This window comes from Amycolatopsis sp., from assembly GCF_035276945.1.
In the GTDB taxonomy this organism is placed as follows: domain Bacteria; phylum Actinomycetota; class Actinomycetes; order Mycobacteriales; family Pseudonocardiaceae; genus Amycolatopsis_E.
Window position 1 is genome coordinate 1 of sequence record NZ_DATELF010000130.1, and the last position, 44,149, is coordinate 44,149.

At 66.8% G+C, this 44,149-nt stretch carries 44 protein-coding genes and 3 pseudogenes; 28 read left to right on the forward strand and 19 right to left on the reverse strand.

Annotated elements, in window-relative coordinates:
• Both VJT49_RS23170 and VJT49_RS23175 read right to left on the reverse strand, forming a co-directional pair.
• On the reverse strand, positions 1-319 hold a 319-nt coding region (locus VJT49_RS23170), incomplete at its 3' end, for a DUF488 domain-containing protein (RefSeq protein WP_324167002.1).
• A 91-nt stretch (positions 320-410) separates the two neighbouring features.
• Positions 411-1,160 carry a hypothetical protein gene (locus tag VJT49_RS23175; RefSeq protein ID WP_324167003.1) on the reverse strand — a complete coding sequence of 250 codons (750 nt, stop codon included), beginning with the start codon at positions 1,158-1,160 and terminating at the stop codon, positions 411-413.
• 171 nt (positions 1,161-1,331) lie between these two features.
• On the opposite strand from VJT49_RS23175, the gene VJT49_RS23180 reads away from it, so the two are divergent.
• From VJT49_RS23180 to VJT49_RS23200, 5 genes are all read left to right on the forward strand, one after another.
• On the forward strand, positions 1,332-2,099 hold the full coding sequence (locus VJT49_RS23180) for a hypothetical protein (protein WP_324167004.1): 768 nt from the start codon (positions 1,332-1,334) through the stop codon (positions 2,097-2,099).
• Positions 2,100-2,171: 72 nt separating this feature from the next.
• A complete protein-coding gene (locus VJT49_RS23185; protein ID WP_324167005.1) occupies positions 2,172-2,525 on the forward strand; it encodes a hypothetical protein in 354 nt (117 codons plus the stop codon).
• Positions 2,526-2,946: 421 nt separating this feature from the next.
• Positions 2,947-3,588, forward strand: a complete 642-nt coding sequence (locus VJT49_RS23190) for a hypothetical protein (RefSeq protein ID WP_324167006.1) — start codon at positions 2,947-2,949, stop codon at positions 3,586-3,588.
• A gap of 239 nt (positions 3,589-3,827) precedes the next feature.
• On the forward strand, positions 3,828-4,514 hold the full coding sequence (locus tag VJT49_RS23195; RefSeq protein WP_324167007.1) for a hypothetical protein: 687 nt from the start codon (positions 3,828-3,830) through the stop codon (positions 4,512-4,514).
• A 402-nt stretch (positions 4,515-4,916) separates the two neighbouring features.
• Entirely contained in the window at positions 4,917-6,266 is a 1,350-nt protein-coding gene (locus VJT49_RS23200; protein WP_324167008.1) for a hypothetical protein, read from the forward strand.
• Between the two features lie 243 nt (positions 6,267-6,509).
• Here VJT49_RS23200 and VJT49_RS23205 read toward each other — a convergent pair whose 3' ends face one another.
• From VJT49_RS23205 to VJT49_RS23225, 5 genes and pseudogenes are all read right to left on the reverse strand, one after another.
• A complete protein-coding gene (locus VJT49_RS23205) occupies positions 6,510-8,777 on the reverse strand; it encodes a 2OG-Fe(II) oxygenase (protein ID WP_324167009.1) in 2,268 nt (755 codons plus the stop codon).
• Positions 8,778-9,398: 621 nt separating this feature from the next.
• Positions 9,399-9,959 (reverse strand): TIGR03086 family metal-binding protein, encoded by a 561-nt coding sequence (locus VJT49_RS23210; protein WP_324167010.1) that lies wholly within the window; start codon positions 9,957-9,959, stop codon positions 9,399-9,401.
• A 450-nt stretch (positions 9,960-10,409) separates the two neighbouring features.
• Entirely contained in the window at positions 10,410-11,066 is a 657-nt protein-coding gene (locus tag VJT49_RS23215) for a maleylpyruvate isomerase N-terminal domain-containing protein (RefSeq protein WP_324167011.1), read from the reverse strand.
• A gap of 56 nt (positions 11,067-11,122) precedes the next feature.
• Positions 11,123-11,290 (reverse strand): annotated as a pseudogene (locus tag VJT49_RS23220) (molybdopterin cofactor-binding domain-containing protein); the annotation flags it as partial.
• Between the two features lie 56 nt (positions 11,291-11,346).
• A complete protein-coding gene (locus VJT49_RS23225; RefSeq protein WP_324167012.1) occupies positions 11,347-11,940 on the reverse strand; it encodes a dihydrofolate reductase family protein in 594 nt (197 codons plus the stop codon).
• Positions 11,941-12,049: 109 nt separating this feature from the next.
• On the opposite strand from VJT49_RS23225, the gene VJT49_RS23230 reads away from it, so the two are divergent.
• Positions 12,050-12,541, forward strand: coding sequence for a helix-turn-helix domain-containing protein (locus tag VJT49_RS23230; RefSeq protein ID WP_324167013.1), 492 nt, complete (start codon positions 12,050-12,052; stop codon positions 12,539-12,541).
• A 144-nt stretch (positions 12,542-12,685) separates the two neighbouring features.
• Here the strand turns inward: VJT49_RS23230 and VJT49_RS23235 are convergent, their stop codons facing one another.
• Complete coding sequence (locus VJT49_RS23235; RefSeq protein WP_324167014.1) at positions 12,686-13,078, reverse strand: hypothetical protein; 393 nt, start codon at positions 13,076-13,078, stop codon at positions 12,686-12,688.
• Positions 13,079-13,267: 189 nt separating this feature from the next.
• Here VJT49_RS23235 and VJT49_RS23240 point away from each other — a divergent pair, with 189 nt between their 5' ends.
• Together VJT49_RS23240 and VJT49_RS23245 are read left to right on the forward strand one after the other, a co-directional pair.
• Positions 13,268-13,711 (forward strand): SPW repeat domain-containing protein, encoded by a 444-nt coding sequence (locus VJT49_RS23240; protein WP_324167015.1) that lies wholly within the window; start codon positions 13,268-13,270, stop codon positions 13,709-13,711.
• Positions 13,712-13,904: 193 nt separating this feature from the next.
• Positions 13,905-16,670 (forward strand): penicillin acylase family protein, encoded by a 2,766-nt coding sequence (locus VJT49_RS23245; protein WP_324167016.1) that lies wholly within the window; start codon positions 13,905-13,907, stop codon positions 16,668-16,670.
• A gap of 438 nt (positions 16,671-17,108) precedes the next feature.
• Here the strand turns inward: VJT49_RS23245 and VJT49_RS23250 are convergent, their stop codons facing one another.
• Both VJT49_RS23250 and VJT49_RS23255 read right to left on the reverse strand, forming a co-directional pair.
• Positions 17,109-18,026 carry a pectate lyase gene (locus VJT49_RS23250; protein WP_324167017.1) on the reverse strand — a complete coding sequence of 306 codons (918 nt, stop codon included), beginning with the start codon at positions 18,024-18,026 and terminating at the stop codon, positions 17,109-17,111.
• Between the two features lie 74 nt (positions 18,027-18,100).
• A complete protein-coding gene (locus VJT49_RS23255) occupies positions 18,101-19,204 on the reverse strand; it encodes a site-2 protease family protein (protein WP_324167018.1) in 1,104 nt (367 codons plus the stop codon).
• A 318-nt stretch (positions 19,205-19,522) separates the two neighbouring features.
• Between VJT49_RS23255 and VJT49_RS23260 the strand changes: the two genes are divergently transcribed.
• The 10 genes from VJT49_RS23260 (at position 19,523) to VJT49_RS23305 (ending at position 29,537) form a co-directional block, all read left to right on the forward strand.
• Positions 19,523-19,795 (forward strand): PASTA domain-containing protein, encoded by a 273-nt coding sequence (locus tag VJT49_RS23260; protein ID WP_324167019.1) that lies wholly within the window; start codon positions 19,523-19,525, stop codon positions 19,793-19,795.
• Between the two features lie 111 nt (positions 19,796-19,906).
• Positions 19,907-20,857, forward strand: a complete 951-nt coding sequence (gene iolC / locus VJT49_RS23265) for a 5-dehydro-2-deoxygluconokinase (RefSeq protein ID WP_324167020.1) — start codon at positions 19,907-19,909, stop codon at positions 20,855-20,857.
• Complete coding sequence (locus tag VJT49_RS23270; RefSeq protein ID WP_324167021.1) at positions 20,850-21,779, forward strand: Cgl0159 family (beta/alpha)8-fold protein; 930 nt, start codon at positions 20,850-20,852, stop codon at positions 21,777-21,779. The genes iolC and VJT49_RS23270 overlap by 8 nt, the downstream gene beginning before the upstream one ends.
• Positions 21,776-22,636, forward strand: a complete 861-nt coding sequence (iolB, locus tag VJT49_RS23275) for a 5-deoxy-glucuronate isomerase (RefSeq protein WP_324167022.1) — start codon at positions 21,776-21,778, stop codon at positions 22,634-22,636. The genes VJT49_RS23270 and iolB overlap by 4 nt, the downstream gene beginning before the upstream one ends.
• Entirely contained in the window at positions 22,633-24,510 is a 1,878-nt protein-coding gene (iolD, locus tag VJT49_RS23280; protein ID WP_324167023.1) for a 3D-(3,5/4)-trihydroxycyclohexane-1,2-dione acylhydrolase (decyclizing), read from the forward strand. The genes iolB and iolD overlap by 4 nt, the downstream gene beginning before the upstream one ends.
• A gap of 47 nt (positions 24,511-24,557) precedes the next feature.
• Positions 24,558-26,051, forward strand: a complete 1,494-nt coding sequence (locus VJT49_RS23285; RefSeq protein WP_324167024.1) for a CoA-acylating methylmalonate-semialdehyde dehydrogenase — start codon at positions 24,558-24,560, stop codon at positions 26,049-26,051.
• Positions 26,052-26,062: 11 nt separating this feature from the next.
• Entirely contained in the window at positions 26,063-27,004 is a 942-nt protein-coding gene (locus VJT49_RS23290) for a TIM barrel protein (RefSeq protein WP_324167026.1), read from the forward strand.
• The gene (locus VJT49_RS23295; protein WP_324167027.1) at positions 27,001-28,008 is read left to right on the forward strand and encodes a Gfo/Idh/MocA family oxidoreductase; all 1,008 of its coding nucleotides are present in this window, start codon (positions 27,001-27,003) and stop codon (positions 28,006-28,008) included. The genes VJT49_RS23290 and VJT49_RS23295 overlap by 4 nt, the downstream gene beginning before the upstream one ends.
• 403 nt (positions 28,009-28,411) lie before the next feature.
• On the forward strand, positions 28,412-28,750 hold the full coding sequence (locus VJT49_RS23300) for a DUF3040 domain-containing protein (RefSeq protein ID WP_324167028.1): 339 nt from the start codon (positions 28,412-28,414) through the stop codon (positions 28,748-28,750).
• A 46-nt stretch (positions 28,751-28,796) separates the two neighbouring features.
• On the forward strand, positions 28,797-29,537 hold the full coding sequence (locus VJT49_RS23305) for a class I SAM-dependent methyltransferase (protein WP_324167029.1): 741 nt from the start codon (positions 28,797-28,799) through the stop codon (positions 29,535-29,537).
• On the opposite strand, the gene VJT49_RS23310 is transcribed toward VJT49_RS23305, so the two are convergent.
• From VJT49_RS23310 to VJT49_RS35415, 4 genes and pseudogenes are all read right to left on the reverse strand, one after another.
• Positions 29,538-30,023: a DUF6328 family protein gene (locus tag VJT49_RS23310; RefSeq protein WP_324167030.1), complete on the reverse strand. Its 486-nt coding sequence runs from the start codon at positions 30,021-30,023 to the stop codon at positions 29,538-29,540.
• A gap of 10 nt (positions 30,024-30,033) precedes the next feature.
• Entirely contained in the window at positions 30,034-31,056 is a 1,023-nt protein-coding gene (locus VJT49_RS23315) for a LacI family DNA-binding transcriptional regulator (RefSeq protein WP_324167032.1), read from the reverse strand.
• 53 nt (positions 31,057-31,109) lie between these two features.
• Positions 31,110-31,919, reverse strand: a pseudogene (locus tag VJT49_RS35410) (FAD-dependent monooxygenase); the annotation flags it as partial.
• 168 nt (positions 31,920-32,087) lie between these two features.
• A complete protein-coding gene (locus VJT49_RS35415; protein ID WP_414636073.1) occupies positions 32,088-32,342 on the reverse strand; it encodes an FAD-dependent monooxygenase in 255 nt (84 codons plus the stop codon).
• Between the two features lie 372 nt (positions 32,343-32,714).
• Between VJT49_RS35415 and VJT49_RS23330 the strand changes: the two genes are divergently transcribed.
• Positions 32,715-33,071 (forward strand): MarR family transcriptional regulator, encoded by a 357-nt coding sequence (locus VJT49_RS23330; protein ID WP_324167033.1) that lies wholly within the window; start codon positions 32,715-32,717, stop codon positions 33,069-33,071.
• 81 nt (positions 33,072-33,152) lie between these two features.
• Here VJT49_RS23330 and VJT49_RS23335 read toward each other — a convergent pair whose 3' ends face one another.
• Complete coding sequence (locus tag VJT49_RS23335; protein ID WP_324167034.1) at positions 33,153-33,332, reverse strand: helix-turn-helix domain-containing protein; 180 nt, start codon at positions 33,330-33,332, stop codon at positions 33,153-33,155.
• A pseudogene (locus tag VJT49_RS34970) lies at positions 33,275-33,460 on the reverse strand (nitrilase-related carbon-nitrogen hydrolase); the annotation flags it as partial. The pseudogene VJT49_RS34970 and the gene VJT49_RS23335, both read right to left, overlap by 58 nt.
• A gap of 238 nt (positions 33,461-33,698) precedes the next feature.
• Here VJT49_RS34970 and VJT49_RS23340 point away from each other — a divergent pair.
• Both VJT49_RS23340 and dusB read left to right on the forward strand, forming a co-directional pair.
• Complete coding sequence (locus VJT49_RS23340; RefSeq protein ID WP_324167035.1) at positions 33,699-34,541, forward strand: fumarylacetoacetate hydrolase family protein; 843 nt, start codon at positions 33,699-33,701, stop codon at positions 34,539-34,541.
• A 127-nt stretch (positions 34,542-34,668) separates the two neighbouring features.
• Complete coding sequence (gene dusB / locus VJT49_RS23345; protein ID WP_324167036.1) at positions 34,669-35,814, forward strand: tRNA dihydrouridine synthase DusB; 1,146 nt, start codon at positions 34,669-34,671, stop codon at positions 35,812-35,814.
• Positions 35,815-36,013: 199 nt separating this feature from the next.
• On the opposite strand, the gene VJT49_RS23350 is transcribed toward dusB, so the two are convergent.
• Entirely contained in the window at positions 36,014-37,483 is a 1,470-nt protein-coding gene (locus VJT49_RS23350; protein ID WP_324167037.1) for an FAD-dependent monooxygenase, read from the reverse strand.
• A complete protein-coding gene (locus VJT49_RS23355; protein WP_324167038.1) occupies positions 37,480-38,073 on the reverse strand; it encodes a PadR family transcriptional regulator in 594 nt (197 codons plus the stop codon). The genes VJT49_RS23350 and VJT49_RS23355 overlap by 4 nt, the downstream gene beginning before the upstream one ends.
• A 144-nt stretch (positions 38,074-38,217) precedes the next feature.
• Here VJT49_RS23355 and VJT49_RS23360 point away from each other — a divergent pair, with 144 nt between their 5' ends.
• The 6 genes from VJT49_RS23360 to VJT49_RS23385 all read left to right on the forward strand — a co-directional run bounded on the left by VJT49_RS23360 (position 38,218) and on the right by VJT49_RS23385 (position 42,555).
• Complete coding sequence (locus tag VJT49_RS23360) at positions 38,218-38,478, forward strand: hypothetical protein (RefSeq protein WP_324167039.1); 261 nt, start codon at positions 38,218-38,220, stop codon at positions 38,476-38,478.
• A gap of 64 nt (positions 38,479-38,542) precedes the next feature.
• Entirely contained in the window at positions 38,543-40,369 is a 1,827-nt protein-coding gene (glmS, locus tag VJT49_RS23365) for a glutamine--fructose-6-phosphate transaminase (isomerizing) (RefSeq protein ID WP_324167040.1), read from the forward strand.
• Between the two features lie 133 nt (positions 40,370-40,502).
• A complete protein-coding gene (locus VJT49_RS23370) occupies positions 40,503-40,742 on the forward strand; it encodes a hypothetical protein (protein WP_324167041.1) in 240 nt (79 codons plus the stop codon).
• 681 nt (positions 40,743-41,423) lie between these two features.
• Positions 41,424-41,636 carry a hypothetical protein gene (locus VJT49_RS23375; RefSeq protein ID WP_324167042.1) on the forward strand — a complete coding sequence of 71 codons (213 nt, stop codon included), beginning with the start codon at positions 41,424-41,426 and terminating at the stop codon, positions 41,634-41,636.
• A 262-nt stretch (positions 41,637-41,898) separates the two neighbouring features.
• Positions 41,899-42,150 carry a hypothetical protein gene (locus VJT49_RS23380; RefSeq protein ID WP_324167043.1) on the forward strand — a complete coding sequence of 84 codons (252 nt, stop codon included), beginning with the start codon at positions 41,899-41,901 and terminating at the stop codon, positions 42,148-42,150.
• 132 nt (positions 42,151-42,282) lie between these two features.
• Positions 42,283-42,555, forward strand: a complete 273-nt coding sequence (locus VJT49_RS23385) for a type II toxin-antitoxin system VapC family toxin (protein WP_324167044.1) — start codon at positions 42,283-42,285, stop codon at positions 42,553-42,555.
• Between the two features lie 464 nt (positions 42,556-43,019).
• On the opposite strand, the gene VJT49_RS23390 is transcribed toward VJT49_RS23385, so the two are convergent.
• A complete protein-coding gene (locus tag VJT49_RS23390; protein WP_324167045.1) occupies positions 43,020-43,466 on the reverse strand; it encodes a hypothetical protein in 447 nt (148 codons plus the stop codon).
• Positions 43,467-43,693: 227 nt separating this feature from the next.
• Between VJT49_RS23390 and VJT49_RS23395 the strand changes: the two genes are divergently transcribed.
• On the forward strand, positions 43,694-44,089 hold the full coding sequence (locus VJT49_RS23395; protein ID WP_324167046.1) for an HD domain-containing protein: 396 nt from the start codon (positions 43,694-43,696) through the stop codon (positions 44,087-44,089).
• The last annotated feature ends 60 nt before the right edge of the window (positions 44,090-44,149 follow it).

Below are 44,149 nucleotides of genomic sequence, written 5' to 3' on the forward strand. Positions count from 1 at the left end.
GCGTCCGTTGGGCATCGTCGCGGATCAACAGCTCCGCATACACCGCCTTGGCCTGCTCCAGCTCCACCTCGGGGCCCGCAAAGGCCGACCGGTTGGCCTTCGGGTTGCCCAGCTCCCGCCGGTGGTCGTACGTGATATTCACCTCGGCCAGCGCATCGCGCAACGCGGTCTTGCTGAAGCCCCGTTTCCGGGAGATCGGGGTCAGCCGCACATCAACGAGCCGCGTCACCCTGCGACCGGCAAGATCAGCGACGAACCCAGCAACCTCCCGCCCCTCGTAACCCACACCAAATACCCCGCACTCCTCCGTGACCATCATGCGGTAACCCTGTCACGACCGAGAGCCACCCGCTCGGGCAACACCGCAAACCGCCCGCGATGCCGCCGTCGGGGCGCGGTCCACCCTCGGCTCATGAGCAGTCCTTGGCCGTGATGACATATCGCTTGTCGGTGTTGACGTAGCCGTACTGGCCGTTTTTGAGCAGGACCCGATAACGGTGCGGATTGCTCGCGTCGACGTCCGCCCGGAACCGGGTCCTGCTGGGCCATTCCGTCCATTTGTCGTAGGTCTTCGGGTCTTTGAACACCGAGACGGTCTCGGTTTCGTCCCGGACCCGGATGCATTCGGCACCCACGTTGTTGGCCGGTTGCGCTCCGGAGTCGTATCCCGGTGTCCCGTCGAACCGGGTGGCGATGACGACCACCAAGATTCCGGCGACGAGGATGGCGGCGCCGAGCGCGATCAAAACGTGATTTCTTTTCGTTTTACGCGGCTGGTGGGGTTCCACCGGTGGAAGTGGCGGCGGCTCTGCGTTCTTGCCAAGGCTGTCGTAGGCGGCCCTGGCCTTCCGCCACTTCTCCACCCATTCCCGGGAGCCGCCGCCGAGATAGTCGACGATGAGGCTGACGCGTTCCCAGTCCGGGACCACGTCTCGTTTGCTGGTCATCAACTCGCTGAGGGTGCTTTCCGGGATACCGGTGGCTTTCGTTATTTCCTTGTTCGAGACAGGGCCGAGGTTGCCGCGCAGCCGCTCGGCATCGAAGCGGTCGCGAAGTCCCTTGATGTCCACCTTCCAGAACATCTGGATGATCGTTCTGGGATCGCCGTCCTGTTGATCTTCGATGTGTCCATCGGATACCACCCGCGCAATTGTGGTCACCGCTACAACGATCCGGACACCGACCCCCGAAACAGACCCTTTCCCCAGGTCGAATCACTCGAATCCGCTCGAATCCGGCCGGATCCGAGATCGCTCGTCGGCCGCGCCAAGCCTCCCTACGGTGACCTCACCACCGAATGCCGGTGGTGACGATGGCGAGGAGGAACTCAGATGAAGAAGGTGATCGGTACCTCGTTGGCGACGGCCGTAGTGGTGGGCTTCGCGGTCCTCGCGAGCGGGACCCCGACCTCGGCGGTCGCTGTGCCCACCGCCAATCTCGGCGCGACAACTGTGGACAACCAACTCGGCGAAGACGACGACACCGCCGTCGAGGCCGCGCAGAAACCCAAAGAAGGAGAAGTCGTCAAAGGCCACCGGCGAATCCTCCTGGTCACCTACTACACAGCCAAGGACTGCGTCGTTCACCCCAACTATCCGACCAATCCGGGCAAGCCGTCCTGGACGATCCAAGAGGGCGCAAAGATCATCTGGCGGTACAACGTGACCAGCAAGGTCGCGGCCATCTCCGACCCGGCCCGCGACGGGTTCCCGCATTGGGGATTCGTCGAGGACAGCACGTGCATCGGGAAGTCGACCGGTCAGGATCCGCACAACTACACGGTGACCGAGAACGGTAAGGAAGTGGTGAAGAAGACACCACCCTATCCCGCCGGCGTGCCGATGCCCCAGCGAATTCTGTCCGGCCGGAGCCAGTACGCACCGTTCTGGCGACAAGTGGACTGGCGGCCCGACCACGGCGCGGAGCCCACCAAGCGCCACACGATGACGCACAACGCCACCCTCCGGGACGCGCCGCACCGGTTCGTCATCGGAAATGTCTACAACACCTGGGAGGTCCGGCCGACCAGCAAGACCCAGGACGGCTACACCGAGGTCTATGTGCCCAGCCTCGGGCGCTGGGGCTGGCTCCAGCTCTGATGACACCCAGTCCTCCTGCCGCTCGCGAGCGGTCATCGGTGTTATTTCTGACAAACGAGAGGAGAATCGATCATGAGCCGTAGAGCCCAGCAGGGTGACGCGAAGCTTCAAGCGAGGATGATCCGGGTAGCGGTCGCTTTGGCCGTGCTAGCCGGCGCCGCGATTGTCGGAACTCAACCTGCGTCCGCCGCGACCAGCGCAGGTACCGGCCAGGCGAGCGCGAGTACTGCCAGTGTCGCGCCCAGTTGCGTGCACTTCAAGCAGAACTTCTGGGGAACGATCCGGGTACACAACACCTGCCGGTCGTGGCAGCGTGTAAAGGTGGTCAAGCGGTACGTCTGGGACAGCGGGTGCAAGCAGTTGAAGCCAGGAGAAATGTTCTCCACCTGGAGTCCAGCCCGCGTGGACCGTCTCGAACGCTGCTGATCACGGTCCCGAGCACGCATCCAGACAGCCGCAAGCCGCGTTGAGGAAAGCCGTCCTGTGCTCTTTGCCTGCTATTGCCGGTGAGCACAGGACGGTCCATCGAGGTCTTCTCAATAGTGGGTGGATACCAACGGCACTAGGGAGTCCGGCCGACTCAGGTACACAGGAATGCAGCAAGTCATACAATGGACGCTTGGATGTTCCTGGGGAACCGACACACAGAGCGCGAGGTGAGTAATCCACATGCGACCCAGACATCGCGAAACTGGAACACCGTGGACTGTCCTAAAGAGGCAAGCACATCACCCTCGAGTCGACAATCGTGGCTTCACCCGCTAGGGCACAGTGACAATCCACTCGGGATTCAGAAGAAGATCAACAGCGGTCACGGCGACCGCCTAACGAGCTAAGGGATCCTTCCATGGGAGTACTCGTAATTCTGATCATCATCGGCCTTGTTGCGTGGGCCATCTTTCGAGTGCAGGTGGATTCCCGGCTGCGTCAACAGGACGCCGCGGCAGGGATCGTCGCCAGGTTTGGCGACCTGCGCCTGACCAAGAACGAACTGTTCGAAGGACCGGAGAGCATCGCCCTGCGACACTCGCTCGAAGGACTGGAGATCGACTTCGCCATGTCCGGCAGTATCAATCGAGCCGCTGGACGGGTGACCTTGACCCGTATGGCGGTTCTCGGGCCTGGAGCCTGGGCGGTCAAGAAAGGACGCAACAAGAAGACCGACGACCGAGAAGGCTTTCTCACCATCGTTGGCCCCGGCGTAGCGATCACCAGACAGGTCCCTGGACGGTCGTTTGCGACCGCTGCCGAGTTCGTGGCAGCCTTCAAAGCTCAGGTTGCCCAGGTGACGACCGCTGAGACCGTACAACCACCATCCGGTGAAGTTCACGGCCGGGAAGAGAAGCAACCGGGAATCGAGAACCCCAGCCTGCCGAGTGCGCAGCCCATCCCCACAGCAAGGCCGGCAGTTCGGCGAGCAACACAACGGCAACCGGGAATTCGCAGGCCCTCGACACCGCACGACTCAGCACCACCGAACCATTCATAGCGATCACGTTCCGGGATCTGCAGGCAGCGGGCCGGTCGACGGCGACGTTGATCTGTCGCCCTGGTTCAGACCGAACCGCCAAGCTGCGGCGGACGGCCTTAACGGTGAATGTCCGGCCGCAGGCGCGAAGTGGGAGAGGTGTCCAGGTGGCAAGCCGTGGTCAAAAGAGACGAGGCCGACGGAAACCTCCCCGAAAGCAGTCGACCCCAGCTCCGCCGCCGAAGGAGGATTCCGCAAAGGTGTCGGAGTCGGACAAACCGGATAGGGCGAGTACGCCGCAGACTCGGCCTAAAGCGAAGAGTCGCACGGAAGCGCGACGGAAAGGGTTTCTCAGCATCCCGGAACGGCCGAGTCGCCTGCTGTCTGGCGCGCTGTTTCTCGCGATCATCTCGGTCGGGTATTTGGCGGCCCCTGCGGTCGTCGATCCGGCGACGGTTCCGCGGCCATGGTCCTACATCACCGACGGGCTGTGGGCGCTGGTGGTGTTCGGCGCGACCTCCACACTGGGCTTCCTGTTGTACTGCCTGACGTTCTTCCGCGATAGCGAGCCGACCAGGAAATTCTTGACAGGGATTACTCAATATGCTGGGACCGGTGCCGTGATGGGAACCCTGCTTGGATGCCGAATGGCCATACCGCTGGTGGCAGCATCAAAGACAGTGGGACAGCCGTTCACCTTCGTCAGTTTCCTGGGAGTAGTGAGCAACACCGCCACCATGCTTACCCTGTTGATGATCGCCATGTGCTGGAGAGCCTCACTGGGCCTGGCGATGGAGTGCGCCCGCGTCAGCGCAGACGAAGAGACGCCACGGCACTGGACCCTGCCGGATTTGATGAAGACCAAGGGGCTGGTCGCGATCATTGCTCTCACCGCCAACCTGGTCGGAGGCCAGGCTGCTTGGGCGGTGTGGATCATGCTGAACTAGTACTTCAGCCGTAGTTCGTGATCTTCGTGGTTCTTGGTGGGATTGTTGCTGGTAGTGGGCTTGCTGGGCGTGGTGTTGGTGGCGTCGTCGCCACCATGACCAGTGCAGGAAGGCGGTGATGTCGTCGGTTTGGTCGATGACGAGTCGGGTGAAGAGATGTCGGATTTCGTTGAGGGATAGGGTAATCAGTCCTGCCGGTGTGGTCAGTCACTCCCGGCTGTCCAGCCACAAGTGATCCCCGACCCCGGTCCAAGCCCGTCGGGTCCACGAGGAATTCCCGGGGCTTCCTGGGCCGCCTGCCGCGAGGGAAAGCCTCCTCGCCGCAACTGGCAGCGCTTTCCGCACAGGCCCGTCGGTACTTCCACCTGGAAATACCACGGCCCGTGTGTCCCGGTGGTCGGGGTGCGGGGCTACGAGTTCCTCCGGAAAGCCCGTCGCCTTCGCCGATCGAAGATCGCCATCCGCGTGACACCGGCGCGACACACCCTGGAGCGGTCATGTTCCGTCTGGACGGCGGCCGATAAGGTTGCCGCAATGGCCCCGCATACCACACCAGCTGTCGATCCCACTCCTGTCGGCGACATCTCGGTCGAGGATCTGATCACCCGCGCCGCGGACCTGAAGGGCGAACTGGTGGCGTTCGCCCAGAGCCCTCGCTTCGCGAGGCGACTGGACGCGCTGCTGATCGATGCCGCCGATCGACATGGCTACCTCGATGAGAGCACGGCCATACGCACCATCGACCACTTCGCGCTGCAATACCGACTCTCCGACGGGCGCACCGTCGTCGAGCGGTTTGTCGCCCAGCGGCGTCCGCAGCTGTCCGATGACGAGCAGGCGATGATGCTCGGCTGGCGCGACGTCGTCGAAGGGTGCTTCGAGGTTCGCCAGTTCGACGGCGACGCCGTGGAACTCCACAACCTTCTCGACGATCTCACCTACCGCGTCTACTCCAACATGGGGCGCAAGCCGTTCACCAAACTGCGCAAGGGAATGTTCGTCATTGGCCGCATCGTGCCGGTCCACCCGGCAACCGACGCCTGGCTGGTCAGCGGCCACTTCGTCACGTTTCCCAAATCCGCTCGACACCAGATTGCCCAGACGGCGGTTCGCGAGATCACCGCTCGCCCGGAACTGCTACGCCGCAACCCCGCCCTGCTCCGGCGAGCCGGGGAAGTCCAAGCCGAGCACCGCGCGGACTTCGTCGCTCAGGTCGGCTCCGACCTCGTGGTGCTGCCACCGGAGGAGGCACAGGAGACCTTGCGCGAGCACTACCGTCGCCTGCGGCAGAAAGCGGTTGCAGACCTCGACGGCAAGGCAGCCAAGCACGCCGCGACCAGGCGCCCCACCCCCGAGGAGATGGGCCGCCTGCCCGACGAACTGCTGGAAGCCGACGACATAGCGCTGATCTATGACGAGAGCGAAGGACTCAACTACTACCGCGACTTCGGCCACCTCGACGCACTCTTCGCCGATCCCGCACTGGCCCGGGCCCGCACGAACCTTGCCCAGTTGCGCGAGTACCTTCATGACGATTCGGTCTCGCCGCTGGCGATCCGCCGCCTGGTACAGCGCCACCCCGACGGCGCCGACCCCGTCTTCCGTGCACTTCTACGCAAGCCCGGCTTCTCCTGGTCGCGTGACGGCGAGAGACTGCTCCGCCGCCACAAGAAGGCCTTCTTCGACCGGGAACCGATGCCGAGTGTCTCGATCATCGGCGAACGCCTTGCCGCACTTCTCCGCACCGGATAGGTGAACCACCTCGACGGCGCGAACGAACGCAGTTTGGTCAGCAAGCGGCGGAGTCGACACGTTGAGGTCAGAGGGTGATCCCCAAGCGCTGCGCCAGCGAACCACAAGGGCTGCCCCCGGTCACCTTCGCTACCTGGTCGGGTCGCCCAGCCGGCCCGCCCCATGCCGTCGTGGCTGAATCCGGCGTCGAAGGCGGCTACCTCGTCATGCAGCGCATGCCGTACCCGGCACAAGCCCCTTACATCAGCGTCGGTGCGTTGTGCCCCACGTCGACGTCAGCCATGCCAGGTCGGTCACGGCCTGCTGCCGCGCGTTCTTGGCGCGCGTGAACAGCGCGTCGGTTTTGGTCAGTACGAGGGTGTACGGCCGGCCCTCCCGCCGGGTCTGGTGCCGCACTGGCAGCCCAGCCGAGTCGATCTGGGTGTGCACGTGCCGGCGCCCTTCCTTCGCCAGGGGCCACTCGAAGATCCGCCGCGACCGGGAGCGGAGAAACGTTCCCAGCGTGTCACAAAGGTCGCACCGGCACCCGGTCCATCCGATCGACCAGTCGTCTTCGTCACGCAGCGGCCTCGCGACGATCGCGCCGAGCCGCTTCGCGCAGTCGCGGGCGACCGCGTCGAGCCCCGCCGGTCGCCGTGGGTGCGCCGACCGCAGCGCCGGCATCAGGCACTCCAGCACGGTGTCCCTGTACTCGCGCAGGGCTGTTGTGATCTCGTCGCGCAGTGTGTCGGCGGCGGCCTCCAGCAGCCGCACCAGCGGCGAGCTGAGCATCTCCAGTTGTGGCTGGCGCAATTCGGTTCGCGCGGTGGTGGTCCAGGACTGGAGCTCGCCGGCCATCCAGTGCCAGGTCCTGGTGGCCAGCAGCCGCGCCACCTCCGGCGCCCCGGCTGCACGCAGCGCCCCGCACAGCCCTGGCAGCCTGTCGATCCACTCGTATCGGTCGGTTGCGTAGTGGCGCCCTGGCCCGAACCACCCGTCGATGACGTTCCGCGTCCGCTGCTCGCCGTATCGCCCGGCCACGGCAGCCAGCCCGCCTGCATGTTCCTGCGCGAGCGTTTCGACCCGGAACGGCTCCAGCAGCATCACCGCCGTCCCGGCAACGTCGAGGCCCGCTGCCACGTCCAGGGCCGCGCCGAGCAGTCCCGGCTGTGTCGCTGTCTTTTTCCAGAACGGCGCGAGCGACTCCGCCGCAACACGTGCGCCCTCCACGTCTCCCGCCTCGATGCGGTCGCGGAGTTCGTGCAGAGCCCACTGCGATCCGGCCTCGGCGCGCGCCGCGAACGCCCGGTCCAGCGGCCATACGACAACCGCAGCCCGCCGGTACCACCGATCCAGGGTGTTGCCGTAGTTGCCCATGTAGCCCTCGTACTCGGACTGGTAGGGCTCCAGGTCCCTGCTCGGGGTGGTGGCACACACCTCGTGGTCGGGGACGTGCAGCGTGATCGGCTCGCCGCCGTTGCCGTCCGGGCTTGTCCACCAGCCGAGGGTGATCTCGTCGTCGATCAGCGAGTGGAGCTGATAGTCGTCGGGGGTCTCGTCCTCGTCCTCGTCCTCGTAATAGTCGTAGTGGTCCCAGGGGTCGCTGCCGGAGGGCTCGGCGTCCCAGGTCTCCTTCACCTCCGCGAGGGCCAGCACCGCGTCGCACCCGGCCTGCTCGGCCGCGGCGCGTACCAGCGCGGCTCGCTCCGCGTCGGCGCCTTTGAGCCGGCGCCAGTTCAGGCCTCGCTGGGTGTATTCGTGGTCGAGCAGGAAGACCAAGCGGTTAGGCGTACCGAGGTCGCGGCCGCCGTACCGAGAGGTGGCTGGCGTGGTGAAGTGCTCGGTCAGGCAGTGCGCCAGCTCGGTGGCGGGGCCGGTCGCCGGAGCCGGGGGCTCGGTGACGGCCAGCAGGTTGAACGTGAGCGCCACCCGGTATCCGGACCTGACCGGCGTGACCTGGTGGCGGCAGTCGGCGTAGAAGGCGAGGAGGGTCAGCTCCTCCTTTGAGGCGCGGTAAGCCCTGGTCTCGCCGTCGTGGTCGATGACCAGTTCCCCGCCCGTGTGTGCCGAGGGCAGTGACACCACCAGCGTGCCCACCATGTCGTCGTGCTTTTCCGAGTCCTGGTGGGGGAGGAAGAACTGTCCCTTGCCGTAGACCAGCATCGAGTGCGGCTCGGCGCGCAGCCGTGCCGTCCGCGGGAGCCCGAGCTCGTCGCGGAAGTGCTCCAGCGCGCCGTCCAGCAGCGCCGTCCAGCCGAGCCCGCCGAGCGTGAACTGATCCGGCGTGAGTTCCCAGGTGTCGCGGACGCTGGTGTCTGTCAGCGTCTCCTCGCCCCGGCCGAACATCGCCGACCGCGCCAACGCGATCAGCTTCTTCGCCATAGGCGCGCGGACTGGAAGGTTCACCGGCCCGACGCCGGCCACCTCAAGCTGGAGGAGACGCGCCGGAGCCAGCAGCTCAGCGCTGAACGACCCGGTCGGTTCGGAATCGTTGAGTAGTCCCGCCAGTCGTTCGCGCGCCGTGGTCCCCATATTTCCTCGCGTACTCGTCGTGTTTCTTCCGCAGCGAGACTGTAGCGGCGGCCGGCAGGGAACCGATTACCAGGATCACCTCGTTATGACGGGAACGAGCGTTCCGGGCTCGATTAGCTCACGCTGTGTGGGGTGACTTCCTGCGCCGAGTGGCCGACGCGGCGCGGAAGGCCTGGTCGAGCGAGAGCGACCCACGAGTCTAGGTGCCGGCGGTCAAGCCAATGCCGGCGTGCCAGAGGAGGGCTTGCACAGAGCGTAGGTTGTTGCCGGCCGCCAGCGACAGCCTGGCGGCGCCGTGCACTTGGGTCCGAGCCCGCGAAGCTTGACGCGAAGCGCGCAGCCCCACCTTCGAAGAACTGTGTCAAGGCAGTACTCAGAACGGCGACCGCGGTCGCACGCGGCCCGATTTCGGGCTCCGTTGCCGGATCAATTGCCCTACATTACGTGGCTGTACCCGATACTCAAAAAGTGGCGGTCTCATTTTGACCTGAACTAACCAACACCAGGTGACACTCGACGATAATTTGTAAGCTCTGGGTTCGAGCCCCAGGCGCCCGACTCCTCCGCCTGCTCAGAGCGCCGAGGCTTCACCCCTGTTGATCTTGGTGCCGCTGATTCAGGTCACGGGACACGGCCGGTCATCGCCACGATCCGATCGAGCAGTGTCGCGTCGGGTGCGACGTCCGTCGGGGGAGCCCACAGATTCTGGACCGGGGCATTGGGGACGAACCCGGCCACGTGGTCGAAGCAGGCTTGCAGGGTCTGCTCCGGCAGGTCGAAGGACTGCTTGGTTGCCTTGGCGATATCCCAGCCGTGCACGACCAGTTCGGTAAGCGCGATCTTGCCCCACAGCCCGTTGGACAGGTTCAGACTCCCCACGTCAGCGCTACCCTGCCAGGCCTCGGGGTTGTCCCACGCCTTGCCGAGCGTCTGCGCGTGCCGAGCCACGTCGTCCCGCCAATCCGGGCCCAGGTGCGCGACGTCCGGGTCGGCGCCGAGGCGTGCCAGCTCGCCTTCGTCCTGCTGCGCGATCGCGGTGAACGTCCGACACCCCTGGTCGACGTGGCCGATCAGGTCGCGGACGGTGTACTCGGTGCAAGGGCTGGGACTGGTGAGCTGGTCATCAGTCGCACCTGCCAACAGGTCGATCATCCGCTGGCAGGCTGGCTTTAGGTCGATCACGAGTCTCCTCCAAGTCCACGGATGCCTTCTCAGGGGTACAGACCGTCGGCAGACCCGCGACTCATCGGTCGCGCGATCAGTGCCGCTTTACTGCCACTGATCAGCGAGAAGATGGCGGAGGAGGAGGTCCGAATCGACCGGCCTGTTCCGGGCGGCGGTGCGGCGCAGAACCGCATCGGGCCAACTTCCGGTGATGGCCGGCTTCGTGCTGATGCTGACCGCACTGTCGGCATCAGACCTGGCATTGGGCGTGGTGACCGGTGCACGCCTGACAACCCACGTGTTCGCGGTTACTCGGCGTGGCGCTGCTGTTCGTCGTCGCGCGGCACCATCGAGACGGCCGGACAGCGAACTCGCGCCCGGACACGAACGGTCGCGCAGCGGCGTCGTCGCGCGAGCGGGCACCATGCGGCCTGGCATCATGCCCGCCCCGAAGGTTCGGCCAGACGATCAGCCAAGGATAAGCGGGAGCTTTGCGGCCAGCTCGCCCAGTTCGGCCTTCTCCGCGTTGGTCGGGGCACGTCGTCCAGTGCAGACCAGCAGCGCGTCCTCGTCGGACAACGACGCGGGGAACGCGGCCCCGGCGATCTTCTCCAGCATCTCGCGGGACCGGGCAAGGGTCTCGGCGGGCGGTTCCGCCGCGCCCGGAAGGTTCGCGTTCAGGTCGAGGTGGTGCAGGGTCCACTCCAGGACGTACGCGGAGAGATAGTCGCCCACGGCAAGCACCTCGTCGCGGGTACTGACCCGGAGGTCCGGGTCGGCGAGTTCGGCGGCGCGCCCGGCGGCGGAGCCGACGTCGTCGAAGTGGAACTTCAGCAGCCGCGGCTCCTCGTACGCGGCGGCCAGCCGGACGATCAGTGCGTCGAGCGGGTCCTCGCCGGTCGGCGGCCTTTCGGCGACGGTCCAGTAGGTCACCGCGTCGCGGGTCGGCTCCGACTCGGCGGGGGTTACGAGCGTGATCAGGACGTCCTGGGCGCCGATGACCAGGTGGCACACCAGGTCCCGCACGAGCCAGCCGGTACAGCCGGACGGCTGTGCGAAGTCATCGTCCGGGAGTTCGGCGACGGTTGTGCGCAACGCCGTCCAAGAGCGTGAGAAGAGATCCACGGCCGCAAGCTAACAGCGCCCGGGCCGTCCGGCGACCGATTTCGCCGCTGGTCGCCCGTGCGGGCCTTGCCGCCGAAGGCTCCGCCCACGAACGGATGCACCGCGTGGACCGCCGACGGATCAAGGTCCAGCGCGCCGGCCAGTTCCGCCGCTTGGAGTTTCGCGCCCTTTCCACTGTAGACGGTCAGGGCGCCGGACTCCCACACCGCGACCGCGGAATGCGGGCATCACCCACCTCGGACGAAAGTTCATCTGTCCGCTTCAGACTGTCTCGGCATGATCACGCGTGGATCCGATACCTGATATGCGTCACCAGCGACGCCGACCTCGCCGACACCTGCTCCAGGTTCAAATCCGGGGCCCCCGCGAAAAGTCGCTCGCCGGCACCCAGCAACACCGGAGCGATATGCAGGCGCAGTTCGTCGATCAGGCCGGCCGCCAGATACTGGTTCACCGTCGACGCGCCGCCGGCGATCGCCACATTCCCCTCACCCGCGGCCTCGCGCGCCCGCTCGAGCGCGGACTCGATGCCGTCCGTGACGAAGGTGAAGGTGGTGCCGCCCTTCATCGGCAACGGCTCGCGAGGGTGGTGGGTCAGCACGAAGACCGGCCCGTGGTACGGCGGCTCCTCGCCCCACCAGCCCCGCCAGTCGAGGTCCCACTCGCCCCGGATTGGCCCGAACATGTTGCGCCCCATCACGAACGCCCCGGCGGCGACAATCTCGTCGATCTCCGCCTTGTTCTCGTCAGGAGTCTCGAACATCCATCTGTGCAGCCGGTCGCCACCTTCACCCAGGGGGTTCTCACGACTCTGGTCGGGCCCGGCGACGTACCCGTCGACCGACACACCGAGGTCACAGACGACCTTGCTCATCGAAGTCTCCTTCTCTCAACTGATTGCGAATTGCAACCGGTTTGGGAAAACATACCCCGGCCGCGACTGGTTGTAAACTGCAATCGGAAGCGAGGTTGGGAGATCCTCTGTGGCGGACGAGCGGCGGTCGGGATGCCCGATCAACCTCGCGGTCGAGGTGCTGGGCGACAAGTGGTCACTGGTCGTCATCCGGGACATGATGTTCGGCAACCGCCGGCACTTCCGGGAGCTGTTGCAGAACTCCGAGGAAGGGATCGCGTCGAACATCCTCGCGTCCCGGCTCCAGCGGCTTACCGAACTCGGCCTCGTCTCACGCGCTCCGGACCCGACTCACAAGCAGAAGGTGGTCTACAGCCTGAGCGAGCCGGCCATCCAGCTCGTGCCGGTCATGGCACACCTGGGCGCTTGGGGCCGCCGCCATCTGCCGGTCACCCCCCAGCTGGCCGCACGCGCGGAGCTGCTGGAACGCGGCGGCCCCGAACTGTGGGAAGAATTCATGGACGAGCTGCGTGAACAGCATCTCGGCATCCCGCGTCCCGAGGGCCGGGAATCCGTCTTCGAGCGGCTGCGCGCCGCCTACGAAGCCGCGCTGAGCACCTGACAGATGTCATGCCGCGCTTCAGCAGCGCGGTTCCGGCCGTGGGGGGAGACCAGTTCCTCGCCATCCGGCAGATGAAGAACCTGGTCCGCGCCGAAATGGCCACCAACTGACTCCGGGAGCGTGGCCGTAGCCGCGTCGCCCACGTCAGGGGACGGCGAGGCCCGACTGGCGCAGCGCATCCTCTACGCGCAGCCGCTCGATTTCCCGCTCGATCCCGTCCGGCACCGTGTCGAGACGATGAGCGACGCCGACCGCGCGACAGGCTTGGGTCAGCAGGGCGTCGTAGGCCTGGTTGGCCGCGCGACGTCGGACAACGGGGGCATCGGCGGCCATCCTGGCCAGTTGCCGGTGAACACGCCGCAAATCCGCGGCAAGGCGTTCGATCGGCGGCCCCTCGGCGACCGGTGGACGACGGTGGCACCACCTCCCGACCGCGCGCACTATCCGGGGCGCCTTGCCCACTACCCAGAAGGCCGCCGCGGGCGCCATCGAGACCACGCCGAAAACGATCACGTTCACGACCGTGCCACCGGTCATAACCCAGGATAGGCACCGGCGCGGTCGGTTGTGAATTTTCAGCCCGTTGCCGTGCACCTTCCGGGCGCGATCAGAGTGACCGGATGGGCAGTGACCGCAACTCGCACCGTCACTGTGAGGCTCGGACCAACAGGGGAGGTTTTCCGGCCCTCCAGTCCCGGGAATCCCGTGGGTGGAGGTGCAGGAGCGATGACAACTCAGGCAAGCAGGCAAAACCAGGTGGAACAGAGCCCGCGGTACGCGCGGCCGGCCGTGCCGGCGGTGGGCGTACCCGACGGTGTGCTGCTGCTGGCCGGGCTCTTTCTCGTCCTTTCTCCGTGGGTGATCGCCTCCACCGGCCACTTCGGCTTGGCGGCGAGCAACACCATCACCGGCCTGGCACTGGCGCTGCTGGCAGTGGGCTTCGCACGGTCGGCCGACCGCCTGCGCACCCTTGCCTGGGTGACGCCGGTGCTGGGCGCCTGGGTGATCGCGTCGCCGTGGGCGATCTGTCGCGGCTCCGGGCTGGTTCCGCTGACCGTTCCGGGCGCACTGCCGTTGACCACGGCGAACTGGCTGAGCAACGTGATCGCCGGGGTCGTCGTGCTCGCGGCCGGGATCGGGCTCACCTGGAACGCGAGCCGCACCAGGTAACCGCTGTCCAAGTGAACTGTCCGCAACGCGCGGCGCTTCTGGCGGGCGGGCCGGGTTTTACCCGGCCCGCCCGCCTACGTCCGGCGTGAGCCGTTCGCAGGAACTGAACATGAGAGGCTTTCGCAATTTAGCTACTCCGGGGTAGCGTGACTCGGCGCACAGCGTCGTGCGCGGTCGGACAGAGGAGCACGCTATGGCCGGAAGAGCTCGCCGCGTGACGGCCACACTCGTCGCCGCAGTGACCGCAGTGACCGCCGGGGTGTCCATCCCCGCGCAGGCCGATCAGGTCACCGACTACTGCCTCGGACAATGCAACGACATCCTGCCGCCGGGCGAGAACGGCAATGCCACGCTGGCCGACATCCTGGCCAACAAGCTTTTCGGCACCCGGCCCGCGCACACCGACGACCAGTTGGCCACCTACGGCACACTGGCGAACGACTACCAGTCCCTCACCAACGCCACCATCGACAGGTTCTTCACCAAGGCGGCCTTCGGCGTGCCCCCCGACCAGGTCGAAAGCACCAGCAAACCGCGTTCGGACGTGACCGTGGTCCGCGACAAGCTCGGCATCCCGCACGTCACCGGCACCACCCGCGCCGGCACCGAATTCGGTGCGGGCTATGTCGCGGCGCAGGACCGGCTGTGGCTCATGGACGTGTTCCGGCACGTCGGGCGGGGACAACTGAGTGGCTTCGCGGGCGGCGCCTCGGCCAACCGGGAACTCGAGCAGACCTTCTGGGCCGCCGCCCCGTACACCGAGCAGGACCTGCAGAACCAGGTGAACGTCATCGCCGGCAGCGGGCCCGCCGGAACGCAGGCACTCGCCGACATCAACGCCTACCTCGACGGCATCAACACCTACCTCAATCAGGCGTACCAGGGCCGGTACTTCCCCGGCGAATACGTGCTCACCGGGCATGTGGACGCGATCACCAACGCGGGTTCGATCGCGCCGTTCACCGCCACCGACCTGATCGCCATCGCGAGTGTGGTCGGCGCCCTGTTCGGCACCGGTGGCGGCGGTGAAGTCCAGTCGGCGCTGGTCAGGCAGGCCGCCCAGGCCCGGTACGGAATCACCACCGGAGACCAGGTGTGGCAGTCGTTTCGGGAGGAGAACGACCCCGAGGCGGTTCCGACGATCCATAATGGACAAAACTTCCCGTACGCGGCCGGCCCCGCCAACCCGCAGGGGGTGGCCATGCCGGATCCGGGATCGGTGACCAGGCAGCAGGAGATCTACGACCCGACCGGTTCCGCGGCCGACTCCTCGGCGACCTCGGCGGCCGGCGTGCTACCGGGCAACCTGTTGTCCGCCAGGCACGGCATGTCCAACGCGCTGGTGGTATCCGGCAGGTACACCGACGACGGCCACCCGATCGCCGTGTTCGGCCCGCAGACCGGGTACTTCGCGCCGCAGTTGCTGATGCTGGAGGAGTTGCGGGGACCGGGCATCAGCGCCCGTGGTGTCTCCTTCGCGGGCACGAACTTCTACGTGCAACTCGGCCGTGGCCCGGACTACTCGTGGAGCGCGACTTCGGCAGGCCAGGACATCACCGACACGTTCGCGGTGCCGCTGTGCCGGCCGGACGGGTCCACGCCGGCCAAGGACACCAACTACTACCTGTACAACGGGCAGTGCACGGCCATGGAAACGTTGGAGGTCAAGGACTCCTGGCGCCCGACCGTCGCCGACGGCACGGCGGCGGGCTCGTACCGGCTGGTCGTCTACCGGACGAAGTACGGCCTGGTGACCCACCGGGCGACGATCGGCGGCAAACCGGTCGCCTACACCAGCCAGCGCTCCACCTACCAGCACGAAGCCGCTTCGATCGTCGGCTTCCAGATGTTCAACAACCCCGACGACATGGCCACCGCGGGGAAGTTCATGGAGTCCGCGTCGAACATCAACTACACGTTCAACTGGTTCTACGTGAACTCGACCGAGACCGCCTACTTCAACTCGGGCTGGAACCCGGTTCGTTCGTCCAATGTGGATCCCAACCTGCCGGTGTGGAACCAGTACGAGTGGCAGAACTGGAATCCCGGCGCGTTCACCTCGGACTACACGCCGGTTTCCGCGCATCCGAACTCGGTCGACCAGGACTACTACGTGTCCTGGAACAACAAGCAGGCACTGGACTACAGCTCGGCCGGGTTCGGGGAAGCCGGCGTGCACCGGGTCAACCTGCTCGACTCCCGGCTGAAGGCACTGGTGACCAGCGGGCGGAAGATCAGCCGGGCGGACGTGGTCAAGGCCATGGAGGACGCCGCCGTTACCGACCTGCGCGGTGAAGACGTGCTGCCCACCCTGCTGAGGGTGATCAACAGCCAGCCCGTGACCGACTCCGCACAGGCGGCCCTGGTGAGCAAGCTCCGGACCTGGCTGGCACACGGGGCGAAACGGGTGGAAACCGCACAGGGCAGCAAGAAATACGTCGACGCGGACGCGATCCGGTTGATGGACGCGTGGTGGCCGCTACTCGCGCAGGCCGAGTTCCAGCCGGGCATGGGCGACGACCTGTTCACCGCGATGATCGGCGCACTCCAGATCAACGAGTCGCCCTCCGGCGGTCAGACCGGCCCGAGCGCCGGAGCGGCCGGCGCCAACCAGTCCGTGAAGCACAAGGGCTCGTCGTTCCAGTACGGCTGGTGGTCCTATGTGGACAAGGACCTGCGCGCGGCGCTCGGGCAGAGCGTGTCCGGTGGACTGGCGCGGAAGTACTGCGGCGACGGCAGCCTCACCGAGTGCCGTTCGGCGCTGCTGACCAGCCTCGGCCAGGCCGCGGCCCAACCGGCGTCGACGGTCTACCCGGCCGACGACTCCTGCTCGGCCGGTGACCAGTGGTGCGCGGATTCGATCATTCACCGCCCCATGGGCGGCATCACCGACCCGTCGATCGCCTGGCAGAACCGCCCGACCTATCAGCAGGTGGTGCAGTTCGCCTCGCACCGCTGAGTCCTCCCACCGCCGGCGGGCCGGCTTCGGTGACTCGCGAGTCCGGCCTCCGCAACACCCGAGTCCGGCTTCCGCAACACCCGAGTCCGGCCTTCGCGGCGGCAGGAAGTGCTTTTACTCGCCCGGCGGACACGTTGAAACACTCCAGGCCGAAGGAAATTTCGATCGCTTCCGCCAACTCTCGTTCCTGCCAGGACAGGAGGAAACCGAGTTGCCGCCCAAGATCGGCGCTCAGGATGGTCTGGATGTTGTCGCAGCTGATCACCCCGTCGCGATCAAGGCCGTTGGCCGGACCGACCGCGACTCCCGTCGAGATACCACGGACCGTCGAGGGAGCAACCCTCACCCGAGTCAGATGCGGCCGGATCAGCTCGCGAGTGAGGGCGAGCGCGGGCCGCACCCTTGTCGAGACGCGCCGTTCGCCCAAGGCAAGGGCGGTCAGCGGTAGGCGAGGTCCGCCGGGGTGTACCGGCAGTTGGCGTCCGCGCCGCTTCCGATCTTTGCCGGCTCGCCGCCCGTCACGCCTTGGTACTTCTCGCAGATCGCGATCTTCCGGCCGCTGTCGCCGCTGATCGTGATCCCGGACAGCTCCGCGGTGTCCCCGTAGTTGGGATTGATTCCGACAAGTGTCTTGGCGGGAGCGGTCACCGTGACGTTCTGCACCACCACGTGGCGCTGGTACTGGGTGCCGCAGTTGCCGCATGACCGGTACAGCTTGGCGATCCCCGACACCTGGAAGTTCCTGATGATCACGGTACCCGGGCCGTTGTGCTGGAAGACCTTGTCCGACGCGGAGCGCGCCCCACCGCCGTCGATGGTCATCACCTGGGACGGTGAGGTGCCCTTGAGTGTGGCCGCGTCCTCGCCGACGTCCTCCCACCACACGTTCCGCAACAGGCAGGAACCCAGGCAGTGCACCCCATCCGCCGCCGGCGCGCCCAGAATCACGTTCTCCAACGCGGCGCCGTTGGCCAGCTCGAACACCGGACCCTGATCTTCGCTCTGCCCACCGTCGCCCAGCGCGCCCGTGCCGGAGTACCGCTTCATCCCGCCGTCCAGCGGGCCCGTGACGTGGATGGTCGCTCCGACCGTGACCGAGGCTTCGGCGGCAGGCCAACCTCCCAACCGTGGTGGGGCCGGCGTCAGCGTGGTGGAGGACGGAACCGACGAGGTCGCAGCAGGGGTTGTCGACTTTGTCGAAGGCGGCTGCGTTGTGGTCTCGGCGGCGACCGGCGCGCCGGGCGGTACCGCTTCACCACTCGAGGTGATGGTCACCAACATGGCGGCCAACACCACCGCGAGCCCGGCCGCGACAAACCCCAGGACAGCCAGACTGCGAGTGGAAACGCTGCGCATACCTTCCGTTTCCTCTCTGCGACAACGGACGTATAGCGCGGGAAGCGGAACATGGGAGGCGTCCAGAAGTCAAGCTAACCGAGGCGAACAGGGTTCACCAGGTCCGCCGCGATGGTCAGCAGAGTCACGGCCCCGCCCACGAACACGAGCGCCATGGTCACGCCGGCGAGCTTCGAGTAGTCGACCGGGCCGGCGGCCGCCTTGCCCAGCAGCTTGCGAATCCCGTCCCGCACCCGCTCGTACCAGATGACGGCGATGTGCCCGCCGTCCAGGGGCAGCAGCGGCAGCAGATTGAACACGCCGATGAAGAAGTTGAAGCTCGCCAGCAACAGGAGGAACAGCACCCACAGGCCCTGCTGGACGGCCTCCCCGCCGATCCGGCTCATCCCGACCACGCTGATAGGCGTGTTCGGATCGCGCTCGCCGCCGAAGATCGAGTGAATCACCGCGGGAACCCGCTGGGGAAACTCGAGCAGCCGTTGCCAGGTCTGGGTGAACATCTGGCCGGTGAACTTCGCCGCGCCGCCGAGTGCCGTGCCCGCGGTGTAGGTGAAGGTGCGCGGGAAAGTGACACCGATCGCCCCGTTCCGCACAGCCACCGTCAGCGACATCCGCTGCCCGTTCCGGAGCACGTCGACACTCGTGGGCCCGCTCGCCTGCCGGACCCTCGTGATCACGTCGGTGTAGGTCGCGGTCGCCTGCCCGCCGACCGCGACGATCTCGTCCCCGGCCCGGACTCCGGCCTGTTGCGCCGGAGCGTCGCTCGTCACCGCGGTGACCTCGGGCGTGCCGGCGAGATTGGGCAGGCCGGTGGTCAGGGCCATCGCGAACAGGACAGCGAACCCGAGAACGAAGTTCGTGGCCGGACCCGCCGCCAGCACGGTGGTCCGCTTCCACGCCTTGAACCGCCACATGGCGCGCGGCGCCTCGTCCGGCGTCACCTCGTCGAGCGTGGTCATTCCCGCGATCTCGCAGAACCCGCCGAAGGGGAGCCACTTGAGCCCGTACTCGGTCTCGCCACGGCGGACGGAGAACACCTTCGGCCCGAAACCGACGAAATACCGCCGGACCCGCATGCCGAAGGCCTTCGCGGTCAGCAGATGCCCCGCCTCGTGCAGTGCCACGGACCCACAGATCCCCAGCACGAACAACACGACCCCGAGCGCGTATGCCAGCACACACCCACCTTGTCACCCCCACCGTCAAGCGCGCGTGACGGTCGTTGTCCGGGGCGCGACTCCCAGGCAAGAGGGCGGATCGGGTACCGGCGGCCCTGGCGGCTCAGGGGGAACCGGTGGCGTCGGCGGTCGCGGCGGCTCGGGTGGCGTGGGCTCGGGACCCGGGCCAGGCGGGATCGGATCGGGAACCGTGCTGTCCAGGGACACCCCCAGACCCCCTCGTGGCACCGGGCAAACCATGGTGACCTCCCTGTTGGGTGTGCTCCGGTGGTCGCTTACCACCGATCGCGGGCGGCAAACCGCCTTAGACTTGGCGCTATGCGCCGACGTCGTCCGGTGACCGAGGTGCCCGACGTGGTGGGGTTGGGCGTCGAAGACGCGTGCGAGATCGTCCGTCGCTCCGGGCTCGTCCCCCGCGGACCGGACGGCGTCGACGAGCCCGGCCCCGGCACGGTGGTCGCACAGGCGCCGGTCGCGCCGGCGGGCGCCGAACAGGGCAGCAACGTGGTGTTGTGGACCCAGCTCGGCCCGGATTCCTCGGCCGACCTCGTGCCGCCGACACCGACGGAATCAGCGTTACAACCGGCCTGAGGCTCCGGGCGGCGCGCACGAGCCGTCACGGGGGTATTGACATCCCCTGAGGCCACCCTCATAGTACGACTAGCGCGCGCTAGTAGAGCGCGCTAACACAAGGAGGTGTTTGTGTCCGGCTTCGACCTCGTGACCATGGGCCGGATCGGTGTGGATATCTACCCGTTGCAGACGGGCCTCGGGCTGGAAGACGTCACCTCGTTCGGCAAGTACCTCGGCGGCAGCGCGACCAACGTCGCGGTGGCCGCCGCACGGTACGGCCTCGACGCCGCGATCATCACCAAGACCGGCGACGACCCGTTCGGCCGATTCATCCACAAGGCGCTCGCCGGCTACCGGGTGGACGACCGGTTCGTGGGCACGTCGCCGCACTTGCCGACCCCGGTCACGTTCTGCGAGATCTTCCCGCCGGACGACTTCCCGATCTACTTCTACCGCTACCCCAAGGCTCCCGACCTCGACATCGACCCCGGCGAACTGGATTTCGACGCGATCAGGGACGCGAAGGTTTTCTGGGTGACGGGGACCGGCCTGTGCCAGGAGCCGAGCCGGTCGGCCACGCTGGCGGCGGTCGAGGCCAGGGATCGCAGGGGGATCACTGTACTCGACCTGGACTACCGGCCGATGTTCTGGGACTCCCGCGAGCAGGCCCGGGAATGGGTCGGCAAGGCCCTCGACCACGTCACGGTCGCGGTCGGGAACCTGGACGAGTGCGAAACCGCGGTGGCCACGCGCGAACCCCGTGAAGCCGCGAAAGCGTTGCGGGACCGGGGAATCTCCCTTGCGGTGGTGAAGCGGGGGCCTGAGGGCGTGCTCGCCGTGGACGACAGCGGCGAGGTGGAGGTGCCGCCGGTTCCGGTCGAGGTGGTCAACGGGCTGGGCGCGGGTGACGCGTTCGGGGGCGCGCTCTGTCACGGCCTGCTCGCCCGCTGGGACACCGAACGGATCATGCGGTTCGCCAACGCGGCCGGCGCGCATGTCGCGGGCGAACTGGCCTGCTCCGACGCGATGCCGACCGAAGAGCAGGTGCTGACGATGCTCAATGGAGGCCGGCATGAGTGACACCGGCACAGCCCCGGCCGAGCGGGTGCTGGTGTCCCGCAAGGATCAGCGTGCGTCTGAGAAGGTCCGGCAGATCGTCGGGAAGCGGGTGCACCACCCCGAGGCGATCGCGGAGGCGGCGGCGCGGCGGGTGAAACCGGCTTCGCTGTTCGGCTCGCACGGCAAGGTCATGATCATCGCGGCGGATCATCCGGCTCGCGGCGCGAACGCGGTCGGCGGCGACCCGCTGGCCATGGCAGATCGCGGCGAACTGCTGGACCGCCTGTGCCTGGCCCTGGAACGCCCTGGCGTCACCGGGGTGCTCGCCACCGCGGACATCATCGAGGACCTGCTCCTCCTCGGCGCGCTCGAAGGCAAGAGCGTGTTCGGCTCGATGAACCGCACCGGCCTGGCCGGCTCCACCTTCGAGATCGACGACCGGTTCGGCTGCTACGACGCGGAAGCCATCGCGCGCATGGGCTTCGACGGCGGCAAGACGCTCACCCGGATCGCGCTGGAGGATCCGACCACACCCAGCGTCCTGGTGGGCACCGCGAAGGCCATCAACGAACTCGCCGACCGGAAGCTGATCGCGATGGTCGAGCCCTTCCTGTCCGGCTGGGCGAACGGGAAGATCAAGAACGACCTGACGTCCGAGGCCGTGATCTCCTCGATCACCATCGCCTCCGGGCTTGGCCGGACCTCGGCCTACACCTGGCTGAAGCTGCCTGTCGTGAACGACATGGAGCGGGTGCTCTCGTCATCGACCCTGCCCGTCGTGTTGCTGGGCGGCGAGGTCAAGCACGCCGATTCGGCCTTCGCCGCCTGGCAGAAGGCGCTTTCCCTGCCGACCGTGCAGGGGCTGGTAGTGGGCCGCTCCCTGCTCTATCCGCAAGACGGCGACGTTGCCAAAGCCGTCGACACCGCTGTGGGGTTGCTATGACGGACAAGCTTCACCGGCCCGCGGGCAGCACCGCCGAGGGGCCGTTCAGCCTGGTGATCACGCCCGAATCCGCCTGCTGGGGGTTCTCCGGTCTGCGCATCCTCGAACTGTCGGGGGAGAGCCGGCAGGTGAGCACCGGCGATTCGGAAACGCTCGTGCTTCCGTTGCAGGGCTCCTGCCGGGTGGCCCTCGACGGGGAAACCTTCCACCTGGCGGGCCGGACCGGCGTTTTCGACGGCGTCACCGACTTCGCGTACCTGCCTCGCGCCACCCAGGCGACGATCACCGGGACCGGCCGGTTCGCCCTCCCCGCGGCGAAAACCCAGCGGAAACTGCCCGCACGCTACGGTCCGGCGGAGCACGTGCCCGCCGAACTGCGCGGTACCGGCAACTGCAGCCGCCAGGTCAACAACTACTGCCTGCCGCACACGTTCGACGCCGACCAGTTGCTCGTCTGCGAGGTCCTGACGCCCGGCGGCAACTGGTCCTCCTATCCGCCGCACAAGCACGACGAAGCACGCGAAGGGGAGAGCGAACTCGAAGAGATCTACTACTTCGAGGTCGCCGACGGCCCGACCGGTCCCGGCATGGGCTACCAGCGCGTCTACGGCAGGGATGAGCGGCCGATCAGCGTGTTCGCCGAGGTTCGCACCGGTGATGTCGTGCTGATCCCGCACGGCTGGCACGGCCCGTCGATGGCGGCGCCGGGCTATGACCTCTACTACCTGAACGTGATGGCAGGCCCGGGCCAGGAGCGGGCCTGGCTGATCTGTGACGACCCGGCGCACGGCTGGGTCCGCCAGACCTGGGAATCCCAGGACGTCGACCCTCGGCTGCCCTTTGGAGCCCAGCGATGAGACTGACCACAGCGCAGGCCCTGGTCCGGTTCCTCGCCAACCAGTACTCCGAGCGCGATGGCGTCGAACAGCGCCTGATCGAAGGGGTCTGGGGCATCTTCGGGCACGGCAACGTGGCCGGGCTCGGCCAGGCACTGCTGCAGGCCGTGCGCACCAGTGACCGGCACGGCAGCGCACTTCCTTACTACCTCGCCCGCAACGAGCAGGGCCAGGTGCACGCTTCGGCCGCCTTCGCCAAGATGCGCAACCGCCTGCAGACCTTCGCCTGCACGGCGTCCACCGGCCCGGGTTCGACGAACATGATCACCGGTGCCGCGCTGGCCACCACCAACCGGCTGCCGGTGCTGCTGCTGCCCAGCGACATGTTCGCCACCCGGGTGGCCGACCCGGTGCTACAGCAACTCGAGGACACCCGGGCGGGGGACGTCTCGGTCAACGACGCCTTCCGCCCGGTCTCCAAGTACTTCGACCGGATCTCCCGGCCCGAGCAGCTCATCCCCGCCGCGCTGGCGGCGATGCGCGTGCTGACCGACCCGGTGGAGACCGGCGCGGTCACCCTGTGCCTGCCGCAGGACGTGCAGGCCGAGGCCTTCGACTGGCCGGAAGAGTTCTTCCGGCACCGGGTGTGGCGAGTGGGGCGCCCCGCACCAGAAGCGTCGGCGGTGGCACGGGCGGCGGAACTCCTGCGGAACGCGAAGAAGCCACTGATCGTGGCGGGCGGCGGGGTCGTCTACAGCGAAGCCGAGCAGGAGTTGCGCGCGTTCGCCGAGGCGACGGGAATCCCGGTGGCGGACACTCATGCGGGCAAGGGCGCGGTCCCGTGGGACCACCCGTGCGCGGTCGGCGGTATCGGCTCCACCGGGACCTCGGCGGCCAACGCGCTGGCCGCGGAAGCGGACGTGGTGCTGGGCATCGGCACCCGCTACTCCGATTTCACCACCGCCAGCCACACCGTCTTCGCCAACCCGGAGGTCACCTTCGTCAACCTGAACGTGGCCAGACTCGACGCGGCGAAGCACTCCGCGGAAATGCTGCTCTCCGACGCCAAGCTCGGCATCCAGGCACTCGCGGAAGCGCTGTCCGGCCGGCGGGTCGACGACGGCTACCGCGCCAGGGTCCGCACGCTGGCCGACGAATGGAACCGCAAGGCCGACGCGTGCTTCCATCTCGGCCACGGCCCGCTCCCGGCGCAGATGGAGATCTTGGGCGCACTCAACGAACTCACCGGCGACCACGACGTGGTGATCAACGCGGCAGGCTCGATGCCGGGCGACCTCCAGATGCTGTGGCGGGCCCGTGATCCGAAGGCCTACCACGTCGAATACGCCTACTCGTGCATGGGCTACGAGGTCGCCGCCGGAGTGGGCGCGAAGTTGGCGGACCCGGGCCGCGAGGTGTTCGTGCTGGTCGGCGACGGCTCGTACCTCATGATGGCGCAGGAGTTGGTCACCATGGTCTCCGAGGGACTGAAGGTGATCGTCGTCATCGTGCAGAACCACGGGTTCGCCTCGATCGGCTCGCTCTCGGAATCCCTTGGCTCGCAACGCTTCGGCACGCAGTACCGGTACCGCAGCGAGCACTCCGGGCTACTCGAAGGCGGTGTTCTCCCGGTGGATCTCGCCGCGAACGCGGAAAGCCTCGGTGCCACGGTGCTCTCCGCATCCACAGTGGACGAATTCAGGGCAGCGATCATCCAGGCGAAGGCCAGCACCACGGTTACCGTGGTGCACGTGGAGACCGACCCCATCGGTCCGAACCCGCCAGGCTCGGCCTGGTGGGACGTCCCGGTCAGCCAGGTGTCCGAACTGGACTCCACACGCAAGGCCTACGAGAACTACTCCACGAGCAAGCGGAATCAACGGCATTACCTCTAGCGCGTCACGGCCTGGCTACCCACAGGCGTGCCAAGAAGGAGCAGACAGTGAAGACCATCGAGCACTGGATCAACGGGGTGGCGGCCCCGGCGGGGTCGACCAGGACCGGGCCGGTGTACAACCCGGCGACCGGGGAGCAGCAGGCCGTTGTCTCACTGGCCGAACCATCCGATGTGGACATGGCGGTGGCCGCGGCGACCAGGGCCTTCCAGTCCTGGGGAAACTCGTCGCTGACCAAGCGGACCAGGGTGATGTTCGCCTTCCGGGAACTGCTGGTCCAACACGAGGACGAGCTGGCGCGGATCATCTCCAGCGAGCACGGCAAGGTGATCGACGACGCGCGCGGCGAGATCGTGCGTGGCCGTGAGGTCGTCGAATACGCGTGCGGAATCGCGGAGGTGCTCAAAGGCAGCTTCTCCGACCAGGTCTCCCAGGACGTGGACGTACACAGCTTCCGGCAGCCTCTGGGTGTGTGCGCGGGGATCACACCGTTCAACTTCCCGATCATGGTGCCGCTGTGGATGCACCCGATCGCGATCGCGTGCGGCAACACTTTCGTGCTCAAGCCCAGCGAGCGCGACCCGACGGCGTCCCGGCTGGTGGCCGAACTCTACGCGGAGGCCGGACTGCCGGACGGCGTGTTCAACGTGGTCAACGGGGACAAGGTCGCCGTCGACGCGATCCTCGACCACCCGGACATCGCCGCGGTGTCCTTCGTCGGCTCGACCCCGATCGCCAAGCACGTCCATGAGCGCGCCACCGCCTCCGGCAAGCGCGTACAGGCGCTGGGCGGCGCGAAGAACCACGCCGTCGTGCTGCCGGACGCCGACCTGGAGTTCGCCGCCAACCACCTCACCGCCGCCGCCTTCGGCTCGGCGGGACAGCGCTGCATGGCCGTCTCGGTCGGCGTCGCGGTCGGCAAGGCCGGGGACGACCTGGTCGAAGTCCTCGAACGCAAGGCGCACGAGGTCAAGGTCGGGCCCGGCGACGATGCCTCCAGCGACATGGGCCCGGTGATCACCAAGGTCGCGCGGGAACGCGTGATCAACGCCGTCACCTCCGGCGCCGAGCAGGGCGCGACCGTGGTGGTCGACGGGCGGGGCCTGACGGTCGAGGGCCACGAAGAGGGCTTCTTCGTCGGACCATCCCTTTTGGACCATGTGACTCCCGGGATGGACGCCTACCGCGAGGAGATCTTCGGCCCGGTGCTCGGCGTCGTTCGCTGCGACACCGTGGACGAGGCCATCGCGCTGATCAACGCCAACCCCTACGGTAACGGCACCGCCATCTTCACCTCCGGCGGCGAGGCCGCCCGCAAGTTCCAGCGCGAGGTCAAGGTCGGGATGATCGGCGTCAACGTGCCCATCCCGGTCCCGATGTCCTACTACTCCTTCGGCGGCTGGAAGGACTCCCTCATCGGCGACAGCCCCATCCACGGCCCCGAAGGCGTTCGTTTCCACACCCGCGCCAAGGTCGTCACCAGCCGGTGGCCGCAGCTGAAAAGCACCGTGGCAGATCTGCACTTCCCCACCCACAGGTAGGAGATCCATCCATGACAACGGCCTCTCGCACCGTCGTGGGCAACCTTTGCCTCGGCTCGGCCCCCGATTCCTGGGGAGTCTGGTTCCCCGAGGACGACCGTCAGGTTCCGTTCACCCGCTTCCTCGACGAACTCGTGACGGCCGGTTACCGGTGGCTCGAGTTGGGCCCGTACGGCTACCTGCCCACCGACCCGGAACAACTCGCCGAAGAGGTCGGCTCCCGTGGGCTCCAGGTCTCCGGCGGCACCACGTTCGGCGCGTTGCACCGCCCGCACGAATGGGACGGGATGGTGGCCCACACCCGTAGGGTGGCGGAGCTGACCGCGGCGGCCGGGGCGCACCACCTGGTGTTCATCCCACCGATGTACCGGGACGAGAGGACCGGTGAGTTCACCGAATCGCCCGAGCTGACCCCGGAGCAGTGGGCCTCCTTGGGAAAGCGGGCCGACGAACTGGGCAAGATCCTGCTCGAGGAGTACGACGTGCGGCTGTGCCTGCACCCACACGCGGACAGCCACATCCAGACCCAGGCGGAAATCGAGCGCTACCTCAACGAAAGCGACTCACGCTACGCGAACCTGTGCCTGGACACCGGTCACGTCGCCTACGGGCGCGGAGACGCCATCGACCTCGTCCGCCGGTACGCGGAGCGAATCGGCTATGTGCACATCAAGCAGATGGACCCGGAGATCATCGAGCAGGTCTACGCCGAGAACCTCGCCTTCGGCGAGGCGGTCAAGCGCGGGGTGTGCGTCGAACCGCCGGCGGGGGTGCCGAACCCGGCCACCGTCGTGGCCGCACTGTCCGAACTGGACGCCGAGATCTTCGTGATCGTCGAGCAGGATCTGTACCCGTGCGCGCCCGAGGTGCCGCTGCCCATCGCCGTCCGCACCCGCGAGTACCTCGGCAGCATCGGCCTCGCCGGCTCCAAGCGACCCGGAGCGCGGGCATGACCGTCCACATCGGAGTAATCGGCACCGGCATGATCGGCCAGGACCACATCCGCCGGATCACCGACGTGGTCACCGGCGCCGAGGTGGTCGCGGTGACCGACGTCGACGCCGAGCGGGCGAAGGAGGCCGCCGACCGCGTAGGCACGCGGGCGCTGCCCACGGGCCAAGACATAATCGCCGACCCGCTCGTCGACGCGGTCGTGGTCACGTCGTGGGGACCCACCCACGCCGAGTACGTGCTGGCCTCGATCGAAGCCGGTAAGTACGTGTTCTGCGAGAAACCGCTGGCCACCACGGCCGAGGACGGCCTGCGCATCCTCGAAGCCGAGCAGGCTTTCGGCAAGCGGCTGGTGCAGGTCGGCTTCATGCGCCGGTACGACGCCGGTTACCGCTCCATGAAACGGGTCATCGACTCCGGCGAGATCGGGGCACCGCTGCTCCTGCACTGCGTGCACCGCAACGCGACGGTGCCCGAGACCTATCACTCGGACATGGCGGTGCAGGACACCGCGGTGCACGAGATCGACATCGTCCGCTGGCTGCTCGACGACGAAATCGTTGCCACACAGGTGATCAGGCCGCGGAAGACCTCGAAGCGGTTCGAGCACCTGCAGGACCCGCAGCTCATGCTGTTCGAGACCGCGAGCGGGGTCCGGATCGATCTCGAGGTGTTCGTCAACTGCCAGTACGGCTACGACATCCAGTGCGAGACCGTCGGCGAGACCGGCACGGTCCGGCTGCCCGACCCGGCCGACGTCTGGGTGCGCCGCGCCGCGCGGCACGGCACAACCGTGTTGCAGGACTGGCGGCCGCGGTTCGCCGCCGCGTTCGACCTCGAGTTCGTCGAATGGGTCGCCTCGATCCGGAACGGACAGCTGACCGGGCCGAGTTCCTGGGACGGGTACGCGGTCTCGGTGATCAGCGACGCGACTGTGGAGTCCCTGCACTCCGGGCGCGTGGTGTCCGTGCAACTGAAGGACCGGCCCGCGTTCTACGGAGGGTGAGCTGAGGATCGCGCTCGGCCCACCATGCCGTGCAAGCCGCCGGTGGCGGAGATAGTCCGCACTGTGGCCAAGATCGGCTACGAGTACATCGAACGCTCACCGCGCGAGGACTTCATGTCGTCCCGTATCGACGACCGAACTGAAGAAAATGCTCACCGGCCGCGCCGGTCAGGCGTCCTCGGCAGGCTCGGCGTCCGGGCTCTCGTCGAAGAGCCGCTCGAGACCGAACTCCTCGGCCAGGCGCGCGAAGATCGGTGTGGTCTCCAAATCCTCTTGGGTCACGCTCATGTCGGTAATGCCCCCTGTCGTTGTACTCCCGCAAGAGTATTGACTCCGGGTAATCTTACCTACTTACCGTGAGCGACCGCAGGATAACGGGAAGAGCTTCACACAGTTCGCCGTCATGACAACCACACCCGTCGAGGACCATAATGATGGTGTAGAGGCGGTGCGGACGATGGCACTTCACGGTGAAGAGCAGCGGCGGCTGTCCGAGATCGAACGGCAGCTCGCCGAAGAGAATCCGCGCTTGGCCCAGCGACTCGCCGAGCTGCGGCCGATGCGGATTCCGAATGTCGTGCTGGCCGTTCTCGGCGCGTTGTTCGCATCGATGATCGGCCTGTTCGTGCTGGTCGCGGCCGCCCAGACGCATGCACCGGTGCTGATGGTTTTCGGCACCGTGCTGACCTCGCTGGTGCCCACTCTGATCATTTGGCGAACCTGGCTCCACCGTCTCCGCTGACGAAAATCGCGAGCGTCACGGAGGCTGTCGGCAATACGATCCTCGCGTGGACGACGGGTACTTCGGAGAACTCGTGGCCGCGAGGTACGACGACTCGACGGGGGAGGAATTCCAGCCCGAGGTCGTCGCGGCCACCGTCGAGGTGCTGGCGGACCTCGCCGGCGACGGCCGTGCCCTCGAACTGGGCATCGGGACAGGACGCATCGCGTTGCCACTGACCCGCCGCGGGGTCGGAGTCCACGGCATCGACCTCTCCCGGGCCATGGTGGCTCGGTTACGCGCCAAACCGGGCGGTGAAGCGATCGGTGTAGCCATCGGCGACTTCGCGACGACCCGTGTGGGCGGCACGTTCTCCCTGGTCTATCTCGTCTTCAACACGATCGCGAATTTGACCACGCAGGAAGCGCAGGTCGCCTGCTTCCGTAACGCCGCCGCGCACCTTGAGCCCGGGGGCTGTTTCGTCATCGAGGTCGGTGTGCCCGAGCTGCGTAAACTCCCGCCCGGGCAGAACGTCGTGCCGTTCCACGTAAGCCCGACCGGGTGGGCGTTCGACGTCTACGACGTCGCCACCCAGGCCATGAGCTCGAACTACGTCGAAGTCGTCGACGGACGAAGCCGGTACAGGTCGATTCCCTTCCGCTACGTGTGGCCGGCGGAACTCGACCTGATGGCCCGGCTCGCCGGACTGCGCCTGCGCGAACGCTGGGACGGATGGACGCGGGGAGCCTTTACCAGCGAAAGCGCCAAGCACGTTTCGGTGTGGGAAAAGTCGCTTGTGGGCAACTAGTCAGTCGCCGCGGGACATGCCGATCGGCACGATGAACCACAGGACGATGAACAGCAGTCCGGTAAGGCTGCCGACGGTGATCATCGCCACCGGCCCGTAGACCACCTTGGCGATCAGCGCCACGGTGTCGGTGACCGCGGCCGCGAGGCAGGCCAGCCCGGCGAGTACGGCGCGGTTCCCGGCGCGGAGGATCTGCCAGCGCCTGCCGGTCCGGAACAGGATCCGATGCCAGGCCGCGGGCGAGGTGAGCAGCGCGGTCGACGCGGCGGCCAGCAGCACGGCGACCAGGTGCATCCCTTTCTCGAACCCGCTCGCCTGGCGGAACTGGGCGGTGAACACCACCGAGAGCAGGAAGCCGAACAGGATCTGCACCCCGGCCTGCGCCACCCGCAGTTCGCTGAGCAGTTCGTTGACGTTACGCGCCAGCCGCTGGTGCGGTGTCTCCTCGTCCTTGGCGGGTTCCGATGACGTGTCTTTGACAGACATGACAACCAGCCTATGAACTGTAGGTCGCCCTGGCATCATTTCCGCGACGGGCGCGGGTGGAGTCGCGGACGACCAGTTCCGGCTTGAACACCACTGCCTGGTGCTCCGGCGGATCCTCGTCGCCGCTGGTCTCCGCGATGAGGATCTCCGCGGCGACCCGCCCGAGCCGCTTCGCGGGCTGGCGGACCGAACTCAGCGGGACGGCGGCCGCGGCGGCGAACTCGATGTCGTCGTACCCGACGATCGCCATCTCCTCGGGCACCTTCACGTCGGCCGAGACCATCGCCTGAAGCACGCCGAGCGCGAGCAGGTCGTTCGCACAGAACACGGCGGTCGGGCGCGCGCTCATGCCGAGCAGTCTGGACCCGGCGTCCCGCCCGGACGCCACGTCCAGCGCGGACGTTTCCAGGACGTCCAGGCGTGCGGCCGACTCGCTCAGCACCTGCCGCACCCCGACGGCACGGTCGGCGCACTGCGTGAGCACGGCCGGGCCGTTGACGAAGGCGAGTCGGGTGTGTCCGGACTCAAGCAGATGCCGCATCGCGAGCGCGCCGCCGGCCACATCGTCGACCGACACCGAACTGGCCTGTCCGACCGGCGCCCTGCGGTCCACCAGGACGTACGGGATGCGGCTGCGGCGCAGGGGCTCGACGGCGGTGTCGACCGGGCTGAGCAGCACCCCGCGCACGCGCTGTTCGGCAAGCATCGCCAGGTAGGACGCCTCGAGGTCGACCCGCTGCCCGCTGTTGCAGATCATCACGTGGAGGCCCTCGCGATGCGCGGCCTCCTCGGCGCCGCGGGCGACGTCGACGAAGAACGGGTTGCCCAGGTCGAGCACGAGCAGGGCCATCATCCGGCTGTGGCCCGCCCGGAGCTGCCGGGCCGACTCGTCCCGGACGTAACCCAGCTCCTCGATCACGGACAGCACGCGGGTCCGCGTGGCGGGCGAGACCACGTGGGGCCGGTTGACGACGTTGGACACCGTGCCGATGGAAACCCCGGCACGCTGCGCCACATCCTTGATTCCGACCATCGTCCCCTCGCTGGAGTGTCGGCGAACACACTAGCACGTCTGTGTGAAACGATTCACGCCAATTTCACTGACGAGCGGGCACTCAGCGACGCGCGTGTACGCGCTCGCGATCGAATGGGCCCTGCTGCCGACGCCGGAACAGCATGAGCACGCGGAAAACCAGGGAAGACGACGTCAGCTGACTTGGCGAGTCGCGTGGGCGACGCCGTTGCGGAGCCGGCCGACGCCCTCGATCTCGATGTCAATGACCGGTGTGATTGTCGAGACGTCGATGTCGTGGTGTGCTCGAGGAACTTCTCGGTGCCCTTGGCCGCGGTGCCGCACATGATGATGTCGCCGGGCCTGAGCGTGAAGTACCGGGAGGCCCACCAGACGATCTGCTCACCTCCGTAGGTCGATGCGACCTGGTCGTTCACCTGCCAGCCGGCGATTCCCAGGATCTCCACGTCTTCGACCGGCTCGCCGACCGCTCGCTCCATGTGCGCGAGCGCCTCTTCGTCGGTCATCTGCGCGAGGTCCTCTTTTTCCGGATCGAAGAACCGGACCAGCACGAACTCGCGGAACGGGTCGTGGCAGATGATCGTGCCGAGGCCGAGCGGTGGCTGCGGACCCGGGTGCACGTTCCAGGACACGACTCCGGGACGGTGCTCGAAGTACCAGCTCAAGTCCGCCTCGAACCAGATGTTGGCGGCATGCAGGAGGCCGGCTTGCCCGTCCACATCGGGCCCGAGCAGGTTCAGCACACTGGCTCGGGCGCCATCAGCGCCGACCACGAACTTCGATCGCACCTGGTAGGTCGAGCCGTCCCGGCGGTCGCGGACGGAACTCAGCCAGTACTCGCCGTCCCGCTCCATCGTGACGAACTCGCGCTGGAATCAGACACGGACCCCCACTCACGGATGGCCTCCACGAGCATGGGTTCGAACCTGTTCCGCGGACAGTTGAGCAGGGCCGCGGGACTGACCGAGGTGTACTGGCGTAGTGGTGCCGCTCGGTGCCCCGGCATTCCCAGCGAGCGGCCTTCGGGCGGTTCAGCGTGGTGTACCAGATGCTGTGCCGCATCGACTCGTGTGGCGCAAAGACTGCTTTGAGCGCTTCTTCGACGCGAGATGCCGCATGATCTCCACAGTGCGCTGGTTGACGAGGTATGCCCGTGGCGTGTGCGCCGTGCCGGGTTGTCGCTCGATATGCGACAGGGCACGCCGTACTCGGTCAGCGCGAGTGCGACCGTCAGGCCCCGCCGGCCCGGCGCCCACGATCAGCACGCTGGTCTCGAGGACTGTCACACGAGGTCGCGCCTCTCTTTCGGTGCTGGATCCGTACTGACAGCGCCGTGGTAGAGGCGGCCCCGGCCGTCGGAACAACGGTCCCGTCAGCTATGGCCTTCAAGAGTTAGATGACCAATTTCTCGGTAAACGTCCTATCACGACGGCCACCGAGACCGCAAGGCCGAACCAAACCCCGGCCAGAGACGTCGCGGGACGGCGCCGTCAACGACGGTCCGGATCGTTAGGCATACTACTCACATGCGCGTTGATGGTCGCGAATTTTAAAGGGACATACTGAAGCTGCTGCCCCGGGAAATCACACAGGAGGATTACGACACCTCCTCGGTCGTCTGGCACGTCTTGCGCATCGCCCGGCACGCGGAGACCCTTTTGGAGTTCGAGGTCCACCGGCCACGCGGGTGGAGCTGGCCAGGATTCCGGATCATGGCCAACATCTACGCCCTGGGCCCGTTGGAACCCGCCCAACTGGCCGAACTGCTGGAAGTGTCCCGCCCCACGACCACCGTCGCCGTGCAACGGCTGGAACGGGACGGCTTCACGGCGAGGGCAGACCATCCAGGGAGCCGTTCTCGCGTACTCATCACCCTCACCGACAACGGCCGTCGTGCGGTGGAATCGATGATCGAACCCCATCATGCGCAAAAAAGGGCGTTGACGTCAGGACTCACGGAAGATGAACTGGGGCAGCTGGCCCGGCTCTTGGAGAAGTTGCATCACTCGCTTTAAGGACCGGACACACGTGAACGGCGGGCATGACCGCGGTTTCGATCTCGAGGCCGCGGTCGAACAGCACCTCGCCTCCGCTTGTCAAGGTTCAAGGTTCGACCGAGCTCGCCACCGACTTGGCGTGCGACCGAACCTCGCTCGGAAAGCTCGGCTGAAATGCACGGGGTCCGCGAAGCCCAACTGCCGTACTGGAGTGAGTTGTCGAAGTACCGTTGGGTGAACTGCAAGCTCCACCCCGGCGCGTCCAGCCAGACCTGCCACGGATAACCCGGAAAAGATTTTTCCGGGAACGCGATCAACTTCGCCCCGTTCCGTGCTGCCTCCTCGAGCAACGCGATGGACTTGTCGATCCCCGCATCGAGGTCAAGGAAGGCGGGCGCGGCCGCCACTTCGTACGCTGGAAGTGTCTACGCCTGCGAACTCCCGAGCTGCGAGCGATTGGGGTAAGGACGAACGTAGCGAAAGACAGCGGGCGCAACCTGTCCAGACGTGTCACGTTCGTTGATTCAGAATCGCTGACCCCGCCGTCTTCTTCGTCAGCTCCCACCAGGTGCACCGGCGCTGGTGCCGCCGACCGACATCCCCTCAGCCACCGTCGTCCGTAACGACGACACCCAGGGTGAGAGCATGGAGCTGATTCGACTTGGCGAGCCCGGAAACGAGCGGCCCGCGGTGCGCCACGACGGCGCGACCTTCGACCTCGGTGCGCTGACCGCGGACCTGACCGGGGACTTCCTCGCCGACGGTGGTATCGACCGCGCCCGTGCCGCACTGGCCGCCGACGAACTGTCCACAGTGGAGGAGACCGGGCAGCGGATCGGTTCCCCGGTGACCAAACCGGGCGCGGTCGTCTGCATCGGGCAGAACTACGCCGCGCACGCTGCCGAGTCCGGAACGACCCAGCCCGAGCGGCCGATCGTCTTCTTCAAGCACCCGAACACCGTCGTCGGCCCCTACGACGATGTGCTCATCCCGCCCGGCGCGACCAAGGTCGACTGGGAGATCGAACTGGCCGTGGTGATCGGCAAGACCGCGCGGTACCTGTCCTCGCCGGAGGAGGCGCTGGACCACGTCGCCGGGTACGCGATCGCCAACGACGTGTCGGAACGAGCCTTCCAGATCGAGCAGTCGGGCGGCCAGTGGTCGAAGGGCAAATGCGCGGAGACCTTCAACCCGCTCGGCCCCGCCCTCGTCCCGGCCGCAGACCTGGGCGACCCCCGGAAACTGGGCCTGCGCTCCTGGGTCAACGGCGAGCCGCGCCAGGATTCGTCCACCTCGGACATGATCTTCTCGGTCGCCGAACTGATCCACGACCTGTCCCAGTACCTGGTGCTCGACCCCGGCGACGTGCTCAACACCGGCACGCCCGAGGGGGTCGCCCTGTCCGGCCGCTTCCCCTACCTCAAGGCCGGTGACGTGGTGGAACTCGAAATCGACGGCCTCGGCCGCCAGCGCTCGGTGCTCCGCTGACCCATCCCCACCGACCATGGACCGGCGCGGCCCTGTCACGAAGTAGCTTCCCTTCAGCGGATCAGCCAGCTGGCCAAGACCAGCTGAAAGCAGGGGGTTCGCGCCTGGCGAAGGCCGAGCGGGGACAATGGGAGCCGTGACCGCCACCCTGTCGAAGCCCGCGCTCAAGATCGGCCCGTACGAGGTCGATCCGCCGGTCGTGCTCGCACCCATGGCGGGCATCACCAACGTCGCGTTCCGCAGGCTCTGCCGCGAGTACGGCGCCGGCCTCTACGTGTGCGAGATGATCACGGCCAGGGCCGTCGTCGAGCGACATCCCGGCACCATGCACATGATGACCTTCGACCAGGGCGAGTACCCCCGATCGATGCAGCTCTACGGCGTCGACCCGAAGACCATGCGGGAAGCGGTCAAGATCATCGTCGGCGAAGGCCTCGCCGACCACATCGACTCCAACTTCGGCTGCCCGGTCGCGAAGGTGACGCGTAAGGGCGGCGGGGCGGCCCTGCCGTTCAAGCGGCGGCTGTTCGGCGAGATCGTCAAGGCATCGGTGGAGGCCGCCGACGACGCGGGAGTCCCGTTCACGGTCAAGTTCCGCATCGGCATAGACGACGACCACCACACCTATCTCGACGCCGGACGCATCGCCGAGGCCGAGGGGGCCGCCGCGGTTTCCCTCCACGCTCGCACCGCCGCCCAGCGCTACTCCGGCAAGGCCGACTGGAGCGCGATCGCCCGGCTCAAGGATGCGGTGAAGACCATCCCGGTACTGGGCAATGGCGACATCTTCACCGCCGACGACGCGCTGCGCATGGTCGCCGAAACCGGTTGCGACGGCGTCGTCGTCGGGCGTGGGTGTCTCGGCCGGCCATGGCTGTTCGGCGAGTTGGAGGCCGCGTTCGCCGGTCGCCCCATCCCTACCGGGCCATCGCTGGGCGAGGTGGCGCGCGTACTCGGGCGTCACGCGGAACTGCTCGTCGAGCACGACGGTCCGGCCAAGGCCATGCGTGACCTGCGTAAGCACGTGGCCTGGTACTTCATGGGCTTCCCGGTCGGCTCCGAGCTGCGCCGGCGCTTCGCCATGGTGTCGTCCCCCGACGAACTGGCCGAACTGATCACTCAGCTCGACCACGACGCGCCCTTCCCCACCGCGGCGGAAGGCCCACGCGGCCGTCAGGGTTCGCCCGGCAGGGTCACCCTCCCGCACGGCTGGCTCGACGACCCGGACGACGACCTCATCCCCGAAGCCGAGGACATGCATTCCGGCGGCTGACCCGCGAGTCCAGCTTCCGCGACGGGCGAGTCGGGCCTCCTCGACGGGCGAGTCCGGCCTCCGCGACGGGCGAGTCGGGCCTTCGCGACGGGCGAGTCCGGCCTTCGCGACGGGCGGTTGGGCTTTGGTAACGGTCGACCTTTCCCGCCTCGACGGCAAACGAGCACGCCAAGAGTCCGCGAGACCGGACCCGGCCAGGCTACGAGCCGCCCGAGTCGTCACCTTCACACGAACCATCCCAGGGTCCGTACCAGTGCCGAAGAGCGTCGGAGAGTCCGTCCGGCGGCCCGTCCCCGGCCTGGAGCCAGGCGACGTGGCCGTCCGGCCGGACCAGGAAGGCACGGAGTTCCGGCTGGTCAGGAGACCGTGCGCGGACGATCTCGACTCGGTCCGCCCATTCCTTCGCCGATTCACCGACTGAACCGGCCAGGTCGAGCAGGACGCCCCGTCCTGCCGCGAGCAGAGCGGTGAGGCGCACAGACCCGGCGTCGGTGACGAGGTCAAGATCGGGCGCCAAGCGGCCAAGCCACGGGTGGGACGAATTCGAGTGCATCTCGTAGTGGGTGTCCAGGCCGGTCACGACTTCGGCGAACGCACGGTTGCCGTCGGGATGGGCGGCGACACGGGTGAGGAAATCGGCGAGCCGATCATCGGTTTCACCCAGGAGAACCTGAGCCTGCGCGTTGGCCAGTACTCGCGCGCCCGCCGCGTGGCGTTCGGTTTGGTAGCTGTCGAGTAGATGCGGAGACGCGGTTCCGCGCACGGTGGCGGCGAGTTTCCAGCCGAGGTTGAACGCGTCGTCCAGGGCGACGTTCACGCCGATCGCTCCGGCCGGTGGATGGATGTGCGCGGCGTCTCCCGCCAGCATGACCCTGCCCTTGACATACGTGACGGCCTGCCGAGCCGCGTTTCCGAACCTGGTGAGCCAGCGCGGGGAGTGCAGTTCGACGTGCCGTCCCAGCGCGGTGTCGACCGCGTTCCGCAGGATTTCCAAGGTGACCGGGGTGTCCTTGTCCGCGGGTGGTCTCGGGTCCTCCGTGATGATCCGGACGTAACCGGGACGTGGAATCACCACGACTCCCGAGGTCACCCCGAAGGGCAGGTCCGCCGGGTCGGCGAGTTCGACGTCACCGAGCAGTGAAAACCTGGTCGCCTTTGTGCCCGGAAAATCGATGCCCGCGATTTTGCGAACGGTGCTGCGGCCGCCGTCACAACCGACAAGCCAGAGAGCGCGGATGCGATATTCGGTGTCGCCGTCGGAAACGATGGCGGTAACCTCGTCGGAATCCTGTTCGAACGCGTCCAGCCGATGCCCCCGCCGGATCTCCGCGCCAAGCTTGACGGCATGTTCTTCCAGCACTTCCTGGACCCAAGTCTGTGGAATCCCGAGCGAATACGGGTGGGAAGTCCGGGCGCCGGGCAAGTTGAGCGTTACCGGCAGGCCCGAGAACGCGGCATGCGGAACCTGCCGGCCTTCACTGACGAATCCCTTTGCGAGCCCCCGGCAGGCAAGGAGATCCAGCGCCCGGGCGTTGAGGTTGAAGCCACGGCAAAAACCCGGCGGTTCGGGATCGCGCTCCAGCAGCACGGTCTCCACACCAGCGAGCCGCAATTCGCAGGCGAGCAGCAGCCCCGCCGGTCCAGCGCCGACGACGAGAACCTCGATCATTGACCGCCCCCCTGCTCCGTTCCTGGCCAGGACAGCGAGCCGTCCCGGATCTCGGTGACGATTCGCCGCGTCCAGGCCAACTCGGCCTCCCAGGTATGCAGCGCGTACTCGACTTCGATCATGAAAAGGCGGGGCAGGCTTCCCGCGCCGACAGTGCTGTTCAGCAGCGTCCTGGTCTCCTCGATGCGCTTGGTCAGGTGCGAGACCCGTTCAGTGAGCGCGTCCGCCGCCGCGTCCGGACCGAGCGCGCCGAGATAGGACATGGCCGCCATGAACTTCGGATGTTCGTGGACCGGCACACGGATGAGTTCGTCAAGCCAGTCGAGAAACTCACGGTGGCCGAGTTCGGTGTGCTCATAGATCGTTCGCTCCGGGCGCTTGCCCTCGCGCACCGTCTCCCTCGGGGAGATCCAGCCGTGCCGGACGAGCACCTCGACGGTGTCGTACAGCGAGCCGGAATTGATCTTGAAGCTGGCGTCCTTGTACCGCTCCCGCAGGACCGAGGCCATCTCGTAGGGATGCATCGGCCGTTCCTGGAGCAGGCCCAGCACGGCCAGGGCCAGCGTGTTGGAAATCTTGCGGTTCGCCATTCGACTCCTATTAGTCGGTTCCTACTATAAGGACCCGGCCAACACCCCGAAAGGACAGGTGAAACCCGGCAAAGGGTCGGGCCAGAACCCGAAATCGGGCAGAAAACTTGCCCTAAGCCCCGTTCGGGTGTCACTGTCGACGGCATGCCGCCGCCCGAACTGGTCCACTACATCGCCGAGTCCACCGGGCTCCCGGTAGCGGTGGCGGAACGGGTGGTTGCCGACGTCGTGGGGTACTTCCGCGAGACCACCGAACAGTTCGTGCGCCGCCGGCACGCCGAGTTGCAGCGCCGCGGGCGCAAGAACGCGGAGATCTGGACAGTGCTGTCCGAGGAACTGGCCGAACGGCGGGTCAACCCCGGCGAGCTGTCCGAGCGGCAGTTACGGCGAATCGTTTATGGCTGAGACGCCTGAGCAGCACCCTGGCTGTGTGAAGGCGCGAGATCGGTGAGGACGAGGAGAACCCCTGATGTGCGGAATCGTGGGATACATCGGAAAGCGGCGGGCCACCCCGATCCTGCTGGAGGGCCTGCGCCGGCTCGAGTACCGCGGCTATGACTCCGCCGGTGTCGCCGTCGTACACCGCGGCCGGCTGAAGGTCACCAAGGCCGCCGTGCGCATCGACGAACTGCGCGAACTCCTCGACCTCAACCAGCTTGGCGGAGTAGGCATCGCGCACACCCGGTGGGCGACGCACGGCGAGCCGACCGACACCAACGCGCACCCACACCTCGACGCCGCGAAACGGATCGCCGTCGTGCACAACGGCATCATCGAAAACTCCGAACGCCTGCGCGCGAAGCTCGCCGACGACGGGGTCAAGTTCGCGTCCGACACCGACACCGAAGCCCTTGCCCACCTCGTCGCCGCCCAGCTCGACAACGGCGCCGAGTCACTCGAAGACGCCGTCCGCGCGACGCTGCGGGAGGTCAACGGCGCATACGGGTTGGTCGTGCTGGATGTGCAGAACCCGGGCCAGCTCGTGGTGGCTCGCAACGGCAGCCCGATCGTGCTCGGTATCGGCGACGGCGAGATGTTCGTCGCCTCCGACGTCGCCGCGCTGGTCCGGCACACGCAGCGGGTGGTGTATCTCGACGACGGCGAGCTGGCCACACTGTCCGCCGACGACTTCAGCACGAGCACCCTGCAGGCGCACCGGACCGCGAAGACGCCGACCACGGTGGACGTCGACGACTCCGACTACGAGCTGTCCGGCTTCGCGAACTTCATGCACAAGGAGATCTTCGAGCAGCCGGAAGCCGTCCGCCGGGCCCTGCTCGGGCGCTTGGACGAGCGCTTCTTCACGGCCCGGCTCGGCGGGATCAACCTCGACGCGCGAGCGCTGCGCTCGATTCGGCGAGTGAAGTTCCTCGGCTGCGGATCGGCCTACTACGCCGGCCAGCTCGGCGCGAACCTCGTCGAGGAACTGGCCCGGCTGCCTGCCGACGCCGAGCCCGCTTCGGAGTTCCGGTACCGCAATCCGGTCGTCGAGGGAGACACGCTCTATGTCGCGGTCAGCCAGTCGGGCGAAACGGCCGACACGCTCGCCGCGGTCCAGGAGCTGCGGCGCAAGGGCGGGCAGGTGATCGGCGCGGTCAACGTGGTGGGCAGCGCGATCGGCCGGGAGTGCGGCAGCGGCGTCTTCCTGCACGCCGGGCCCGAGGTGTCGGTGGCCTCGACGAAGGCGTACACGAACATGGGCGCCTGCTTCGCGATGTTGGCGCTGCTACTCGGCCGCGTGCGGGACCTGTCGGTGTCTGACGGCGCCAGGATCGTCGCCGCACTCGGCGAGCTGCCGGATCGGATCGCCGACGTGCTCGCCATCGAAGGTGAGATCGCCGAGGCTGCGGCGAAGCACAGTGAAGCCGAACGGATGTTCTTCATCGGCCGCGTCCGCACCTGGCCGACCGCTCGCGAAGGAGCACAGAAGCTCAAGGAGATTTCCTACGTGCACGCCGAGGCGTACCAGGCCGCCGAGCTCAAGCACGGCCCGCTCGCGCTGATCGACCCGGGCATGCCGAGTATGGTGCTCGTCCCGGACGACGAACTGCTGGCCAAGAACATCGGCACGATCGAGCAGATCAAGGCGCGCGGCGGACCGGTGATCGCGGTGACCAACGCCGAACTGCCGCCCGGCCTGGCGGATTCGGTCATCCACGTCCCGCGCAGTGAACCGGAGCTGGACCCTCTCCTTTTCACCATCCCGCTCCAGCTCTTCGCCTATCACCTCGCCCAGCGGCTTGGCCGCGATATCGACAAACCCCGGAATCTCGCCAAGAGCGTGACGGTCGAGTAAGGCAGATTAATCGAAACGGTCAGAGGTGCTCGAATCGGTCGGCGTCGAAGGACTGGACAACCCCTGGCCGATATTCGCTAAGCTTGCGCATCCGAAAGCAGGCCGATAGCGATGTACCGAGGATGGGGGGTTCATGGCCTTCAACGCGATGTGGAAGCCCGGACCAGACGCAGCCGCCGCCATGCATGTCAACGGCAACACGACCCAGCCGGCATTGGTGATCTATCTGGACCCGGACAGCCTCGCCATCATGCCACCGCGCGACCAGGACGAATGGCCCGGTTTCATCCGGCTCATGCACGAGCTGCGGGACGGCGCGACCGACGTGGCCGATCACCTCAGCCGGGCAATACACCGCAACGGGGACACCTAGTCGTCCAGAATTTCACGGAGAGCGACGAATATTTTTCTGCGTTCTCACCCTGCGCACTGGACACCGCTACCGACCGCACCACAGAGCTTCCGAGCAACGTGAAATTCTTTCAGGGATGGGAATCCGTTTCCGGAAGGACGTATCCGCCCGCATCGAATTACGGCTCGTAGCAAGTTCTTTTCAAAACTGGATTATTTGCCACGCCGACGCAGTGAGGGCCTGGCTTGGCTGCCAGCCGTGCGATGAAGCGCTGGCTACGCTTCGGTCGACCAAGCGACGCTGACAAACACCGCACCAGCGCCGACCCTCGAATGGCGAAGACCATGCAGGACCAGTTGGAGTGTTGGTGCCCATTCGGTGATGTTGTTGGGATATTGCCGGCAGTTGGGCCGATCGCCGAATGACCAAGCCCAAAGTCCGGAATAGACACCATGTGAACTGGGGTTTCGAGTGAAAGCGAATGACAGAACCCGCGTTCTCAGTTTGGGAATCAAGTTGAGCGGGCGTTGCTGTTCACCGGTGAGCGGGACGGCAACCCGGTACGGCGGCCGAACTTCAACCAGCGCACGAAGTGGACGGAAATCGTCACCAAGATGGGCCTGAAGGGTATGCATTTTCACAACCTGAGGCACACGGGGGAACATCTGGACATCCAAGGCTGGCACGTCCACGAAGGACCTGATGGCCCGGATGGGGCGCGACGACATGCGGGCGGCGTTGATCTACCAGCGGGCGACCAGTGACGACGAACGGATAGCCGACCGGCTGTCCGATCTCGTCGACAGGCACCGGACCGGCGGCACGGGCCGGACCACCGATGACGATGACGGGGTCAGCCGGAGTGCTGGTGCCCATTCGGTGATGTTGTTGGGATGTTGCTGGGAATCGGGTTGATCTCCGAGTGACGAACCCCAAGGTCCACACTAGACACCGTTTGACCTGGGGGTTTCAGCGAAGAGTGGATGGCGGTAATCGAACCCGCGTTCTCGGCTTGGGAACCAAGTGGATCATGCTGGAAAGTGGTCCCTGCAGCTGAGGCCTGCCGGGAGTGCCACCGTCGACCGTGGTTGACCGCCCTTAATGGCACGACAATGGCACAGCGCGCCGCCGACGCGCTTGACCAACCACGAGCATCGCGTTCCTCTAGAATGGGCACATGACCAGCGAGGGAAGCCCAGAGTCCGTGGAGCCGCGCGAGGCTGCTCGTCGTCTGCTGGAGGCGGTTCCCGACGAGCGCGTGTCTGATGCGTTGCTGATGCTCCGGCAGCTTGCCGATGAGCCCAAGACCGAGCGGCCTCGTCGGCGGTTCCGGACAGTCGGTGTGTTCGATGGCGAACGCGACCTGGGTAAGCGGTCGAAGGCGATCGTCCGCGATGAGTTCGGCGGCGGATCGAGCAAGACGGCGTGATCCTGGTCGACACCGGTGTCGTGGTTGCTATGGGTAATCGTCGTGACGAAGACCATGACCGATGTACAGAACTGTTGACGCACCCTCGAACCGCTGGTCCTGCCCGAGCCCTTACTGGTCGAGATTGGCTACATGCTGGGGTCTCGCGGCGGAGCACGCGCGGAAGCGGACTTTCTTCGCGATATCACGGACGGCCTCTACGTCGTGGAGTCGATGATGCTGGCTGACATCGCGCGCGCGGCGGATCTGGTCGAGAAGTACGCCGACCTCCCGCTGGGTACTGCCGACGCCTGCGTCGTCGCCTTGGCTGAGCGCCTCGGCGTGGCGCGCGTAGCAACGCTGGACACCAGGCACTTCTCGGTTGTGAGGCCGCGACACACCGCTTCGTTCACGCTGCTACCCTAAACGGCGCCGCATCCAGAAGCCAGAACCCCTAGGTCCACAGTAGACCCCGTTTGACCTGGGGCTTTCGAGAAAGAGCGGATGACGGGAATCGAACCCGCGTTCTCAGCTTGGGAATCAAGTGGATCATGCTGGAAAGTGGCTTTGACCTGCGGCTGAGCCTTGCCCGGGCGTGCCGCTGTTGACCGTGGTTGACCCCCTCTAATGGCCCGCGAATGGCCCAGCGGGGCGGGCTCCCACCTGCACGGTTCGGGCTGAGGTGATCTCCTCGCGGCGCGGGTTCATCCCTGCCGGGCCGGGTGGTGCCGGTCAAGGGTTTGCCGGAGGCCGCGAAGCGCCCTTGACTGGTGCCGCCCGGTCTGGCTGCCCTCGGGCGCGGCGTGAGGAGATCACCGGACTGTCACTCTCCCCTGATCTCCGAAGCGGTGCCAGGTCCCAGGGCAGCGCCCTGGCCGCCGGAGGCTCCGCTAGATCACGTTCGGCTCGGTGCGCACCACGAACTCTTCCTTGGCGACTGTGCCGTTGAGGACGAGGCGCACACGGAACAGTCCAGAGCTGCCGTCCCGCCTCGCGAGCGCCGCCACCTTGTCGTCGAACTCCTGGCGTGCGTCGGCCTCGGACGTACAGTGTGTGGCCGAGGGCTCGTCGGCGGTGGGAACGAAGACTTCTACTCGGTACCGTTCGTCCGCTCCAGGGCGTACGACGGTGCCGAAGCCGCTTGCGAAGACCCCCTTTGGCCGGGGCGGACGGCCGAGGACGAAGGTCTCCCTGCCCTTGGTCTCCTTCACCCCCAGCCAGTCGTACTGGCCTGAGCGAATCTTGTGCCAGAGCGCCTCTCCGCTGTTACAGAACTCGATCACCCGGTATAGCTGTTGGCCGAGCTGCTTATCGCCGTAAGAGCGGCTGGTGTTCATCGTCAAATCGTACGTCCCGGCGATGGCCTCTCGGACGTCTCGGCGGCCAGCTCGGAGCATGCGGGTCAACTGCTCGCTCAACGCACCTGGGCCGCCGGCCGGAGCGGAGCGGCAGGCCGAGCGGCCCGGCGGCGCGCTTGCGCGCCGCTCTTGATCCCATAGAGCCAAATTCGGCAGGCAGTGACCGTGGTGCGCGTGGCTCGTTGGCGGTCATTACGGTGATGGCCATGGACCTGGTGGCGTGGGCAACGGAGGTAGCTGGCGGCAAGCTTGCGGACGCTCTGCCTCGGCGGTGGGCGCATGTGCAGGGCGTTCGTGAGCGTGCTCGGGAGGCTGCGCCGGTCTTTGGCTCGGACGGTGAGCTGCTGGTGGCGGTGGGTGTGCTGCATGACGTTGGGTATGCGCCGGATTTGGTGGATACCGGGTTTCATCCGATCGACGGTGCGCGTTACTTGCGAAGTGTGGGTGCGTCGGAACGGCTGGTGCATTTGGTGGCGCATCATTCATGCGCGGCTGCTGAGGCTGAGCTACGGGGTTTGTCCGCGGGTAACTGGTCAGGTCTGTGGCGGCGTGTCGTGTTGATGTTGTTTGCTGGGTGTGGATCATGGTGTGGTGTCCGGTGATCGACGTCCGTCTTATGAGGAGCTTGCCGCTGAGAACGCGGAGCTTCGGACGATGGTGTC

What these genes read in the sequence shown, in the direction of transcription:
- iolD (WP_324167023.1), top strand. Translation starts at nt 22,633, where the DNA reads ATGAGACTGACCACAGCGCAGGCCCTGGTCCGGTTCCTCGCCAACCAG.
- VJT49_RS23395 (WP_324167046.1), top strand. Translation starts at nt 43,694, where the DNA reads ATGGACCTGGTGGCGTGGGCAACGGAGGTAGCTGGCGGCAAGCTTGCG.
- VJT49_RS23295 (WP_324167027.1), top strand. Translation starts at nt 27,001, where the DNA reads ATGACCGTCCACATCGGAGTAATCGGCACCGGCATGATCGGCCAGGAC.
- VJT49_RS23225 (WP_324167012.1), bottom strand. Translation starts at nt 11,940, where the DNA reads ATGAGCAAGGTCGTCTGTGACCTCGGTGTGTCGGTCGACGGGTACGTC.
- VJT49_RS23240 (WP_324167015.1), top strand. Translation starts at nt 13,268, where the DNA reads ATGACAACTCAGGCAAGCAGGCAAAACCAGGTGGAACAGAGCCCGCGG.
- VJT49_RS23180 (WP_324167004.1), top strand. Translation starts at nt 1,332, where the DNA reads ATGAAGAAGGTGATCGGTACCTCGTTGGCGACGGCCGTAGTGGTGGGC.
- VJT49_RS23290 (WP_324167026.1), top strand. Translation starts at nt 26,063, where the DNA reads ATGACAACGGCCTCTCGCACCGTCGTGGGCAACCTTTGCCTCGGCTCG.
- VJT49_RS23205 (WP_324167009.1), bottom strand. Translation starts at nt 8,777, where the DNA reads ATGGGGACCACGGCGCGCGAACGACTGGCGGGACTACTCAACGATTCC.
- VJT49_RS23245 (WP_324167016.1), top strand. Translation starts at nt 13,905, where the DNA reads ATGGCCGGAAGAGCTCGCCGCGTGACGGCCACACTCGTCGCCGCAGTG.
- VJT49_RS23380 (WP_324167043.1), top strand. Translation starts at nt 41,899, where the DNA reads ATGACCAGCGAGGGAAGCCCAGAGTCCGTGGAGCCGCGCGAGGCTGCT.
- glmS (WP_324167040.1), top strand. Translation starts at nt 38,543, where the DNA reads ATGTGCGGAATCGTGGGATACATCGGAAAGCGGCGGGCCACCCCGATC.
- VJT49_RS23250 (WP_324167017.1), bottom strand. Translation starts at nt 18,026, where the DNA reads ATGCGCAGCGTTTCCACTCGCAGTCTGGCTGTCCTGGGGTTTGTCGCG.
- VJT49_RS23370 (WP_324167041.1), top strand. Translation starts at nt 40,503, where the DNA reads ATGGCCTTCAACGCGATGTGGAAGCCCGGACCAGACGCAGCCGCCGCC.
- VJT49_RS23185 (WP_324167005.1), top strand. Translation starts at nt 2,172, where the DNA reads ATGAGCCGTAGAGCCCAGCAGGGTGACGCGAAGCTTCAAGCGAGGATG.
- VJT49_RS23385 (WP_324167044.1), top strand. Translation starts at nt 42,283, where the DNA reads ATGCTGGGGTCTCGCGGCGGAGCACGCGCGGAAGCGGACTTTCTTCGC.
- VJT49_RS23355 (WP_324167038.1), bottom strand. Translation starts at nt 38,073, where the DNA reads ATGGCGAACCGCAAGATTTCCAACACGCTGGCCCTGGCCGTGCTGGGC.
- VJT49_RS23350 (WP_324167037.1), bottom strand. Translation starts at nt 37,483, where the DNA reads ATGATCGAGGTTCTCGTCGTCGGCGCTGGACCGGCGGGGCTGCTGCTC.
- VJT49_RS23235 (WP_324167014.1), bottom strand. Translation starts at nt 13,078, where the DNA reads ATGACCGGTGGCACGGTCGTGAACGTGATCGTTTTCGGCGTGGTCTCG.
- VJT49_RS23260 (WP_324167019.1), top strand. Translation starts at nt 19,523, where the DNA reads ATGCGCCGACGTCGTCCGGTGACCGAGGTGCCCGACGTGGTGGGGTTG.
- VJT49_RS23375 (WP_324167042.1), top strand. Translation starts at nt 41,424, where the DNA reads ATGGCCCGGATGGGGCGCGACGACATGCGGGCGGCGTTGATCTACCAG.
- VJT49_RS23390 (WP_324167045.1), bottom strand. Translation starts at nt 43,466, where the DNA reads ATGAACACCAGCCGCTCTTACGGCGATAAGCAGCTCGGCCAACAGCTA.
- VJT49_RS23360 (WP_324167039.1), top strand. Translation starts at nt 38,218, where the DNA reads ATGCCGCCGCCCGAACTGGTCCACTACATCGCCGAGTCCACCGGGCTC.
- dusB (WP_324167036.1), top strand. Translation starts at nt 34,669, where the DNA reads ATGGGAGCCGTGACCGCCACCCTGTCGAAGCCCGCGCTCAAGATCGGC.
- VJT49_RS23310 (WP_324167030.1), bottom strand. Translation starts at nt 30,023, where the DNA reads ATGTCTGTCAAAGACACGTCATCGGAACCCGCCAAGGACGAGGAGACA.
- VJT49_RS23190 (WP_324167006.1), top strand. Translation starts at nt 2,947, where the DNA reads ATGGGAGTACTCGTAATTCTGATCATCATCGGCCTTGTTGCGTGGGCC.
- VJT49_RS23340 (WP_324167035.1), top strand. Translation starts at nt 33,699, where the DNA reads ATGGAGCTGATTCGACTTGGCGAGCCCGGAAACGAGCGGCCCGCGGTG.
- VJT49_RS23270 (WP_324167021.1), top strand. Translation starts at nt 20,850, where the DNA reads ATGAGTGACACCGGCACAGCCCCGGCCGAGCGGGTGCTGGTGTCCCGC.
- VJT49_RS23315 (WP_324167032.1), bottom strand. Translation starts at nt 31,056, where the DNA reads ATGGTCGGAATCAAGGATGTGGCGCAGCGTGCCGGGGTTTCCATCGGC.
- iolB (WP_324167022.1), top strand. Translation starts at nt 21,776, where the DNA reads ATGACGGACAAGCTTCACCGGCCCGCGGGCAGCACCGCCGAGGGGCCG.
- VJT49_RS23300 (WP_324167028.1), top strand. Translation starts at nt 28,412, where the DNA reads ATGACAACCACACCCGTCGAGGACCATAATGATGGTGTAGAGGCGGTG.